The 57671-nt window shown below is 51.6% G+C and carries 54 protein-coding genes and 1 tRNA gene (2 of these 55 only partly in view); 31 read left to right on the top strand and 24 right to left on the bottom strand.

Annotated elements, in window-relative coordinates; all coding sequences use genetic code 11:
• The 3 genes from C7B82_RS30770 to C7B82_RS32875 form a co-directional block, all read left to right on the top strand.
• Positions 1-1108, top strand: the final stretch of a protein-coding gene (locus C7B82_RS30770) for a CAAX protease (protein WP_106261111.1). Its footprint begins 2624 nt before the window's first position; the window shows 1108 of its 3732 coding nt (coding positions 2625-3732); its start codon lies off the left edge, out of view; the stop codon is at positions 1106-1108.
• Between the two features lie 224 nt (positions 1109-1332).
• On the top strand, positions 1333-2241 hold the full coding sequence (locus C7B82_RS30765) for a YihY/virulence factor BrkB family protein (RefSeq protein WP_106261110.1): 909 nt from the start codon (positions 1333-1335) through the stop codon (positions 2239-2241).
• A 132-nt stretch (positions 2242-2373) separates the two neighbouring features.
• Positions 2374-2547 carry a hypothetical protein gene (locus C7B82_RS32875; protein ID WP_181357799.1) on the top strand — a complete coding sequence of 58 codons (174 nt, stop codon included), beginning with the start codon at positions 2374-2376 and terminating at the stop codon, positions 2545-2547.
• A gap of 201 nt (positions 2548-2748) precedes the next feature.
• On the opposite strand, the gene C7B82_RS30760 is transcribed toward C7B82_RS32875, so the two are convergent.
• Positions 2749-5928, bottom strand: a complete 3180-nt coding sequence (locus tag C7B82_RS30760) for a hypothetical protein (RefSeq protein WP_106261108.1) — start codon at positions 5926-5928, stop codon at positions 2749-2751.
• Positions 5929-6508: 580 nt separating this feature from the next.
• On the opposite strand from C7B82_RS30760, the gene C7B82_RS30755 reads away from it, so the two are divergent.
• The gene (locus C7B82_RS30755; protein ID WP_106261107.1) at positions 6509-8323 is read left to right on the top strand and encodes an ABC transporter ATP-binding protein; all 1815 of its coding nucleotides are present in this window, start codon (positions 6509-6511) and stop codon (positions 8321-8323) included.
• A gap of 8 nt (positions 8324-8331) precedes the next feature.
• On the opposite strand, the gene C7B82_RS30750 is transcribed toward C7B82_RS30755, so the two are convergent.
• The 5 genes from C7B82_RS30750 to recN all read right to left on the bottom strand — a co-directional run bounded on the left by C7B82_RS30750 (position 8332) and on the right by recN (position 12048).
• Positions 8332-8604, bottom strand: coding sequence for a hypothetical protein (locus tag C7B82_RS30750; protein ID WP_106261105.1), 273 nt, complete (start codon positions 8602-8604; stop codon positions 8332-8334).
• A 21-nt stretch (positions 8605-8625) separates the two neighbouring features.
• Positions 8626-8808 carry a DUF5615 family PIN-like protein gene (locus C7B82_RS34880; RefSeq protein WP_339375268.1) on the bottom strand — a complete coding sequence of 61 codons (183 nt, stop codon included), beginning with the start codon at positions 8806-8808 and terminating at the stop codon, positions 8626-8628.
• Between the two features lie 94 nt (positions 8809-8902).
• Complete coding sequence (locus C7B82_RS30740; RefSeq protein ID WP_106261146.1) at positions 8903-9127, bottom strand: DUF433 domain-containing protein; 225 nt, start codon at positions 9125-9127, stop codon at positions 8903-8905.
• A gap of 5 nt (positions 9128-9132) precedes the next feature.
• The gene (locus C7B82_RS30735) at positions 9133-9897 is read right to left on the bottom strand and encodes a hypothetical protein (RefSeq protein ID WP_106261104.1); all 765 of its coding nucleotides are present in this window, start codon (positions 9895-9897) and stop codon (positions 9133-9135) included.
• 171 nt (positions 9898-10068) lie between these two features.
• On the bottom strand, positions 10069-12048 hold the full coding sequence (gene recN, locus C7B82_RS30730) for a DNA repair protein RecN (protein WP_106261102.1): 1980 nt from the start codon (positions 12046-12048) through the stop codon (positions 10069-10071).
• Positions 12049-12277: 229 nt separating this feature from the next.
• On the opposite strand from recN, the gene C7B82_RS30725 reads away from it, so the two are divergent.
• Positions 12278-14215 (top strand): tetratricopeptide repeat protein, encoded by a 1938-nt coding sequence (locus tag C7B82_RS30725; RefSeq protein ID WP_106261101.1) that lies wholly within the window; start codon positions 12278-12280, stop codon positions 14213-14215.
• A complete protein-coding gene (locus C7B82_RS30720; RefSeq protein ID WP_106261099.1) occupies positions 14199-14381 on the top strand; it encodes a hypothetical protein in 183 nt (60 codons plus the stop codon). Before C7B82_RS30725 ends, C7B82_RS30720 begins: the two co-directional genes overlap by 17 nt.
• Positions 14382-14731: 350 nt before the next feature.
• Here the strand turns inward: C7B82_RS30720 and tkt are convergent, their stop codons facing one another.
• Positions 14732-16747, bottom strand: coding sequence for a transketolase (tkt, locus tag C7B82_RS30715; RefSeq protein ID WP_106261098.1), 2016 nt, complete (start codon positions 16745-16747; stop codon positions 14732-14734).
• A gap of 595 nt (positions 16748-17342) precedes the next feature.
• Between tkt and C7B82_RS30710 the strand changes: the two genes are divergently transcribed.
• The 4 genes from C7B82_RS30710 (at position 17343) to C7B82_RS30695 (ending at position 23221) form a co-directional block, all read left to right on the top strand.
• Positions 17343-19613 (top strand): transglycosylase domain-containing protein, encoded by a 2271-nt coding sequence (locus C7B82_RS30710; protein ID WP_106261096.1) that lies wholly within the window; start codon positions 17343-17345, stop codon positions 19611-19613.
• 470 nt (positions 19614-20083) lie between these two features.
• Positions 20084-21019, top strand: coding sequence for a hypothetical protein (locus C7B82_RS30705; protein WP_106261095.1), 936 nt, complete (start codon positions 20084-20086; stop codon positions 21017-21019).
• A 146-nt stretch (positions 21020-21165) separates the two neighbouring features.
• The gene (locus C7B82_RS30700; protein ID WP_106261093.1) at positions 21166-21672 is read left to right on the top strand and encodes a pyridoxamine 5'-phosphate oxidase family protein; all 507 of its coding nucleotides are present in this window, start codon (positions 21166-21168) and stop codon (positions 21670-21672) included.
• A gap of 193 nt (positions 21673-21865) precedes the next feature.
• A complete protein-coding gene (locus C7B82_RS30695; protein ID WP_245940171.1) occupies positions 21866-23221 on the top strand; it encodes a dihydrolipoyl dehydrogenase family protein in 1356 nt (451 codons plus the stop codon).
• A gap of 50 nt (positions 23222-23271) precedes the next feature.
• Here C7B82_RS30695 and C7B82_RS30690 read toward each other — a convergent pair whose 3' ends face one another.
• The 3 genes from C7B82_RS30690 to C7B82_RS30680 all read right to left on the bottom strand — a co-directional run bounded on the left by C7B82_RS30690 (position 23272) and on the right by C7B82_RS30680 (position 26884).
• Positions 23272-24228, bottom strand: a complete 957-nt coding sequence (locus tag C7B82_RS30690) for an FTR1 family iron permease (RefSeq protein WP_106261092.1) — start codon at positions 24226-24228, stop codon at positions 23272-23274.
• Between the two features lie 220 nt (positions 24229-24448).
• Positions 24449-25465, bottom strand: coding sequence for a ComEA family DNA-binding protein (locus C7B82_RS30685; protein ID WP_106261090.1), 1017 nt, complete (start codon positions 25463-25465; stop codon positions 24449-24451).
• A 408-nt stretch (positions 25466-25873) separates the two neighbouring features.
• Positions 25874-26884 (bottom strand): multicopper oxidase domain-containing protein, encoded by a 1011-nt coding sequence (locus C7B82_RS30680; protein WP_106261089.1) that lies wholly within the window; start codon positions 26882-26884, stop codon positions 25874-25876.
• A gap of 586 nt (positions 26885-27470) precedes the next feature.
• On the opposite strand from C7B82_RS30680, the gene C7B82_RS30675 reads away from it, so the two are divergent.
• From C7B82_RS30675 to C7B82_RS30640, 8 genes are all read left to right on the top strand, one after another.
• A tRNA-Gly gene (locus tag C7B82_RS30675) sits at positions 27471-27542 on the top strand.
• Positions 27543-27661: 119 nt separating this feature from the next.
• Entirely contained in the window at positions 27662-27886 is a 225-nt protein-coding gene (gene sipA / locus C7B82_RS30670; protein ID WP_106261087.1) for a regulatory protein SipA, read from the top strand.
• Positions 27887-28070: 184 nt separating this feature from the next.
• Positions 28071-36506, top strand: coding sequence for an Ig-like domain-containing protein (locus C7B82_RS30665; protein ID WP_106261086.1), 8436 nt, complete (start codon positions 28071-28073; stop codon positions 36504-36506).
• A gap of 118 nt (positions 36507-36624) precedes the next feature.
• A complete protein-coding gene (locus C7B82_RS30660) occupies positions 36625-37941 on the top strand; it encodes a pentapeptide repeat-containing protein (RefSeq protein WP_106261084.1) in 1317 nt (438 codons plus the stop codon).
• A 68-nt stretch (positions 37942-38009) separates the two neighbouring features.
• On the top strand, positions 38010-38720 hold the full coding sequence (locus C7B82_RS30655; protein WP_219904773.1) for a TVP38/TMEM64 family protein: 711 nt from the start codon (positions 38010-38012) through the stop codon (positions 38718-38720).
• A 3-nt stretch (positions 38721-38723) separates the two neighbouring features.
• Positions 38724-39734 carry a glycosyltransferase family 2 protein gene (locus C7B82_RS30650; RefSeq protein ID WP_106261083.1) on the top strand — a complete coding sequence of 337 codons (1011 nt, stop codon included), beginning with the start codon at positions 38724-38726 and terminating at the stop codon, positions 39732-39734.
• A 324-nt stretch (positions 39735-40058) separates the two neighbouring features.
• Positions 40059-41147 carry a phosphotransacetylase family protein gene (locus tag C7B82_RS30645; protein ID WP_106261081.1) on the top strand — a complete coding sequence of 363 codons (1089 nt, stop codon included), beginning with the start codon at positions 40059-40061 and terminating at the stop codon, positions 41145-41147.
• 19 nt (positions 41148-41166) lie between these two features.
• On the top strand, positions 41167-41358 hold the full coding sequence (locus C7B82_RS30640) for a hypothetical protein (protein WP_106261080.1): 192 nt from the start codon (positions 41167-41169) through the stop codon (positions 41356-41358).
• Positions 41359-41400: 42 nt separating this feature from the next.
• Here the strand turns inward: C7B82_RS30640 and C7B82_RS30635 are convergent, their stop codons facing one another.
• From C7B82_RS30635 to C7B82_RS30610, 6 genes are all read right to left on the bottom strand, one after another.
• A complete protein-coding gene (locus tag C7B82_RS30635; RefSeq protein WP_106261078.1) occupies positions 41401-42102 on the bottom strand; it encodes a DNA-binding transcriptional response regulator in 702 nt (233 codons plus the stop codon).
• Between the two features lie 223 nt (positions 42103-42325).
• Positions 42326-43057 carry a cell division ATP-binding protein FtsE gene (gene ftsE, locus C7B82_RS30630; RefSeq protein WP_106261077.1) on the bottom strand — a complete coding sequence of 244 codons (732 nt, stop codon included), beginning with the start codon at positions 43055-43057 and terminating at the stop codon, positions 42326-42328.
• 30 nt (positions 43058-43087) lie between these two features.
• Positions 43088-43849, bottom strand: a complete 762-nt coding sequence (locus C7B82_RS30625) for a WecB/TagA/CpsF family glycosyltransferase (protein WP_106261075.1) — start codon at positions 43847-43849, stop codon at positions 43088-43090.
• A gap of 153 nt (positions 43850-44002) precedes the next feature.
• A complete protein-coding gene (bioB, locus tag C7B82_RS30620; protein ID WP_106261073.1) occupies positions 44003-44980 on the bottom strand; it encodes a biotin synthase BioB in 978 nt (325 codons plus the stop codon).
• A 66-nt stretch (positions 44981-45046) separates the two neighbouring features.
• Complete coding sequence (locus tag C7B82_RS30615) at positions 45047-45874, bottom strand: NAD-dependent epimerase/dehydratase family protein (RefSeq protein ID WP_106261142.1); 828 nt, start codon at positions 45872-45874, stop codon at positions 45047-45049.
• Between the two features lie 12 nt (positions 45875-45886).
• Positions 45887-46495 (bottom strand): rhomboid family intramembrane serine protease, encoded by a 609-nt coding sequence (locus C7B82_RS30610; protein ID WP_106261072.1) that lies wholly within the window; start codon positions 46493-46495, stop codon positions 45887-45889.
• Positions 46496-46767: 272 nt separating this feature from the next.
• Between C7B82_RS30610 and C7B82_RS30605 the strand changes: the two genes are divergently transcribed.
• Positions 46768-47529 (top strand): hypothetical protein, encoded by a 762-nt coding sequence (locus C7B82_RS30605; protein ID WP_106261070.1) that lies wholly within the window; start codon positions 46768-46770, stop codon positions 47527-47529.
• 426 nt (positions 47530-47955) lie between these two features.
• On the opposite strand, the gene C7B82_RS30600 is transcribed toward C7B82_RS30605, so the two are convergent.
• Complete coding sequence (locus C7B82_RS30600; RefSeq protein ID WP_106261068.1) at positions 47956-48432, bottom strand: hypothetical protein; 477 nt, start codon at positions 48430-48432, stop codon at positions 47956-47958.
• Positions 48433-48638: 206 nt separating this feature from the next.
• On the opposite strand from C7B82_RS30600, the gene C7B82_RS30595 reads away from it, so the two are divergent.
• The 4 genes from C7B82_RS30595 to C7B82_RS32870 all read left to right on the top strand — a co-directional run bounded on the left by C7B82_RS30595 (position 48639) and on the right by C7B82_RS32870 (position 51146).
• The gene (locus C7B82_RS30595) at positions 48639-48950 is read left to right on the top strand and encodes a hypothetical protein (protein ID WP_106261067.1); all 312 of its coding nucleotides are present in this window, start codon (positions 48639-48641) and stop codon (positions 48948-48950) included.
• Positions 48938-49165, top strand: a complete 228-nt coding sequence (locus C7B82_RS30590) for a DUF2283 domain-containing protein (protein WP_106261065.1) — start codon at positions 48938-48940, stop codon at positions 49163-49165. Before C7B82_RS30595 ends, C7B82_RS30590 begins: the two co-directional genes overlap by 13 nt.
• A gap of 134 nt (positions 49166-49299) precedes the next feature.
• Complete coding sequence (locus C7B82_RS30585; RefSeq protein ID WP_219904772.1) at positions 49300-50700, top strand: SUMF1/EgtB/PvdO family nonheme iron enzyme; 1401 nt, start codon at positions 49300-49302, stop codon at positions 50698-50700.
• A gap of 203 nt (positions 50701-50903) precedes the next feature.
• A complete protein-coding gene (locus C7B82_RS32870; RefSeq protein WP_181357797.1) occupies positions 50904-51146 on the top strand; it encodes a hypothetical protein in 243 nt (80 codons plus the stop codon).
• A 3-nt stretch (positions 51147-51149) separates the two neighbouring features.
• Here the strand turns inward: C7B82_RS32870 and C7B82_RS34505 are convergent, their stop codons facing one another.
• Entirely contained in the window at positions 51150-51275 is a 126-nt protein-coding gene (locus C7B82_RS34505) for a hypothetical protein (protein WP_281259071.1), read from the bottom strand.
• A gap of 19 nt (positions 51276-51294) precedes the next feature.
• Here C7B82_RS34505 and C7B82_RS30575 point away from each other — a divergent pair, with 19 nt between their 5' ends.
• Positions 51295-51531 (top strand): antitoxin family protein, encoded by a 237-nt coding sequence (locus C7B82_RS30575; protein WP_106261064.1) that lies wholly within the window; start codon positions 51295-51297, stop codon positions 51529-51531.
• On the top strand, positions 51524-51937 hold the full coding sequence (locus C7B82_RS30570; protein WP_106261062.1) for a type II toxin-antitoxin system VapC family toxin: 414 nt from the start codon (positions 51524-51526) through the stop codon (positions 51935-51937). The genes C7B82_RS30575 and C7B82_RS30570 overlap by 8 nt, the downstream gene beginning before the upstream one ends.
• Here the strand turns inward: C7B82_RS30570 and C7B82_RS34500 are convergent.
• Positions 51923-52045 carry a hypothetical protein gene (locus C7B82_RS34500; protein WP_281259070.1) on the bottom strand — a complete coding sequence of 41 codons (123 nt, stop codon included), beginning with the start codon at positions 52043-52045 and terminating at the stop codon, positions 51923-51925. The genes C7B82_RS30570 and C7B82_RS34500 overlap by 15 nt on opposite strands.
• 46 nt (positions 52046-52091) lie before the next feature.
• Here C7B82_RS34500 and C7B82_RS30565 point away from each other — a divergent pair, with 46 nt between their 5' ends.
• From C7B82_RS30565 to C7B82_RS30555, 4 genes are all read left to right on the top strand, one after another.
• Positions 52092-52355 (top strand): ribbon-helix-helix domain-containing protein, encoded by a 264-nt coding sequence (locus C7B82_RS30565; RefSeq protein ID WP_106261060.1) that lies wholly within the window; start codon positions 52092-52094, stop codon positions 52353-52355.
• A complete protein-coding gene (locus C7B82_RS30560) occupies positions 52352-52657 on the top strand; it encodes a type II toxin-antitoxin system RelE/ParE family toxin (RefSeq protein ID WP_106261059.1) in 306 nt (101 codons plus the stop codon). Before C7B82_RS30565 ends, C7B82_RS30560 begins: the two co-directional genes overlap by 4 nt.
• Positions 52658-52662: 5 nt before the next feature.
• The gene (locus C7B82_RS34495; RefSeq protein WP_281259069.1) at positions 52663-52785 is read left to right on the top strand and encodes a hypothetical protein; all 123 of its coding nucleotides are present in this window, start codon (positions 52663-52665) and stop codon (positions 52783-52785) included.
• 132 nt (positions 52786-52917) lie between these two features.
• Complete coding sequence (locus C7B82_RS30555; protein ID WP_106261057.1) at positions 52918-53508, top strand: Uma2 family endonuclease; 591 nt, start codon at positions 52918-52920, stop codon at positions 53506-53508.
• Between the two features lie 120 nt (positions 53509-53628).
• On the opposite strand, the gene C7B82_RS30550 is transcribed toward C7B82_RS30555, so the two are convergent.
• The 3 genes from C7B82_RS30550 to C7B82_RS30540 all read right to left on the bottom strand — a co-directional run bounded on the left by C7B82_RS30550 (position 53629) and on the right by C7B82_RS30540 (position 56286).
• Positions 53629-54810, bottom strand: a complete 1182-nt coding sequence (locus tag C7B82_RS30550; protein WP_106261056.1) for a n-acyl-d-glucosamine 2-epimerase — start codon at positions 54808-54810, stop codon at positions 53629-53631.
• 17 nt (positions 54811-54827) lie between these two features.
• Positions 54828-55682 (bottom strand): alpha/beta fold hydrolase, encoded by an 855-nt coding sequence (locus tag C7B82_RS30545; RefSeq protein ID WP_106261054.1) that lies wholly within the window; start codon positions 55680-55682, stop codon positions 54828-54830.
• A gap of 157 nt (positions 55683-55839) precedes the next feature.
• Complete coding sequence (locus C7B82_RS30540; RefSeq protein WP_219904771.1) at positions 55840-56286, bottom strand: monooxygenase family protein; 447 nt, start codon at positions 56284-56286, stop codon at positions 55840-55842.
• A 73-nt stretch (positions 56287-56359) separates the two neighbouring features.
• Between C7B82_RS30540 and C7B82_RS30535 the strand changes: the two genes are divergently transcribed.
• Positions 56360-56920, top strand: a complete 561-nt coding sequence (locus C7B82_RS30535) for a PadR family transcriptional regulator (RefSeq protein ID WP_106261052.1) — start codon at positions 56360-56362, stop codon at positions 56918-56920.
• Between the two features lie 166 nt (positions 56921-57086).
• Here C7B82_RS30535 and C7B82_RS30530 read toward each other — a convergent pair whose 3' ends face one another.
• Positions 57087-57329: a hypothetical protein gene (locus tag C7B82_RS30530; RefSeq protein WP_219904770.1), complete on the bottom strand. Its 243-nt coding sequence runs from the start codon at positions 57327-57329 to the stop codon at positions 57087-57089.
• Entirely contained in the window at positions 57326-57577 is a 252-nt protein-coding gene (locus C7B82_RS30525) for a hypothetical protein (RefSeq protein WP_181357795.1), read from the bottom strand. Before C7B82_RS30525 ends, C7B82_RS30530 begins: the two co-directional genes overlap by 4 nt.
• Here C7B82_RS30525 and C7B82_RS34490 point away from each other — a divergent pair.
• A protein-coding gene (locus C7B82_RS34490) for a hypothetical protein (RefSeq protein WP_281259068.1) crosses the window boundary here: on the top strand, positions 57576-57671 show its 5' portion. The gene runs 30 nt beyond the window's last position; the window shows 96 of its 126 coding nt (coding positions 1-96); the start codon lies at positions 57576-57578; the stop codon falls past the right edge of the window. The two genes, C7B82_RS30525 and C7B82_RS34490, sit on opposite strands and share 2 nt — an antisense overlap.

The following is a 57671-nucleotide window of genomic DNA, read 5'->3' as shown; positions in this document are numbered from 1 at the left end:
GAAATCACCCTTAAATGAAGCCGGGTGGTACATTTATGGCGCGAAAAATGCTGCGGGAATGTTTGTGGTTCAATCTCTGGCTCCTCGTGCGTTATGGCGCTTGCAGCCCCAGGAAGTTGTGTTTGGGTCAAAAGCGGGCTATCGCTACATCCGCAAACGCGCCTGGGCAGAGGTTGAGGCGCAAAAAGGACAGATTGCGTCAGTGTTGTGTACGCCGAGGTCAAATGGATCAGCGGATGCCATTCAAACGGCAATTAACGCTTGGCAAGAGGGCGATCGCGCCTTGCTGATCCATACCTACGGGGGCATTGGGGGCATGAAAAAAGAACCTGCTGCCGCAACCCCTATTTTCTTTGGGCACTTTGCCTACGGTCTGGCTGAAGTGGTGCGAGAGGCACTGACCGATGACCTGCGCTTTGAGATTCGCTATTTCCAGGTGTACGCCCAGAACACCGATGGTTTGACCGCTGGCACGTTGCATTGGTCGCGCTATATGGGCGATCGCCAATTCGGTTGGGCAGGCACCCGTCCCACCTGTGACTTGCTCATTAAGTTGGATGCCTTCACCAACGACTATGAAATGAATGGCGAGAAAGGTAGCCCCTTGACATTGATGTTGCGCCAGTTGCAAGTGATGACTTCTCGCTATCGGGTTGGGGATGGTACGGGGGCAACATACGTGGGACCCGCGAATAACTCCTCCCAGGACTCAAACCAGGCACTCTTTGCCAGTATTCAACGATCGGTTCAAGCACTGCAAGCCAATGCAGACCTGCGGCGATCACTTATGGCAAACCCGGAGCAAGCGCAACGATTCCAGGTACTGCAACAACTCGGTCGAGAACTCCAACAAAAACTGCAACCGCTGGGTGGTCCCCGTGCCGATTGGGAAAAGAACGAGTTCAACCTGGGCAGCACGATGGAAGACAACCCGCTGCAAAATCTGCGAACGGGGCTAGGGAGTTGGCGCACCATGTTTCCACGCTTTGCCAGTGATACGATTGTGCAGCTTTTCCTCAAACACGGTGCTAGGGTTTGGGTGCTTCGCACCAGCCAGATTGGGGGCTATGACCCGGATATTGCACCGATCGCCCCAACAACTCTTTAAAAACGACACCTCACACCCCAATTCATCAGACTGTGGTTCACTCCCGTAGGAATCTCCAATGCTCAAGAAGGCATCCGAGGCGAAGGTCAGTTCTATCAGGACAGCGCTAAATGGTATCGTTTCAGCTACGACTGCTCTGTTGACATTAGAAACGGGCGCGTTACCAGTGCCACTTACAAACTGCATCCATAATTACAAACTGCATCCATAAGTAGTTAAACTTCATGATGCGATACGTTCGCTCTCGCATTCTGCCTACCAAAGCGGCGCAGTTGATGATTCAAACAGGGGTGAAATGGCAGCAAGATGATTGCTCTAGTATGGCAGCCGCGTTGTCTTACTATGCCTTGTTTTCACTCTTTCCCATCTTGCTGATCCTGCTGAGTGTGGGCAGTCGGTGGCTTGCACCCGGTTCAGAGGCCTTTCAGCTCATGCAGACAACCATTACCCGATCGCTACCGCCAGAAGCCTACACGGTCGTCAAGGGAACGATCGTGGTACTGACTGAAAACAGCACGGGCGCGGGCATCATTGGGTTTGGGCTGTTGCTCTATGCCGCTAGTACCGTTTTTGCGGTGCTCAATCGCTTTGTACAGAAGCTCTGGCGAGTGAACAATCAAACGTCGATTCAGGAAACCGTTTTGTCGTTTGTGCTCAATAAGGTTCTATCCTTCCTGCTAGTGCTAAGCACGACGCTGTTCCTGTTTACCTCCCTCATATCTCACATTACCATTCAGTTCATTCTCAAGTTGGTGGAAACCTTTAAGGCGACATTTGCCTTTATCCATATCGATGAACTTCAGCTAACGGAAGGACTTCAGTTTGGTTCATCATTTCTCACTATAGCGATCGCCTGTTGCATCCTGTTCAAACTATTGCCCTCTACTCGTGTGGCGTGGCAAGATACCTGGCTGGGTGCATTGCTCTCGGCATTGCTGCTGGTTGGGTTACAGCGGTTAGCAGGAGAGAGCGTAATTTCGATCGGCAGTCGCTACTTGTCCTATGGCGTGATTGGTGGCGTGATGATTTTGCTGCTGTGGCTATATCTGACCTGTCAAATCTTTCTCATGGGCTGCGAATTTTCTTACGTTTACGCTCATTTGTTCGGTAGCCGCCGAAACTTAGGATCGTGAATTTAATAAGGTAGGGTGTGTTAGGCAACGCCGTAACGCACCAAACACGCTCCGAGCGATCGTTCTGTATCGTCTGACATTGCGAGCGCGATGGGTCACAATCCTTCTGCATCGTGCCGCAATTCAATTGTAATGCCTCACATTGCGTCTGTATCGCCTTACATTCGTATGGCATCAGGTGGCAATCCTTTTGCATCGTGCCGCAATGGCATTGTGATGCCTCACATTGCGTCTGCATCGCCTTACAATCGCATTGCATCGCGTAACAGTGCGTCTGCATTGCGTACCAAAACCTCGGAGGTTTAAGTAAAGACATTGGTGACACGCCACATGCCTGGTTAAAACCTCCGAGGTTTACATAATCGCTCACCAAAACCTTCGAGGTTTAAGTAAAGACATTGGTGACACGCCACATGCCTGGTTAAAACCTCCGAGGTTTACATAAGTCGCCATTAAAAAAGCCTCTCCGAAGAGAGGCATAAGGTGTGAGCGTTTTAGAAACGGTGACTAAACACCTCTAACTGCGATCGCCCCTGCTAAGGCCGCCGCACCAGCCGAAACCAGTGCCGTACCGAAGAGCCACCAGGCAGCACTAGCAGCCGCTTTTTGGGTTTCTTTCACTTGTCTCTGCGCCTGATATTTGACTTCATCCAGCCGTCGTTGAGCCTCGCCTTGCAAACGTTCTGCCCGGCGCAACACGCTGCTACGAGCATCTTCGACCTGATCGATGATGTGGTTGGCTTGCTCTTCGGAGATGTCGTCGCGAGAACTCATCACGGCGACCAGGGTTTCGCGGTTGAAGCTGCCGAGCCGATCGCGCATCGCGTCAAAGCCCGCCTGAGGATCGTAGAACATCGTGCGAACATCGCGCTTGATGCCGTCGTAGTTGAGTTCTGGGCGATCGAGCGAGTTCAGGTAATCCCGAATGCGCGCCAGAATGCCATCAATGACAGACTGGATGCGGTTCTGGATCTTCTGGATCTGAGCCGACACCTGATCACGCACAGAAAGTACCTGATCGACAATCCGCTCGGCTTCAGCCTGGCTGATATCCTGACGTTGAGACAGCAAGGCCACAATAGTTGAACGGTCTACCTGGCTGAGTCGTTCGCCCAGGCTGCTTGCCCCTGCACGTGGATCGTTCAACAAGAGTTGCAGGTCGCGTTTGATGCCATCAGGATTGAGTTCATCCTTGTTTGTTTGGAGCAAGTAGCTTTCCACATTGGTCTGGAAGTCCTGCACCCGCCGCTTTGTGCGTGATGCCAGTCGTCGCGGCGAACGAACGATGCGACGAAGCGCTTCCTGCACTTGATCGATGTACTGGTTGACTTGCTCTTCGGTGAGGTCGTCTCGTTGGCTAAGCAGTTTTACCAGCGTTTCACGATCGACCTGAGAGAGCCGTTGCCGTAGCGCGATCGTGCCCTGTTTGGGATCGTGCAGCAACGTATTTAAATCGCTCTGGATGCCATCAGGATTAAGCTCTGACAGGTTGGTGCGGCGCAGATAATCGGCGATCGCGGTACTTACCTGGTCATACTGATCTTTCGCTTTGTCTGCCACAATTTGTGGTGCGTGGAGTACGTTATGACGCACATCTTCAAGCTGAGTGACGATACGATCAGCTTCTTCGGGCGTGATATCTTGCCGCTGAGCCAGCAGTTGCACTAGCGTATCTCGATCGACCTGACTGAGGCGATCGCGCAAGGCAGACCCACCCGCTTGCGGATCGTCCAGCAGCAGTCGGAAGTCGCGCTTGATCCCTTCAGGATTCAGTTCTGACTTGTTGGTGTTGCGTAGATAGGTTTCCACGCGATCGCGCACTGCCAAAGCCTCAGCTTTCACACGTTCCTGTGATTCACGCGCCGTGTTGAGAACATTGTCGCGAGTGCTTTCAATCTGGGTGACGATGCGCTCGGCTTCTTCGGGCGTTGTATCCTGCCGTTGCGCCATTAGAGCGACTAAGGTGTTGCGGTCAAACTGGCTGAGACGGTTTTGCAACGCATCAAAGCCTGCTTCGCGATCGTCTAGCAGCAAGCGAAAATCGCGCTCGATGCCTTGAGGATTGAGTTCCTCTTTGCCGGTCGATCGCAGGTAATTTTCCACTCGACTGCGGACATCACTGCTTTGCTCTTCAGCCGCTGCTGCTTGGACAGTGCCCAGCGTCGAAGCACGAATGACTTCTAGCTGATCGGCAATTTCCGAAATTCTGGCAGGCGTGAGGTCGCTGCGTTGCGTCAGCACATCCACGAAGTAAGAGCGGTTCAGTTGCTCTAACTGCCGCTGCACCGTGAGTGGATCGGCTTCAGGGTCATAAATGACATCCCTGAACTCGGTCTGTAGCGTTTCGCGGTTAAGGTGCCAGGAATAGGCATTGAGCAAATAGTTCTCAGTATCCGCCTTGATGGTGTTGAACGAGAGCCCCGGCACCTTCTGAGCGACCTGTTTTGTGGTGTCGCCCAGTTTGTCTTTAGCGGTTTCGAGCTGACCCAGAATTTTCTCTACATTCAGGTCAGACAGATCGCCACGCCCCATGACAGTGCCGATCAAACTTGTAAAGCCAAACTGAAGTGCCCGATTAACCAGACTACCTTCTTCTTTAGACGACTCAGACGACTGATACGGTGCCAGTTGACCAGACCGCGCCAGTTCTCGCTGCTGCCGGACTTCTTCAGTCAGACGATCGATCTTGGTATTCAATTCACTCGAATTCAGCGCTGTTGGTTGAGCCGACCGTAGATATTCCACCAGCTCCGAGGTGGGATCTTTCTTTTGAAATTGGTTAACCACGGTTTGCCAAACTGAGTCGAGCTGACCCACCAGCCGTTCAGCATCCCGCCGGGAAAGGTCGGTACGACTGCTGACCAGGTTCACAAACGTGCCGCGATCGATACTCCGCAGGCGATCGGCAATTTCTACCGGAGAACCACTACCCGCAATCTCTCTTAGCTCTGGATCGTTGACTAGCTTTTCGAATTCGCTGCGAATTTTAGGAATATCGAGTCCCGCGGGGCGTAAGTTATCCAGGTAGTCTTCGATCGACTCGCGTACGCTCGTCGGATCAAGCCCTGCACCGAGCTCGCGTCTAACGGCTGCTGCGGCCGCTTCGGCAGTGGCGACAACCTGATTGTTAACGGCCTTCGCACCCAACGCTGCGGTTGCTGTCCCAAAGATTGCCTGAAAGCCGGACACAGCCGTGCTGACGACCGAGCCAGCCAACGAGCCCACCGTTAAGGAGCTAAAGAGGACTAGCAGAACAAAATAAGCGCCCCAAATAACAACGCCGACGATCGCACCCAGCACTGAACTGGTAATGAGGCTTAGCTTAACAGCCAGTAGGCAGGCGAGAAACAGTGCCACACTAACCGTAAGCAATGTCCACAGCCCCACTGCAAAGCCAATCTTCTTCACGGTGCCGCCCAAGCTTCCTGATTCATGGCTGTCAGAATCATCATCGTCATCTGATGAGCGACCCAGATACGAAATGCCCGCTGCGACCGAAAGATTTGTTAGCAATAATTGAAAGGCAAACGCTAAAACTAATCCTGCAATTAACGCAATAAAAAATTGAGGTCCTGAGAAAACCAATGCTGCCCTCTCAGGTGTACTGACTGCCCCATCTAGCGGCACTTGCGCTATCCATCTTGGAAGGCGATCGAGCGCGAACGCCATCCCAAAGTTATCCATCATCATCCTTTTCCTCGTGAACGCCCAACTGAAGCAGTCCCTGGTGTGTAGAGAGTTAATCGCCTTTTGAAGCACGTCTCTCGTTGTAGACAGAATGGCCGAGGGCAAGGCTTTGCTTCATCTCTCCTGAGTGTGAAGCGATCGCTTTCGAAGGGATGAGATGCGCGGAGAGTAGGGAGTGAGGCTTTGGGAGACAGAGGCAGCAACAGCGAGACAGCAGGAAAGATAGAGGGTTGTTCCGCCTGCAAAACTCAAACCAGTTAGGCTTGCTGATCGCTGACCGCTGACCGCTCAATCCACTCAAACCAGACTCTTCCCTTACCACCGTTGAAAAAATCGCTTTTCTAATTGAGGAATTTCACCAAGCGCACTGTATTTGTATTACAATACTACTTTTGTAGTATATCCAGTAGTTCTTGCTGTGATTTTCATGCTGTGTCTGGCGCGATCGCTGCTCGTACTGCCATGAGAGCGGACGTCCATCAAAAGAACTCAGCAAAACCAACGTTAACGGCTGATGGTTAGCGTTGGGTTAACTGAACTGCTCGACACAAATTTGGCATCGACCGTTTAAGGAGGAATCATGGCGAAATTTCAAGACATTGCTCGCTTTTACCAGCGGTATTGGCGAATCTCCGTCTTTAGCATTGCAATGATGAGTGCCTTTGAAATCATTGATTTGTTTGGCCCCTACGCGATCGGGCAGATTCTCAACGTGCTGTCCAAACAGCCGCTTGATCAACCCATGCAGCAGATCATCACAGGCGTTGCCAATGTAACAGGGCAACCACAAGGGCAGATGCTTTCGTTGGTTGTGCTCTTGGCGATGGTGTGTATTGTCTCGGTCGGTCGGGCACCGATTCAGCCCTGGTTGGGCCCCTGGTTTAACTGGGATACCGCCTTTCGTGCCCGTCGTGACCATGCCCAAAAAGCGCTAGAAAAAGTCCTCACACTCCCATTGGAGTTTTACGACGAAAATAACCCTGGACGGATTGCTGCACGGGTTGCCAAAGGGATCTCTAACCACACGTGGACCTATCCCGAAATTACGGGTCAGCTTTTGCCCAAAGTTGCCCGCATTGTGGGGATCTTTATCGTTATTTGGTTGATCGATTGGCGGATTGCGATTGTCCTGCTGCTATCCTTTATCGGCATTCTCAGCTTCAGCCTGTCGGGATTGACCAAGCTGACGAAGCAGGAGGAAAAGCTCGATCGCTATATTGAGGATACCGAAAGCCGTAATTCCGAAATCATCACGAACATCAAAACGGTGAAAGCGTTTGCCACTGAAGCGCAAGAGCTGACCCGACAGCGCCAGCGGTTTGAGCGTGAGTTCAAGGTGGTAGATTACCGCATCCACAAGGGCTATGTGATGCTAGGGATGTACGAGCGCACGATCGTGCAAAGCTGCGTCTTTCTGGTGCTGGTCTTTACGCTGATGGCAGCCGTGCGAGGCGAAATTTCCCTGGGTCATTTTGTCACCACGCTGACGGTTTCCAGCATGGCGTATGCCGAAGTAGAGCCGATTAGCCAATTGGCAGAAGTCTTTGCTCGGCGCTACGCCTCGATGATTCGCTTCCACGAATTCATGCAGCTTCCGGCTGGTAAAGATGCGGGTAGCCTGGTGCGGGACAAGGATGCCGAGCCGTATCAGTTCACAGGCAAAGTGGAATTCTCGCACTTGACCTTCGGGTACGCTCCCGATCGCCCAGTGCTAAAGGACATCAACCTGTTGATTGAACCGTATCAAACGGTGGCACTGGTCGGACGATCGGGTTCCGGTAAATCTACACTAGTCAAGCTCCTGTTCCGCTACTTCGAGCCTAACAGCGGCAGCATTTTGATGGATGGTCACGACTTGCGCCGGCTGGACGTGAGCAGCTACCGGAAGCGACTGGCGATCGTCCACCAGGAAGTAGACATTTTCAACGGCACGCTGCTCGATAACCTTGTCTACGGCAACCCCGATGCGTCGTTCGAGCAAGTGCGCGAAGCCTGTCGCATTGCCCAGGCCGATGAATTCATTCGCAACATGCCTCTGGGATATTCGACGATCGTTGGCGAACGAGGTGTTCGGCTCTCTGGTGGTCAGCGTCAACGAGTCGGCATTGCCCGCGCCCTGATTATGGAACCGGATGTGCTAATCTTTGACGAAGCGACCTCTAGTTTGGACTATGAGTCGGAGCGATCGATTCAACTGGCAATGCGCGCCATTCTTGGCACCCGTACGCTGATTATCATTGCTCACCGTCTCAGCACCGTCCGCGAAGCTGACAAAATTGTGGTTCTCGAAAACGGTCACATCGTTGAAGTCGGCAACCACGACGAACTCCTGAATAGTGAAGGCATCTACCGTCGCCTCCACTCCTTGCAGGAAACTGGCGAATTGCTGGCTTAGCACACGCATCAAAAGCAATAGCGGGTGAAACGCGCATACACTTGGCGATGTCCAAATGTATGCGCGTTTTGCATAGCCAAGATCAGGGCTTGCACGATGTCTCGCAGATCAGTACAGCGCCCTTCACGCAAATGTTTCAGTGTTTGCTGAGCGAGATCATTAAGCCGACCGGCTGCGACATCTTCTTCAAATTGCCTATCCCATCTCGCGGCATCGAATTGCTGCACTGAAGTAACGGTGGTGATCAAACCAGAATTCGTTAGATTTTTTCGTTGCCACATCTGAAAAGATTAGCGATCGCTCTATCCCAGCACTAAAATACTTTCCAATTCTTTATCTTCAAACTGAAGAATTGTGTCAAAATTGTCTCTCAGAATCTCAACAATCTTCGACGTTGGGCTGTTGCCAATCCGAAGGTAGATAAATTTGGGTGGATGACCGAAGAGTAAACTGCGCTGATGAAAGTCAGCATCCTTGGAAACAATGTCAACTTTAAAGTTTTGACATGTTCAGAATTAGGATACAAGTCGATAATCCTGCGAACAATTCGGTCTGATAAGTTCTCATCCAACAACAATTTCAAAGCGGTGCCACAAAGAGTTTTTTCTCACGATCGGCGGCAAAAGCAAGACACGCTTTGATGTCTTCTGATGTGAGTTCAGAAAAATCTTCTAAAATTTCTGCCTCTGTCATGCCGCCCGCCAGATATTCTAAAATGTCATACACTGTGATTCGCATTCCTCGAATGCAGGGCTTGCCGCTACGTTTTCCAGGCTCGATGGTGATGATATTGTGATAATCCATAATTGTCATAAGGAAAGCTCACTTTCAAGAGTTTTCTTAAGTGTTTCCTCAAAATTACTCATTCCCCTCGGCGTATAGGCATAAATAATTGAGCGGCGATGTCTAATGTCAAATGGAATATCATCAATAGACTGCGCGAGCAAAATAACTGGTCTTCCAATCGTATGTGCTATTCCTAACTCATAGAAAACATTAGGATTACGACCAGTGCAGTCAGCAATACAAAGCTTTGAAAAATAAGTTGCTGCCCAAACCTCATCAATTATTGTGTGGCTGGAAAAGAAATCATCACCTCTTTCGCATGACAGCCCTAAACCATTAGCAACCTTAACTATATGGTCTGTGTATACTGGCTTTAGATCTTCTCTAAATGGCATTATTATAAATAAATCTGCCCATGATTGTTTTAGAGTTTTGTTAGGCTTTCCAAATATTGGAGACAAACCCATTTGGGTTTCTTTAATCTCTTGAATGTAACCAAGTGAAGATGAAAAATATTCTAATATTTTTCTTTCTTCTTGATGGTTTTCATCTAGGATTTTTTTGAATTCGTTTACAAGAGACAGTGCATCCATTTCTTCGATTTGTTCCAGGCGCTTATCTATCTCTTCAATTTCTGTTCTTGTCTCTTGAATACGGTAGTCTAGTTCAAATTGTTCTATGACGCTAGAACTAAATGCACGTGCTTTTTGAAGTCTTTGCAACTTGTCTGATAATAAATAGAATTTTTCTTCAATCTCCTTTCTTTTTGGAACCCAATCTTTAGTCATTATTAAATTCTCCTAAAACTAAGTAATAGACTATTGATGGTGGTAGGAATCATGCCTTAAAGAATCTCGAAAATTCAAGTGGTCTAAAATTTATTACATGGAGATTTAATGTAGAGCCTCTAGTTTGATGTGAATGAACGAATTGCTTGCTGTAGATCTACGATCGATGCATCACCCTTTTCGAGAGGCTTTGGCTCTTGTGGCTTTCGGTTTTGGTTCAGCAGGTTTTGGTTCAGCGGCGGGTTGTGGCTCAGCAGCAAGCTTTGGTTCGCCCGATCGCGTCTCCCGCAAAGTGGCAGCTTGTTTCAAAAGTGAATCAGCGAAGGCATAAGCAACATCATCCGCTTCACTGGTTTCGGCAGTTGACTGACCACCTGCAAGCTGTGCTAACTCTTCACGTCGTTGTTGGCTGTCAAGTGTTGTGACACGAACGACGGTGCGGACAGAATCGAGGGTGTGGGGTGTGGGGTGTGGGGTGTGGGATGTGGAAGCGTTTTGCGTTTTGCGTTTTGCATTCTTGGTCTCTATGTCTTCCCCTGCTCCCTTGCTACCCTGCTCCTCTAGCCCCTTCCCGTTCCCCACAAACTTCCCATTCTCCTCCTCAATCACCTGTTTGCTCACGCGTAAGTGCTGATCTGCCATTGCTGCGACGATCGGCTGGTGAGTGACGCACAGTACTTGATGATGTTGGCTCAGTTGGTGCAGTTTTTCCGCGATCGCCTGGGTCACGCGTCCCGAAACGCCCACGTCGATCTCGTCAAACACTAGCGTCCCAACTGGGTCAATTTGGGAAAAGCTGGACTGTAAGGCGAGTAGGAAGCGACTCATTTCGCCACCGGAGGCGATTTCGGTCAGTGGTTGCAATGGCTCACCAGGGTTGGGGCTAAAAAGGAAGGTTACGCGATCGCCTCCTAACGCAGACGGAGTCGCAGGCGAAATGTCTACCTGAAACTTCACTTTCTCCATTGCCAGCGGTTTGAGTTCACTCACCAACCGCTCCTCTAGCTCTTTCGCGGTCGCTTGTCGTCGTTGCGTCAGGAGGGCACAGGCGTCGGTCAACGCAAGCTGTCGTTCTTGATAGGTGTGTTCCAGGTCTTCCAGGGATTGCCCACCGCCTGTAAGCTCATCCATATCGGCTTGAAGACGCTGAAGAAGGGCGATCGCGTCACCTAGCGTCGGGCCATACTTGCGGCAAAGCTGCTTCAGCTCAACAATGCGTTCCTGCACTTCCTGTAACCGCTGTGGGTCTGCCTCCAGGGTTTCGCCATAGACATTAATTTCCCGTCCGGCTTGCTCGACCTGTGCTAGAGCGTTGCTAACGAGTTCGAGAATGGGCTGAATCTGCACATCATATTCAGCCATATCCTGGAGCGTGCTTTCAGCTTTACCTAATAAATCTGCACAGGCTTCTGCACCTTCATCGTTTTGATAAAGTGCCTGGTAGACCTGATAGCTTTGATGCTGCAGCTCAACGCTATGGCTGAGGCGTTTGCGTTCTTGTTCCAGTTGATCGAGTTCATCGGCTTCAGTTAGATTTGCCGCACTCAGTTCCTTTAACTGGTACTCAAACAAGTCAAGCTGCTGGAGCCGTTCTTGTTCTGATTTACGACGTTTCTCTAAGGCTTGAAGCGCTTGCTGATAGGCAGAGAAAGCAGCGACAACGGTCGATCGCTGCTTTAACAGTGGCTCACCACCATAACTGTCCAGCCATTCGCGCTGAAGCGGTGGTTGCCCGATCTGTACCGTTTGCCCTTGTGCGGTCAGTTCAACCAGCCGATCGCGCAGGTATTCCATCTGCTGCTTGTTCACTAGCGCACCGTTGATCCGCGATCGACTACGCTGGCTACTCTGACTGGCAACAATCTCGCGGGTGCAAACCAATTCCGTTTCGGCAGTGAGGGCAATCTCCTGCTGCTCTAGCCAGGTTGCCAAATCGGGTTCGAGCCGAAAGACGGCTTCAATCAACGCGCGATCGGCTCCCGTCCTCACCGCGCGACTGGTCACTTTGCCACCCAAAACGGCATCGATCGCATCCAGAATGATCGACTTACCTGCACCCGTTTCGCCGGTCATCACCGTCAAACCTTTACCCAAACCTAACTCTAGGCGGTCTACCAGGGCGAAATTTTCGATTCGCAGGGAAAGCAGCATGGGCAGGGGGGGAAGTAGGGAGTGGGGAGTGGGGTGTGGAAATGAAGAGGTGGGGGAGGTGAGGAGGTGACGGCGTGGGGCGATGGTAAGAAAAAACCTTTAGACTAAAATTTTGGGATGCAGTTGTAGTGTACTGTCAGGGCTTTAACGTGCTGCTAAACTTTGGTGCTTTTCAAGACCTTCTTGTTTCCCTTCACACCCTATACCCTACACCCTATTCCCCTCCTAAATGGTAGCGATCTCTGAGGCGATGACGACGGCTTTGCAAGCGTATCGACTGGGAAATTTGGTGCAGGCAGAATGGTTGTGTTGTCAAGTGCTTGATCAACGTCCCCATTACGTCCCAGCACTCCATTTGTTGGGGGCAATCGCCCTGCAAACCGGCAGGCTGCAATCTGCGATCGCGCACTATCAAACCGTCATCACGCTTGACCCAACCCATGCTGAAGCACATGGTAATTTGGCCGTTGCGCTACAAGATTGCGGTAACTGGGATGAAGCAGCTCAACACTTTCAGCGATCGCTGGCGCTCAAGCCCAATCATGCTCCAACCCACTTCAATGCAGGCAATCTGGCGTTAAGGCAAAAGTGCTACGAGCAGGCGATCTCGCACTATCAGCAGGCGATCGCCCTGAACCCCAACTATCCCAGAGCCTACAACAATCTAGGAAACGCGCTCAGGGAACAAAGAAAGCTAGAAGAAGCAATTGTCCAGTATCGGCAGGCGATCGCACTGGCACCAAGCGACCCGCAGGCACACAACAATTTGGGCAATGCACTCCAGGCACAGGGACAATTTGAGGCGGCGATCGCCTATTACCAAAACGCTCTAGCACTCCAACCCAGCAATGCTGACGTGCAGTTCAACATCGGCAACGCGTTCCGACTGACGGAGCAATTTGAGGCGGCGATCGACCACTATCAGCAAGCACTGAGGCTACAACCCAATTGGGCAGCGGCTCACAATAATCTGGCGTTGTGTTTGCAAGAAGACAAGCAATTTGAGGCCGCGATCGCGCACTATCAGCAGGCGATTGAGCTGGAGCCAGAGAATGCAGAAGCGCACAACAGTTTGGGAGTGGCACTTTATGAATGGAACGATTTGCAGGGTGCGATCGCGCAATGCCAGCGAGCGATCGCCCTCAAGCCCCAGTTTGCTGAAGCCCACTTAAATTTGAGCCTGGCACTTTTGGCAGCAGGTGATTTTCAGCAAGGCTTTGTCGAGTATGAATGGCGCTGGGACGCTCAAGACCTGCAACGCCGATCGTTACCAGGAAGCGTTTGGGATGGTTCTGCGTTGAATGGGCGATCGCTGCTGCTCTATACGGAGCAGGGCTTTGGTGATGCCATCCAGTTCATCCGCTATGTGGCGCGTTTAGCAGAAAGGGACGCTGAACCTGCGCGATCGACTGCCCAGAACCACATCGTTGTGGAGTGCCCCAAGGAATTGCTATGCTTGTTTGCCACTATTCCAGGCATTGCTGAACTCATCCCCCAAGGCTCCCCCTTGCCTGAGTTTGATGTGCATCTGCCGCTGATGAGCCTGCCTTATGTCCTGAACGAATCGTTAGCTACGATTCCAAAGCAGGTGCCCTATGTGTCTGTATCAGAGGCTTGCCGAGCACATTCAGACGCTAGCAACGCCATCACAACACCATTGGCAGCACCGAGCGCCGATCGTCTCCTCAAAGTCGGCATTGTTTGGGCAAGTGTGCCGCTTCCCCATCTCAAACAGCGATCGTCCTATCGCCATCGCACCGCTTCTCTAACCGCGTTTATGCAAGGACTGCGCAGTCCCAACGTGGAACTATACAGCCTTCAGGTGGGCACTCATGCCGCTGATATCGCTCAGTTCGGTTTTCAGCCTTGCCTGTATGATTTGAGCCCACAGCTTCAGGATTTTGCTGATACGGCAGCCGCCATCGACCAGCTTGATCTTGTCATCTCAGTGGATACGGCTGTGGCTCATTTGGCGGGTGCACTGGGAAAGCCTGTTTGGGTTGTACTCCCGTTTGCTGCTGACTGGCGCTGGCTGCTGCATCGCGAAGACAGCCCCTGGTACCCGACGATGCGCTTGTTTCGCCAGACGGCTCCCGGTGACTGGGAGGGTGTCATGGTTAAAGTCCGACAGGCATTAAGAGAAAGGGGTAATGAACATTCGTCCTGAAACCCAGGTTGATCACGCCTCGATCGCGGTCGTCGTCGAACAAGCCTTTGGCCAAGCAAATGAGGCGCAACTCATCGAGTTCAGTTGTTTTACAGTGGGTGAATATCACTATCCCGTTGAGGAGACTGCATCGGCGGTGCCATTTGGGTCAGGGCCGGTTTACTAACAGGCCGACCATTGAGGCTTTGGCTATGAGTGAGCCAACGCGCAAGTTACCTTTGGTCAACGCAGATGCTGCGGGGATCGATCTGGGTGCAGATTATCACTAGGTCACTGTTCCGGAAGACCGCGGCCGCGAGTGCGCTTGTCGCTTTGGCTGCTTTACTGCCGACCTCTAGGTGAACGAGACTTGTACAAACTGGCAGCGCTCAAAGACTGTCGCTAACCCGTCGGCTCCACCGCAAGAAAGGCTCCCTGAAAACCCAGAGAGCCTTTATACCGGTCAGCATTTAATCATGTGGTGTGTTTGTTGCTAGTAAAACCGTTGCTTGTAACAGTTCTACTACTAACCACGCTTTACCCCAGTAATGCGTTTGCTCTCGCAACCACATTCTCAACGGTAAAGCCGAATTTCTCCATGATTTTGCCGCCGGGAGCCGAAACACCAAAGCGATCGACGCCAAGGATGTCACCCTCAGCCCCAGCATATTTTTGCCAGCCCATGGTGATACCGGCCTCTACAACCAGACGCTTGGTCACGGCTTTGGGTAGTACCGACTCTTTGTAAGCCGCATCTTGCGCTTCAAAGAGTTCCCAGGAGGGCATCGAGACCACACGGACTTTGGTACCTTCGCTGGTCAACTGCTCGGCGGCTTTGACGCAAAGACCCACTTCAGACCCTGTGCCAATCAAGATTAGGTCAGGCGCACCATCGGAGTCGATAACTGCATAGGCTCCCTTAGCAACGCCCTCGATCGACGAGCCTGCCAGATTGGGCACCGCCTGACGCGAGAACGCAATCAAGGTGGCACGGTTTTGGTTCGCATTGAGCACCGCTACTTTGTAAGCACCGGAGGTTTCTGTGCCATCAGCGGGACGCAGCACGGTAAGGTCGGGAATCGCTCGCAAAGATGCGATCGTCTCAACGGGTTGGTGGGTCGGGCCATCTTCACCCAAAGCAACGGAGTCGTGAGTCATGACCCAGATGACGCCAGCTTGAGACAGTGCCGAGAGGCGAATGGCTCCTCGCATGTAGTCGGTGAAGATGAGGAACGTGGCGCCGTAGGGAATCAATCCCGATCCGTGCAGCGCCATGCCGTTACAGATGGCTCCCATACCGTGTTCGCGTACCCCGAAGTGGACGTTACGATTTTCGTAGTGCCCTTTCTGGAAGTTGCCGGAGCCTTTTAGCTCGGTGAGGTTGGAGTGGGTCAGGTCAGCCGAACCACCGATGAGTTCTGGCAGCACTTTTGCCAGCGCATTCAGGCTGATTTCGGAGTGTTTGCGGGTGGCAAGCTGTTTGTCTTCGGGTTTGTAGGTGGGCAACGCTTTGTCCCAACCGTCGGGCAATTTGCCGCTGAGCAAGCGATCGAACTCGGCTGCTTTCTCTGTGTACTTGGTTTTGTACTGGGCCCAGGTTTCGTTCCATTCTGCTTCCAGGCTGGCACCCCGATCGACCGCTTGACGCAGATGAGCCAACGCATCATCGGGCACCACGAAGGGTTCGTATTCCCAGCCCAGGTTGTCGCGGGTGAGCTTGATTTCGTCGGGACCCAGCACCGAGCCATGAGCGTCAGCCGTGCCTTGCTTGTTGGGCGAACCGTAGCCGATCGTGGTTGTGACCTTGATCATCGTGGGCTTATCTGTCACCGCTTTTGCTTCTGCGATCGCTTTCGCAATGGCATCTAAATCCGTGTTGCCGTTTTCCACGTGCAGCACATGCCAGCCATAGGCTTCAAACCGCTTGGAGACATCTTCGGTAAAGGCAATGTCTGTGGAACCATCGATCGAAATATGGTTGTCATCGTAGAGTGCAATCAGCTTGCCTAGACCCAGATGCCCTGCCAGCGAACAGGCTTCACCGGACACGCCTTCCATGTTGCAACCATCGCCCAGAATGACGTAGGTATAGTGGTCTACTAGGGTCAGGTCAGGCTGGTTGAACTTTGCTGCCAGGTGCGCTTCAGCGATCGCTAACCCAACCGCGTTGGCAATACCCTGCCCTAAAGGCCCAGTGGTGACTTCCACACCGGGCGTCTCAAAGTTTTCAGGATGTCCGGGCGTTTTCGATTCCCACTGGCGAAATTGCTTGATGTCGTCGATCGAAACACTGTCATAACCCGTCAAATACAGCAGCGCGTACTGCAACATACAGCCGTGACCCGCCGACAGCACAAAGCGATCGCGGTTAAACCACTTGGGATTCTTAGGATTAAACCGCAAAAACTGATCCCACAGGACAAACGCCATCGGCGCTGCACCCATCGGCAGTCCAGGGTGACCGGATTTCGCTTTCTCTACAGCATCGACCGCTAGGAAACGAATGGAGTTGACACAAAGTTCTTGGAGGGTTTGGGTGGTTGCGACAGCCATGACTTCTTCTAGTTAAATAAGGGCGTTGGGTGTGGGCAGATGCAAGGATGAGTGATTGTTGTCAACGATTATACAAATTACAAACAGTAAGCAACTATACCTATTGCTTATAGTTTTAAGTTTATAACTTAAGCTGCCAATGATCTATCCCTTGAGCAAGCAAATCTGAGCAGTCAGCCGCCAGCGGTCAGCGGTCAGCCAGGAGGAAAGCTGATAGCTAATGGCTGATACCTGAATTCGAGCTAATCACTTCGTTGCGGCTCCACCAGGAAATTAATTTCCTGGCTCATAAGCGAAAGTCAGTTTTAACTGGCTGCATGGCTCACTCTGTTACTTTTTGAGTCCATTTAAATGGACTCGCCTATCAGCCCGCAATTCATTGCAAGGCGGGTAAGGGCGTGTGCAGAAAGAGTTGCCAGCCACTAGGCTTTATGGGCATGAGTCAAAAAGAAAGCTGACCGCTGACCGCTGAAAGCCGATGCCACACAAGTATGATTCATGACCGCTGCGGTTGTTTAGAATAAGGCTGAAGCAGACTGGAACACAGTGATCAGACTGTGATGCTGATCTCGGCACTTCTTGAATTGGACGACTCATGACCCAGCCCCCCCGTCGATCGCAAACGCTTGTTGGTGCCATTACCCAGGCAGTGCAAACTGTTCAGGCGAAGATTAATTTTTCGAAGCTGAAACTGAAGGCGAATGCGCGTGTCCCAGAGCTACGGGTACAGGATGCGGGAGCCGATCAGGCTGATGTGTATCCGCTGTTGGGCGATCGCTATGTGTTGGGGCGTAGTTCTAGAACCTGCGACATTGTGGTGCGCAATCCGGTTGTCAGCCAGGTGCATCTCTCACTGAACCGCGACAGCCAGCGATCGAGTTTCCTGGGAGCGCTCTTTCGCCCACCGTTCTTTCTCAAAGACGAAAACTCGACCAACGGCATTTATCGCGGCAAGCGACGGGTAAAAGCGACCCAACTGCGGCACAATGCCGTCTACACCTTGGGACCACCGGAACTGGCAGCGGCGGTGCGCATTCAATTTATCGATCCGCCCCCCTGGTATGTGAAAGCCGTTCGCTATGGCATGTATGGCCTTGGCGGCGTGACGGCACTGGCTGTTGTCGGTGTGCTGATTGAGTGGCAGAAGTTCTCGGTGCAGCCGTTGCCTGCTTCGGTGCAGGGGCCGTTTGTCGTCTATGCACGTGACGAGCAAACGCCACTCAGCCCAGTGACTAACCGCACCCATACTGAGTTCAAGAACCTGTCCGATTTTTCGCCGTATCTAGCAAAGGCTGCGATCGCGTCTGAAGATTCTCGCTATTACTGGCATTTCGGCGTTGACCCGATCGGCACTCTGCGAGCGGTGGTGACTAACATCCGGGGCGGTGGCATTCGGGAGGGTGGTAGTACGCTGACGCAGCAGCTTGCTCGGAGCCTGCTGCGTCAATACGTGGGCACGGAAGATTCGGCCGGACGCAAACTGCGCGAAGCGGCGGTGGCTCTGAAGCTGGAAACGGTCTACAGCAAGGACTTTTTGATGCTCACCTACCTGAATCGGGTGTATTTGGGCAATGAGGCGTATGGCTTTGAAGATGCGGCTCAACTGTATTTGAATAAATCGGCTAAAGATTTAACGCTCTCGGAAGCGGCAACGCTGGTGGGTATTTTGCCTGCGCCTAACAGCTTTAACCCGGTGCGAAATTATGACAAGGCGATCGAGCTGCGTAATCGGGTGCTCGATCGCATGGCAACGCTAAATATGGCGAGTGCTGATGACATTCAACGGGCACGGCGATCGCGCGTTGACGTGAATCCCAAAGCCAAAGCAGAGCTGGATAATGTCATCGCGCCTTACTACTACAGCTACGTCTTCACCGAACTCCAGCAGCTCTTGGGTGCAGATCTGGCGGAAGAGGGCAACTTCATTATCAAGACTGGCCTCGATCCGCAAATGCAGTCCAAAGCAGAGGCGACCCTGCGTGATGCGGTGAGCAGTGCTGGCACTAGCGCTGGCTTTTCGCAAGGGGCGATCGTCACGATGGATGCCAAAACAGGCGAACTGCTGGCTCTGGTAGGTGGCGTCGATTACAAGAAAAGCCAGTTCAATCGGGCGTCTCAGGCCATGCGGCAACCCGGCTCGACGTTTAAGGTGTTTACCTACACGACGGCGATCGAGCAAGGCATCTCACCGGGCAACGCCTACTCGTGTGCCCCGCTCAACTGGGACGGGCAGTACTTCGCAGGCTGTCGATCGGGTGGTGGCAGTCTGGATATGTACACGGGTATTGCGCAATCGGAGAACGTGATCGCGCTGCGGATTGCTCAAGAAGTGGGCTTGAACAACGTGATTCGTACGGCTCAACGTATGGGCCTTTCCTCAACGCTGAAAGCCGCACCGGGGCTGGTGATTGGTCAAAGCGAAGTCACGCCTCTAGAGATGACGGGTGCCTTCAGCATTTTTGCAAACGGTGGGATCAGTAATCCACCCCGCGCCATTCGCCAGGTGTTGGATGGCGGTGACTGCAAAAACCCAAAGGACTTGAAGACCTGTCGGGTCATCTACAGTGCCGATCGCGACCCTCGCCTAAATCAGCCTGTGCTGAAACCCGAAGTGGCAGACATGATGACAACGCTGCTACGTGGTGTGGTGAGTGGTGGCACTGGACGAGCCGCCGCGATCGGGCAAGGCGAAGCGGGCAAAACAGGTACCACCAATGACAACGTAGATCTCTGGTTTATTGGCTATATTCCCAACGGGTTAGTAACTGGTATCTGGTTGGGAAACGATAATAATTCACCGACTTCGGGCAGTAGTGGTGAAGCGGCTCAAATTTGGGGCACCTACATGAGTAAAGTTGTTCGCTGACAGGAGTGAGTAATCCTGACTGCCTGACATAAGTGCCTCAAACCTCCGTCTACTATGGCTTGGGGCTGGCGATTAAAATTGCGCCTACAACAACGAAGTCCGCCTCCGCGGACTAGCATCAACAAGGGGTTGAGAACCTGCGGAGGCAGGTTTTGCTCCTGTAGCTGCGGTTTCAACCGCCAAGCGCAGAGATGTGTCAGGCAGTCAGGTGAGTAATCTTGTCGAGCAATCGCTTAAATTACACGAGGAAAGCCTGAATAATCTCCTACTTTTAAATAGAGCCAAAAAAAGCTGTGGATAACTTTGTGGGGTGCTGTTAGCGTTAGCGCATCGCACAAAATTGCTATTAATGGTGCGTTACAGCAATGCCTAACACACCCTACAAAGTTAAGATTGAAGTGCTAGCATTGATGCAGAATTAAGCTACTTTGCTCTTGCATCACTCATCAAAATAACGTCAATGGCTTCAAATGATTAAGCTCGTCAGTGAATTAATAGGAGCGTTAGCAAACCTTCTTTGGCCAATTGTTGTATTGATAATTGCTCTTAAATTTCGTCCTGAGATTCGTATCTTGTTAACTCGACTTAAGAAAGGCAAGCTTCTTGGACAAGAAGTCGAACTTGAATCTAACGTTGAACAACTTCGTGAGACTGTCGAGAAAGCTGAGCGAGAATCTTTACAATCTAGTTCTGCGACTTATTTGTCAGAATCTGATCCAAACAAAAATCGGTTAGAATCAATAGACGTTGTAGCTTCTAACCCATTAGATGGAACACAAGACGCAGCCATTGACAAAATCGTTGATCTGTCTGCTACTGAGCCTCTGGCGGCACTACTTAAGCTATCTCAAACACTTGAGAAGGAATTGAAAGTCTTGGCTGTTTCAACTGCCGTATTGAGATCTAATCAAAGGAGTTCTCCAAGGCAACTGATTCGCCTTATGGCTAGCAAAAACATATTGCCTCCTCATACAGTAGAATCTTTAGATCAGTTTAGAGATGTTCGTAATAAAATAATTCACGAATCAGTGGAAATAAGTCATAGTACTATTTTCAAGGTGCTTGATATAGGTCTTCAGCTACTAAAAACTCTTCGTCAAGTACCAGTAGAAGTAATTACCGTCAATCATCCAGGTATACCCATTTATAAGGATGAAGACTGTGTGGAAGAATATGAAGAAGTTAAGGGGATAATTTTGTATTACACATCTCCTGGTACAGAAATGACAAAAATATGGCCTGTACGAAAAAATGTAGACTTTCAAAAAGGTGACTATGTAACGAAGGATTGGGATTGCAACTACCAATGGGGTCAAGCTTGGTACATCGATCCAGTTACAGACAAGAAGAAAATAGCTTGGACAGGAGTATGTGAGTTTGTCGGAGTGCGTGTGACAGGATTATAGAAAATACTCCGAGCCAAATCATATGCTGTGTATGGGCTGTACATGGAGCGATCGCACTCAATCCACAAAGACCATTCTCTGGAAAGACGATCCATCCCCTCATCCTGCGTAGCATCGATTTAGATGACACAAGCGAGGTACAACAGATGGGAACTGCAACCGATCAAGCGCAAGCCGTGCAAAAGCTACGCGAGTTAATGAAGGACATTTACTTTTGCATGTTGACGACGATCGATGATGATGGCAATCTCCGCAGTCGTCCGATGTCAACCAATGGACAAATTGAGGCCGATGGCAGCCTGTGGTTCTTCACCTATGGCAAGGATCATAAAGTGGTGGAAATCGAGCACCACGATCGCGTCAACGTCAGCTTTGCCGCACCCGATAAACAGCAATACGTCTCGTTATCCGGTAGAGGCGCACTGGTCACCGATCGCAACAAAATTCAAGAGTTATGGAAACCTGACCTGAAAGCCTGGTTCCCTCAAGGCGTTGATGAACCCGATATTGCCTTACTTAAGATCAGCACGGAGAAGGCAGAATATTGGGATGCTCCCGCAGGTTGGGTGGCTAAAGCGATCGGGTTTGCGACATCAGTCGTTACAGGCGAAAAAGCGAACCCTGCTGCACATGAAAAAATCGATTTGCGCTAACGCTAAGGGTCGTGACTTAAATAACCTGTAAATTTAGGATTCGATCGGGCCATGGCACTACCATGTCCCGACCCAGAAAATGGCACGAGTACGAGCCACATCTGCATTAATCCCTTACTCAGCCTGCTCTCAAGCAAGCTTTAGCTTAAAGTGTAAGCATTTCATACAGCGATGGTTTCAAGGAGGCGAGTCAGTGGTAGAAACAGCAGATGTCATGATCATTGGGAGCGGTCAGGGTGGCGTGCCACTAGCGGCTGATTATGCCAAAGAAGGCCGCAAGGTTGTCGTGTTTGAACGAGATGCTTTGGGCGGTAGCTGCATCAACTATGGCTGCACACCGTCAAAGGCGTTTCTGGCAGCAGCGCATGGCGCCGGACGGGCGCGTCAGACCGAAAAACTTGGCATTCATACTCAGGTCAACGTCGATTTCCCAGCCGTGATGGAGCGTGTACGAGGGATACGCGATCGCTTCAATCAAGGGGTTCACAAGCGTCTGGAAAGTGCTGGCGTTCGGGTTATTTGTGCCGAAGCATCGTTTGTGGATGAACGCACGGTGAAAGGCGGTGATGTCACTATTCAAGCGCCTCTCGTCGTCATCAATACAGGCACATCGTCGTTGGTTCCTGATCTGCCTGGTCTGGCGGGCACTCCCTACCTCACCAACCGAAACTTTTTTGATCTAAAAACCCTACCATCTCGGTTGTTAGTTCTGGGAGCAGGCTACATCGGTCTGGAATTGGGGCAGGGACTGGCACGGTTGGGCAGTGAAACGCATCTGATTGTGCGAGGCGATCGCGTGCTGGGGCAAGAAGAGTCCGATGTGAGCGAGACGTTAGCGGAAGCGTTCAAGCAAGATGGCATCCAGCTTCACTTCGGCGTTAATGCCGAGCGGGTTGCCTATGAGAACAACGTGTTTACCCTGTCTTTAAGCAATGGTGACCAACTTCAGGGAGACGCATTGCTGGTGGTGATTGGACGCAAACCGAATACAGGTGCGCTGAACGTAGCGGCCAGCGGCATTGAGCTAGACGACAAAGGCTTTATCAAAATTGACGACCAGTTCCACACCACCTGTTCGGGTGTTTATGCGATCGGCGACGCTGCCAAACAGCCTGCCTTCACGCATGTTTCCTGGGAAGATTACCGTCGTCTCAAAGCGATTCTCAAGGGTGAACAGCGCAACCGCCACGATCGCGTCCTTGGGTATGCTGTCTATACCGAGCCCCAGGTAGGACGAGTGGGTATGACGTTGGAGCAAGCTCAGAAAAAGGGAATGAATGCTCGTAGTGTTGTACTCCCCATGAGTCAGATCGCACGGGCGATCGAATGGGGACACGAATTAGGCTTTTACCGTATGGTCATCGACACCGACACCGATAAAATTTTGGGTGCAACGCTAGTCGGCTACGAAACGGCAGAGCTAGTACACGTCTTTCTGTCTTTGATGGAAGCGGGAGCAACCTGGCAGTTGCTAGAACAGTCCGTGCACATTCACCCCACCTACGGCGAAGCGTTGCCTAGCCTGGCACGTCTGTTGGTAGAAGACTAGACCAACCCTTCGTAGGGACGTTACATGTAACGTCCCTACCGATGGAACTGTTATTTCCCTACCGATGTTTCGGCATTGATGGCTTTGGTGGAGTTTAGTTTCCAACCCATCACGCTTTTCAAATAAACCCCGCCGATGATCAGAAGGAACAGTACGTAACTCACTGCCTGCACCACATAGAGCTTATCTTCATAGCCAAACAGCGTATGTAAAATCACGCCCGGAAACTGATGGTCAGGCAAGACTTTGCTGGTATTCCAGACCATGGGCCCTAGTACGCAAGACGGAAACTTGGTAAACCGTTCGTAGTAAAAGCAGAGCCCTTCAGACTGACGATCCATCTGGGCAAGGGTACTAATCGCTGTATCAAAATGCCCCAGAGCAGAAACAACCAACCCTCCCACAATCAGCAGCAGAAAAATGCCCATGACCAGGAAAAAGGCGCGGAGGTTGATCTTGACGCCCCAGCGAAAGAGCAGGAAGCCGATCGCGATTGCGCTGACAATACCTGCGGTGGCTCCCAATGCAGGCACCAATCCCTGTTGAAACTTCGCTGCGATGAACAGAACCGTCTCAAAGCCTTCTCGCAGCACCGCGAAAAAGATCAGTCCAAAAATGCCCCACCCGGCTGCATTGTCGCCTTTCAGCGTGGCGCCGATCGCGCCTTCGACCTGCCCTTTAAGCAGGCGTGCCTGTTGGGTCATCCACACCAGCATCCAGCTCAGCATGACGATCGCTGCGACACTAAACACCCCTTCTAGCAATGGCTCGAAGACCGGCGCATATTTTTGGTTAGACGACCCTAGAGACTGAATCACAAAGCCAAAGAGGATGCCCACCAGTGCACTCACGACCAGTCCACCGGCGATGCCACCATAGACCCACGCATTGAGGTGCGACTGTTTTGCTTTTTTGAGGTAGGCGAGCACAATGCCAACCACAAGAGCAGCTTCTACCCCTTCGCGCAGGGTAATGATAAAGGTTGGTAAGGCAGAGCTAAAGTCCATAAGGCAACGCTTGAAAGGATTGCAATGAAGCGGTCGGGGGCTAGGGCAGTTTCTAGAAAACAACTGACATTCTAGAAAACAAATGACACCGTTTTTTTCTACCTTACCTAGGGATGCACGACCATGCATCCCCACAGGGGTAACATCTTTCTCGGCAATCGCCGCAGTGTTTCGTGTGTTCTAGCCCCTGCCTGTCACAAACGTGCAGACACTTACAAGCTTAAGAGGTCTTTACTGCTTTTTGCGTGTCCATCTCGACAGTTTTAATCAGTTGGGATACTTGAGTCGGTGTTTTGACCGCAGCAGCGGGCGGCAGGGCTGCGGGCCAGACTTGCTTGAGCTCAGCCATCGCCTGTTGAATCCCTTTATGCGTTTCAGGGCTTTGCTTCTCCACTTGCGCCGTAACACTGCTGTAAAGTTCATTGGCGTAGGCCACAAAGCCACGGGAATCCTGATATTCGATCGCCTGGGTAATCTTGCCGTTGGCGATCGCGGCACCATATTCCGAGTTCGCTGTATCCAACAACCCATTGATCACTTGCAGCACAAAGTTAGGAGACTGGCGTTGCGCAGGGGGTAGCGTGGCGATCGCGCGATCAATTGCCTCCATCGACGTTTTAAACTCGCTGTTGACTTTAGCGGGATCTTTTGCCCCAGCTTTCACCAAATCTTGCAAGGTGATTAACGTGGTTTTGAATTCCTTGACGTTCCGCTCGGCGAGTTGGTCTTCAACATCCGCATAAATCTCTTCAACGGGATGCCCAATGTGTGGCTCTGCTTGATTGGGCTTTTGCAGATCCAGCAGTTCCTTTGCCACGAGCATATGCCCTTTCATCAAGCCCAGCTTGGTCATGTAGTCAATATCTTTTGCTTCTCCGGTGAGGACAACATCCTCGATCGTCACCATATCTTTGATTTGGTCAAATTGCGCCTGAGTTACCACATTCTTTGACACCAGTTCTTCCGGCTTACCGTAGGGGCGACTTGCCTGAATTTTGTTGGATAACGCGGGTACACCCAATTGCGCTTCGAACTTATCCAACTCAGACAAAATAGCAGTGTTGATGTTGATCTTAGGCTTGCCGCTGTGGGTCATACCGCCCATCGCCATACTGCTTGGCGCAGGCGTAGGACTGCTCGGTGCAGAAGCCGTGTCAGGTGGTTGTGTAGTACATGAAATGAGCACCGTCAAACTTAGAGAAGCAAAGAGCAAGGCAAAAAACCGGAAAAGAGACATGGTTAGATCCAACTATTTTCAACATTTCAACAAGAGACGAAATCAATCAGCAATCAAACGGAATACTTGAGTTTGTAATGGGAGCGTGTCGAGACGGTTCATTGACAGAGAATGGAAAACAAATCTATGCGAACGTCGAGCAGGGAATGTTTCAGCAACATTAATGCCGTTGGCCGATGGATGCTGAAACTCACCTCTACTGGACTTGCGTCCAGGTTCTGGCATTTTAGTTTCATCGCTAAAGACCTGAACCAAGCAAGGCTTATTGAGATTTATTCTTAGTAGTTTTTCTGAAAGCAATTTTGACGCTTTGTAGTAGCACTTGTCAATAAGATTCCCGAAAATTCTTGAGAATTTTTCCTAAAAGTGGGGGGGTGCGTTCAGCAAAGGTTGAACAGGCAGCCTGGGTTAGGTCGTTGCACGATCGACCACATTAAAGTAGCCCATGCAGCCCGCTTCGGCGATCGGATCCTGATGTGGATGGAACATAAACTTGCCAGGATGGCGGTAGGAAAACTCTAGAATGTGCCGTTCTGCCGTTCCCATCGTAATGACATCGGTTTCGTCGTCGGGCTGCAAGTGCCGTCCCGTGCGATAGACCTGAAACAAATTGGCATGGAGGTGAAACGTTGCGACTGGGTCAAACTCAATCATATTCAGCACATACAGCCGAACGAGCTGGTCTTTCTGAATGGTAATAGGGTGCTTCATATAGTAGTGAGGCATCCCATTAAACGCATACAGCTCGTTTTTGTGATCTCCATTGACGTCGTAGCCTGCCATGATCAGCACCATCTCATCTGCGGGCGGGCGCGGCGTTGGTGGGTCAACGATGAACATGCCGTACAGCCCTTTACCAATGTGACGCGCGACAGGCGCAACGTGACAATGGTAAAGGTGCACACCAAATGGTTCCGCGTCGAATTCGTAGATAAACACGCTGCCATTACGAACCGGCTTGATGCCATCCATGCGCGACTCATGCACGCCATGAAAATGCAAGGAATGGGAGTGCCCAGCGCGGTTGTAGAAAATCACACGAATGCGATCGCCTTCTGTGGCACGAAATGTGGGTCCCGGTACCTGTCCGTTCAGGTTCCAGGTGATAAATGAGGTGGCGCTATTGAGCTGCACGGTTGTCGTTTGTGCTTCGACGCGAAATTCACGTACCGTACGCCCGTTTTCGGTAGTGACAGTGCCATAGTCAAACTGACGCAATGTCTTGAGTGGCGTAAAGCCTTGCGGTTCAACGGTTGCCTGGTCAGGTGACGCTGGTATGTGCACTGAGTGCGATCGCGGTTGCCACATTGTCCGCAAGGCGATCGCGCCACCAACGACTCCGGCTCCGGCCAGACCCACTTTCAGTAAGTGCCGCCGACTCCAGAGATCGGTTTTATTCAATGCAAAGCGATCGGGCATAATGCAATCAGCAGTTCCTGATCTGTGCTTTTGAGGGTGTGTACTTACAACAACGGTGCTACTGCAAATAAATTGCAAAAACCTTGTTAGATGGTTAGTATAGAAGTCTTTCTAGCTTATTGTCAATAATTGTCATTTAGATGATGCCTTCGTTTCACGGCTATATGTATTGGCGTATCCAACTATTTTGGAACCCTTTTAGGTCTTTTCAAGCCTTTAAGCTTTTCTTTGGTGCTCTCCTGCTAAGCTTGTTCAGGGGGGCTAAGCCAGTATTCAACTATGATGGTTGCCTGAAAAGTGGGATCGAGGCCGTTGCAACAATGGCAATGTACGCTGTTTCATACCATTTAGCAACGATGAGAAATGGGCATCACTGCATCCCAAACGATCGCTTTTCGCTCAGTTCAAACAGGCTTTCCTGGTAGACATAATGTTTCAATCTGTTGCTACTTTTCATTGCCTTAGCGGCACCCACTGACTGTCTGACCCTGTGGTGATTGCCATCCGTGTTATAATTCATAGAGCTGAAAGTTGGCTCGACGTGGAAAGATGCGGAAATTCAAATAGAGATGATATTGCTTCTTCTGCGGGTATAGTTCAGTGGTAGAACGTCAGCTTCCCAAGCTGAATGTCGTCGGTTCGAGCCCGATTACCCGCTTTTCTAATTAGAATGACGAGAGGCTTGAAGCTTGAGAAGCAGAAAGTAGCTCGTCCAAATTAAGATTGAAGCGATTCTGACAGGCTTCGATTTGACGCTTTCACGACAAGATGAAGATTATGTCAAACGCTATCTCAGTGGGCGATCGTGTCCGTATTATTGCGCTCCCTGCTTTCGTTAAAACGGCTGATCCAATGCCTATGTTGCGTCCTCCCAATGTTCTTTCCGTGGGGTTAGAAGGTCTTGTGATGAATCAACGACCGGGAAATTACTGGAGCGTACGCTTTACCAATGGCACGTTCTTGCTGGAGCAGCAGTACCTGGAAGCGATCGTCGAACGCTAGCAATTGCTTGCAACGCACTTCACTCTGTAAAATCCGAAGCTAGAAACATTCAGCCAAAGTTAATCAGTATTTTTACCGGAAAGCTGGTCTAAAAGGAAAAATTTCATGAACCAGCTTTAAAATCGTTAGCCGCAAAACATATCCGGGCAACATAGCTATGCCATTGCCGAGTTTGTAGCTAGCTATGCCTGATATTGCCGGGAACTCTCTAGGAGCAGCCACAGCGCTGAACCTTACGTCCAATGTTCAAACCTTCCCGGACATTGTGACCCCAACTGGGAATGACTACTACCGCTTCACGCTCAGTCATCGCAGTAGCTTTAACCTGTCTTTGACGGGCTTAAGTGCTGACGCTAACGTTGCCTTACTAAACAGTACCGGTAATGTTCTTAGCGTTAATGGTGTCTTGCAGTCGTCTACCAATACAGGCACGTTAGCTGAATCTATCAACGCCACATTAGACGTTGGGACATATTACATTCGTGTCGGCACTGGTGCTTCTGCTGCCAGTGCTAACTACAGTTTGAATGTGTCTGCCAAGAGTGATCTCAGATCAGATATTCTTTGGCGTAATTATGCCACTGGTGAAAATGTTGTCTGGCAAGTGGCTAATGGATCAGTGGAAGCATTCGCCTCCTTGCAAACCATCACTGATCGGAATTGGGCAATCCAGGGCGGCGATGACTTTAACCAGGATGGTCAAACAGATATTCTATGGCGCAATTACAGCACGGGTCAGAATGCTATCTGGTTGATGAATGGTAATACCTTCAGTACTAGCATCTATATCAATTCTGTTGGCGACACAAATTGGCGCATTAACGGGGCTGGTGATTTTAATAGTGATGGCAAGGCCGATATTGTATGGCGTAATTACAGCACGGGTCAGAATGCCATCTGGCTCATGAATGGCACCGCCTTCAGTTCCGCAATTTACATCAATCCCATCGGCGATGTTAGCTGGCAAATTAACGGGGTTGGTGATTTTAATAGTGATGGTAAGGCCGATATTGTATGGCGTAATTACAGCAGTGGTCAGAATGCCATCTGGCTCATGAATGGCACCGCCTTCAGTTCCGCAATTTACATCAATCCCATCGGCGATGTTAGCTGGCAAATTAGCGGGGTTGGTGATTTCAATAGCGATGGTAAGACCGACCTCCTCTGGCGCAATTACAGCAGTGGTCAGAATGCCATCTGGCTCATGAATGGCACGACCTTCAGTTCAGGTCTTTATCTTCAACCTGTTAGTGATCTTAACTGGCGATCGCGCGCTCCTTTTGTACGCACAGTAGAACCAACTCCCATTAGCGTTGCTGGCAATGCCTTGTCCAATGCGTTCAATGTGGGTGACAGTTTGACGGGCAGCGGTACATATCGCGATACGGTCAGCAGTCTAGACAGCGACTACTACCGGCTCAATTTGAGCACTCCTAGCGCTGTTAGCCTGACGCTCACAGGCTTAACTGATAATTTAGACGTGCAGTTGATCAACAGCAGTAACCAGCTTTTGCAAAGTTCGACGCTGAGTAACACCAACTCAGAAACGATCAACAGCATATTGAATGCAGGCGTTTATTACGTTCGGGTGTATACCGCTAATGGTGGTAGCAGTGCCTATGCGCTCAACCTGGGCATTAATAACCTGCCAGTGTTGGTGAGCAATGCCGGACTAACGGTTGATGAGAGTGCTGCTGCAACGATTGGCAGCACTTTGCTCCAAGTGACCGACAATGACGATCCAATCGCGCAGTTGACGTATACAGTCGGGAGTTTGCCTGGTCATGGGGCCCTCTCTCTGAATGGAGTTGCGATCCTCGCTGGAGCCACGTTCACTCAAACAGATGTCACCAGTAACAAGCTCCGCTATCAGCACGATGGGGGCGAAAGTCTCTCTGATAGCTTCAGTTTTACTGTGTCAGATGCGGCTGGTGGAGCGATCGCAAGCAACACCTTTAGCATTACCGTGAATCCGGTAAACGATGCTCCAGTCCTGGCTGCCCCAGGTGGGCAGACGGTCGATCAAAATGCCAATTCGCTCATCACGGGTGTGAGTCTGAACGACCCAGATGCAGGCACTGGCAGCGAAACCATCACGATCTCAGCCGCAAATGGCTTAGTGTCTCTGGGCTTAACAGCAGGTTTAACCTTTGCACAAGGAAACGGTAGTCCAGCCACCTCCATTACTGCTAGCGGTACGCTGAGTGCCATTAACAATGCACTGACCAGCCTGATTTATCGTAGTAATGCCTCCTTCCAGGGCAATGACACCATCAGCCTTACCGTTAATGACAATGGCAATACGGGTAAGGGTGGAGCGCTGACTGACAGCAAAACGATCGCAGTGACGGTGAATCCTGTTAACAAGGCACCTGCTATCACTGTGCCAGCCTCGCAATCAGTTAACGAAGATACCAGTCTCTCCCTGTCTGGTATCAGCATTAGTGATCTAGATGCTGGCGGCGGCAATGTCACTGTGAGCCTCTCAGCTGTGAATGGTGTGCTTTCCCTCGGCGCAACCGCAGGGCTAACGTTTGTGACTGGCACGGGTTCTAAAGACCGAAATCTCACCATTACAGGAACCCTAGCGCTGATTAATACGGCACTGAGTAGTTTATCTTACCAGAGCAATAAGGACTTTAACGGCTCTGATTTGGTTTCCATCAGCGTGAATGATAACGGGAACACGGGCAACGGCGTTCCCCTGTCTGATACGAAGAGTCTGCTAGTCACTGTGACGCCAGTTAATGATGCTCCAGTGTTGACGGTGCCCGTGGCTCAGGCCGTCAATGAGAACACGCTTTTACAGGTGACGGGCATTAGCATTGCTGATGTGGATGCTGGCAGTGGCGCGATCGCGGTGAGTCTGTCAGCGACAAGCGGGAAGCTTTCACTGGGCACGACAACGGGGCTATCCTTCACCAGTGGTAGCGGTAGTCCGAGCGCCAGTCTAATTTTCAGCGGCACACTGGCAGCAATTAACAGTGCTCTCAGTACTCTCATGTACGAGGGAAATACCAATTTTACGGGTGCTGATTTCATTAGCATCAACGTGAATGATAACGGCAATACAGGCTTTGGCATCCCGCTGAGTGACAGCAAGACGATCGCGATCAACGTGCTGGGCGTCAATCAGGCTCCTGTGATTAAAGTACCGCTGGCGCCCTCTACGGTTGCTAACACCAATTTGGCGATCGCGGGTGTCAGCATTAGCGATCCAGATGCAGCCGGTGGCACTGAGACGGTGACGATCGTCGCTGCCAATGGTGTGCTTTCGCTGCCGTCCAATACGGGGTTGACCTTTACTCAAGGCACAGGCAACCAAAACAGTCGCATCACCTTCCGAGGGACGCTAGCTGCCATTAACACGGCGATCGGCAACCTCATTTACCGCAGCTATCCTGGTTTTACTGGCTTCGACACCATCAGCATCAGTGTCAACGATGAAGGCAACACAGGCATTGGCACGGCTCTATCTGACACCAAAACCCTGTTTGTCAATGTGGGTGGCGCACTCAATAGCCCTCCCACAGCCAACCCCGACAGCTACACCACGACTCGCAATACTGCTCTCACGGCCGCTGGACAGGGTGTCCTTGCCAACGATACAGATCCCGAAAACAATGCACTGACCGCTAACCTGTTAACTACACCCACAAACGGCACTGTTGTCTTTAATAGCAGCGGTACCTTCACATACACACCAAATACCAACTATGTCGGCTCCGATCGCTTCACTTACCAGGCAAGCGATGGCATTGGTAACTCTAATCCCGCTACAGTCAGTATTTCTGTCACAGCACCTGTTAATCAAGCGCCACTAGCAGTAGCAGATGCCTTCACGCTGAATCAGAACAGCACCTTCAGCAGTGGGAATGTGCTGACCAACGACAGTGACCCGGACAACAACGTACCGCTCACGGCTCAACTAGTGGCCAATCCCACCCAAGGAACGCTGACCCTCAATAGCAACGGCAGCTTTACTTATATCCCCACCACCAACTTCACCGGCACCGACCGCTTCACCTATGTAGCGAAAGACGCACTGGGTCTGGCATCCACCACAGCCACGGTCAGTCTCACAGTGAACGCCGTCAATCAAGCGCCACTAGCAGTAGCAGATGCCTTCACGCTGAATCAGAACAGCACCTTCAGCAGTGGGAATGTGCTGACCAACGACAGTGACCCGGACAACAACGTACCGCTCACGGCTCAACTAGTGGCCAATCCCACCCAAGGAACGCTGACCCTCAATAGCAACGGCAGCTTTACTTACATCCCCACCACCAACTTCACCGGCACCGACCGCTTCACCTATGTAGCGAAAGACGCACTGGGTCTGGCATCCACCACCGCGACGGTCAGTCTCACGGTGAATGCGGTGAACCAAGCCCCACTAGCAGTTGCGGATAGTTTCACGCTGAATCAGAACAGCACCTTCAGCAGTGGGAATGTGCTGACCAACGACAGTGACCCGGACAACAACGTGCCGCTCACGGCCCAACTGGTGGCCAATCCGACCCAAGGAACGCTGACCCTCAATAGCAACGGCAGCTTCACTTACATCCCCACCACCAACTTCACCGGCACCGACAACTTCACCTACGTGGCGAAAGACGCGCTGGGTCTAGCTTCTACCACCGCGACGGTCAGTCTCACGGTGAATGCGGTGAACCAAGCCCCACTAGCAGTTGCGGATAGTTTCACGCTGAATCAGAACAGCACCTTCAGCAGTGGGAATGTGCTGACCAACGACACTGACCCGGACAACAACGTGCCGCTCACGGCCCAACTGGTGGCCAATCCGACCCAAGGAACGCTGACCCTCAATAGCAACGGCAGCTTCACTTACATCCCCACCACCAACTTCACCGGCACCGACAACTTCACCTACGTGGCGAAAGACGCGCTGGGTCTAGCTTCTACCACCGCGACGGTCAGTCTCACAGTGAATGCCGTCAATCAATCACCTGTCGCAGTCGGGGATGCTTTTAGAGCTGTAACCAGTACACCCTTGACGGTTTCAGCGTCGAATGGGGTGTTGAAGAATGATACTGATGCGGATAGTCCAACGCTGACAGCTCTTGTAGTTAGTGCTCCCAGCAATGGTAGTCTCGCCCTCAACAGCAATGGCTCCTTTGTCTATACGCCCACGACCAACTTTAGTGGTACTGACACGTTTGTCTATAAAGCAAATGATGGCAACACGAATTCAAATCTCGCCACTGTAACGCTGACTGTTTTTAGTAATACGGCTCCAACTGCCAATACGGACACCTATGCTGTTGCTGCTGGTGCGCCTCTCACGGTAAATCAACTGTCTGGCATACTGCAAAATGATAGTGATGTAGATGGTGATACCTTAACTGCAAGCTTAGTGACCTCCAGCAGCGGTAGTCTGACCTTCAATAACGATGGCACGTTTACTTACATTCCGAATGCAGGCGTCATCAGTGGCACCGATACGTTTGTGTATCAGGTGAGTGATGGCTTCGTGAATTCTGCTCCAGCGACGGTGACACTGAGTATTGGTACGAATGCAGCTCCGATCGTCCAAAATGATACCTATACTGCCTCCGCTGGTAGTACCTTAACCGTCGATCAATTCTCTGGTGTCCTTAACAACGATACTGACGCGCAGCCACTGACTGCCAGCCTTGTAAGCGGTACTGCCAATGGTAGCCTCACGCTAAATACCAACGGCTCCTTTACTTACATACCCAACGTCTCTTTTACCAGTGGCACCGATACCTTTGTTTATCAGGCAAGTGACGGGGCTTTGACCGCTTCTGCAACCGTCACGCTTACCGTCACTAGCGCGACGGCTCCGATCGCCCAAAATGACTCTTATCAGGTAGTCGCAGGGACAACACTCACCGTTGGACAGACGGCCAGCATCCTGAATAACGATAGCAACATTAATGGAGCGACCCTCACAGCCCAACTTGTTAGCTCTGCTAGTAAAGGAACGCTCACCTTTAACAATGATGGCACCTTCGTGTATACGCCGAACGTTGGGGTCACTGGCACTACCGATACTTTTGTCTATCAGGTGAACGACGGTGTGCTTAACTCTAGCCCGGCTACAGTGACACTGACGATCACTGCCAACGCGCGTCCATTAGTGACTAACGATAGCTATGGAGTCGTCACCAATACTCCCCTGACCGTGAATGCACAGGGGATCCTGGCGAACGATACAGACAGCGATATTGGTCAAACGCTAAAAGCGCTGCTGGTCAGTCAACCCAGTCATGGCAGCCTGCTCTTACGGGTCGATGGCTCCTTTGTGTATACGCCAGATCCTGGCTATCTCGGTGTAGATACCTTTACATACAGAGCCAATGATGGCCTCCAAGACTCTGCCAGCCTGGGTACTGTATCGCTGACGATCGCAGCCAATGCAGCGCCGATCGCCAATGCCGACACCTACAGCGTCAACAAGAACAACACACTCATCATCAATGCGACGAATGGAGTGTTGAAAAACGATACGGACATTGATCCGCTCACTGCTAGCGTGGTCACTTCACCGACGAAAGGTAGTCTCACCCTCAACAGCGATGGAGCCTTTACGTATACACCTAACGCTGGCGTGACCAATACCACAGACACCTTTGTCTATAGGGCAAGCGATGGTAGCCTCAACTCTAATGCCACTGTGACCGTCACGATTAAGGACACCAGCTCACCACCAACAGCAGTCAACGACGCAGGTTACACCGTGAATGCGAACGGAACGCTGACGATCGCAGCCACCAGCGTACTGGCGAATGATACTGATCCAGAGGGCGATGTGCTCAAGGCGGTGAGCGGCACCGCTCCTAGCCACGGTACGGTTACCCTTAACAGCAGTGGCGCTTTTGTCTACACGCCCACTGCTGGTTATATTGGTGCCGACAGTTTCACCTACTTTGCCAACGATGGCATTGCCAACTCGCTGAACCCAGCCACCGTTTCGATCACGGTTGGGGGTGCTAATCAGTCCCCTGTGCTCACTCTGCCGGGCAGTCAGGTCGTCTTCCGCAACACCGATCTGGTCATTCAATCAGGGCTCAGCATTAGCGATCCAGATGCGGGTACTAGTCCGGTTGCTGTGACGCTAGCAGCTAGTAGCGGCAACCTGACGCTCAGCACCACAAGTAATCTGACGGTTAGCGGTAACGGGAGTCAAACAGTCACCCTCTCTGGCAGCGTGACTAACGTCAACGCCGCTCTGATTAACCTTCTCTACCGCCCTGTCAGTTCTGGCTTTACTGGTTTCGACCAGATCGCGATCGCGGTTAACGACAATGGCAACACAGGCTCAGGTGGTGCTCAAACCACGAATGGCACAATCAACATCAATGTTTCCAATGGCCCTGTTCTGGTTCAGGACATTAACCCCACTCAAAACGCAACGGCGACAGGCACCGTCAGTTCAACCCCAACCAACCTCACAGCCGCTGGTAGCAAGCTCTTCTTCTCAGCCAATGATGGGGTGACGGGACTTGAGCTATGGAGTAGTGATGGTACCAGTACAGGCACCACGCTGATCGCTGACCTCAATAGCACCCCAGACACCAGCGGCTCTTCCAATCCCAGCAACCTGACGGTGATTGGCAATACGCTGTACTTTACGGCCAATAATGGTATTAGAGGCACGGAACTTTGGAAAGCTGATTTGACAGGCGCAACGGCACCAACCATTGTTAAAGACATCCGATCGGGCGCAAACAGCTCCTTGCCTCGCAATCTGGTGAACTTCAACGGGACGCTCTACTTTGAAGCCGATGATGGCAGTGGACTGGTGCTGTGGAAGACCGATGGTACGTTGGGTGGCACTGTTAAGGTCGAGAGCACGACTAGTTATAGTCAGCCTGGATTGTTAGCGGTCGCTGGCAATACGCTGTACTTTACCGCAGGCAACGGTAGCCAACTCTGGCGGATTAATGCTGCCGGAACGCAGACCACGCTGTTGCAAGACATTAGTTCGGGTGCTGGCATTAGTAACCTGGTGGCGATCGGCAACACCATTTTCTTTACTGCCACCGATAGCAGTAATGGCGTGGAACTGTGGCGTAGCGATGGCACAGCAGTCGGAACAACCCGCATTTCCAACATTAATCCGGGAGTGGGTGACGCAAACCCCAGTGGCCTGGTGAATCTCAATGACACGCTTTACTTCTTTGCAAAGAATGGGTCTAATGTTTCTGGGCTGTGGCAGAGTACAGCAGCCGGAATCGTCTCTCTAGTCACAGCGCTACCGTCAGCAGGACAGTTGCCAACTAGCCTGACTATGGTTGGGTCGAAGCTGTTCTTTGTGGTTGATGCAGGTACTAGCAGCATCCCTGATCTGCAACTGTGGCAGAGTGATGGTACTAGTGGCAGTCTTGTAACGGCGATCAATGCTACTGGTAATGATGCGGTGGCATCCCTTACCAACGTGAACGGGAGTCTGTTCTTTACTGCCAATGATGGCAGTACCCGGATTTGGAAGAGCGATGGTACTGTTGCTGGCACTGTTCCAATCAGCGCTAGCTTTACGGGCATCACGCCTCGTAACCTTACAGCCGTTGGCAATCGCCTTTTCTTTACAGCCGAAGCAACGACGACTGGCGAGGAACTGTTTGTTCTCTAACCAGAGACTCATGGCCAGTGGCTAGAAAGTTGGCAGAGTGGTGACAGCAGATAGAGTTGAAGTGATTCAATAGAAAGTAGTTCACTGGCGAATTTGCCTGACGTTGAGACGTTTGACGATGAATCCCAAGGCCTCTGGTTCGAGTTCTTCAGCAGCGGACGGCGACACCGCTTCTTCTGCGGAAGACAGGTTGACTAGCAGTAATGGTCATGGGACAGACAGTAATGCCTTGTCCCAGATGGCAGCCGTTCCGACGTCTCCATCGGGTCAACCGCCACTGCTGTCTACGACGCCCGGACCGATCGCCCAGGCCAATCAGTTTGATGCACCCCGCGGTTTATCGGCAACGACGATCGTGCTGGGAGCAACCGCGATCATGCTTGTGGGTCTGGTGCTGAATCTGAGTTGGCTAGGGCTTTTGGGTGCCGCGATCGCGCTCATAGCCGCCATCAGTATTCTTTGGGCACCCTTCCTGCGTCCCTTTTTGAGAGAACTGGTCTCCAGCCAGGAGGCAGCCATCCCGATCGCCTTTGTGGGTGGGTTTATCGCTCTAATTGCCCTCCTGAAGCTGATTGGAGTTGATCGCTGGCTCGGCAGTTTGTTTGCGCAAGCAAACTGGGATGCGGTGGGTGCACTGGGTGAGGTGTTTGGTGCCGTGGGGCAGATTTTAATTGCGGTGCTGGCGCTCTATATCGCCTGGCGGCAGTATGTGATTGAAAAAGATCTGACCACCCAGCAAAACCTGATCACCCAGCAACAGACGATCGACAGTTTTTTCCAGGGCATTTCCGATCTGGTGCTCGACGATGAAGGCCTGTTGGAGGATTGGCCGCAGGAACGAGCGATCGCGGAAGGACGTACCGCGGCGATTCTGAGCAGCGTCGACAGTGGTGGCAAAGCTAAAATTATTCGCTTTCTCAGTCGTGCCCGCCTACTCAGTCCTCTTAAACGCGATCAACGTTTGGGACGAGCCATTCTGGACGGTAGTGGCGGTTATGAAGAAGATCGCGTTTATGGTGTGCGCGTAATTGATCTGGGTGTGATGTTGGCTGGAGCCGACCTGTCAAACACTGATCTACGCTGGACTGACCTGAGCGAGATGAACTTGATTCGAGCCAATCTGAGTGGCTGTGATCTTGTGAGAACGAATCTTTCCGGCACGATTCTTTGTCAGGCAAGCCTTCGTGGTGCAGACTTGAATGGCACTCGGTTTTTCTACGGCAAAGCGGAAACTGCCAGCCCTCGCAGCAAAACCGAACTCCCCGATTACCGCACGGGTGCCTATACCGGAGCGGTTGTGGAAAACGCTGACTTTACGGACGCGGTGCATCTGTCTCCGGAACAGCGGGAGTACTGCTGCGCGTGGGGTGGCGCTAAAACACGCAGTTCAATTCCTGGTGGCTGTGAAGGCATTGTGAATAAGTTGGGGCGGTAGAGGATCGATGAACGTTAGACTATTGGCGGTTGAGCGCTGCTAGTCTCTAGCTCAACGTCCGTTGTCTCATGGCTCACTTTGTGCGGTACTTTAAGACCAGTCTTTTTTTGATTACCGTTGTCTGTGCGGTGGTAACGGCTTTGGTCGTGTCTCGATTGGGCGCGATCGAGCCAGCACAGCTACAGGAGTGGTTACGATCGACGGGCGTGTGGGCACCTGTGCTTTACATGCTGCTATACACGATTGCCACCGTTCTGGTGATGCCATCAACTCCACTGAATCTGTTGGGCGGAGCGCTCTTTGGGCCCTGGCTAGGAACGCTATGGACGAGTGCAGGGGCAATGATGGCGGCGATCGTGACCTTTGCCTTTACCCGCACGATCGGGCAAAAAACAGTGGCTCGCAGACTGTCTGGGCGTTGGCAAACCCTGGATGCCGAATTGCGACGCGGCGGGCTGTTCTACATGGTCGCGATTCGCCTAGTGCCATTCATGCCGTACGGGTTGCTCAATTTTGCGGCTGGGCTCACCTCTGTCAGCTATCGAGACTATTTACTGGGCACGCTCTTAGGCACGACTCCTGGCATTCTGCCGTACGTACTGCTGGGTAGCTCTGGTTTGAGAGCAGTGCAAACGGGTGATTTGATGCCCCTTGTGGGGGCGCTAGCGCTGACTGGTATCCTGATTGGAGGCTCTACGTGGTACCGTCGCCAGCGATCGCGCGCCCATGCCCGCCCGACTGATGTATTGCCAGAGCGGCTTGATCCGCAGGACAAATAACCCATGAAGCCAACTTACTCTTTCATCGTGCCGGTGTTTAATGAGGAAGCCACGCTCCCAGAACTCTATCGTCGTCTGAGTGCAGTGATGGACTGCATGGACGGGCCCGTTGAGGTGGTGATGGTGGATGATGGGAGCCACGATCGCTCCCTGGCGTTAATGCGTGACCTGCACGATCGCGACCACCGCATCTGCTATCTCAGCTTTACCCGCAACTTTGGGCATCAAATTGCAGTCACTGCTGGGCTCAACTTTGTGCGCGGACAGGCGATCGTGGTGCTTGATGCCGATTTGCAAGATCCACCCGAACTGATTCCGACGCTGGCAGAAAAATGGCGGCGGGGCTACGACGTCATCTACGCCCAGCGAGTGCAGCGCCATCGGGAAGGTTGGTTTAAGCGGCTGACCGCTTATGTGTTCTATCGCCTCTTGCGTCAGCTTGCTGATGTCGACATCCCGCTTGACACCGGTGATTTTTGCTTGATGGATCGACGGGTTGTGGATACTCTCAACGCAATGCCAGAGCGCAACCGCTACATTCGAGGGCTGCGATCGTGGCTGGGTTTTCGGCAAATTGCCATTCCCTTTGAGCGTGATTCCCGGTTTGCTGGCGATGTGAAATATACGTTCCGCAAGTCGCTAGCACTGGCGATCGATGGCCTGGTCTCGTTCTCCAAAGTGCCCCTCCGTATTTCGACCTATGTAGGATTATTGGCTGCGGTGATGGCGATCGTGATGGCAATCTTAGTTGTCTACTGGCGCTTTTTCTCTCCCGTTTCCCCGCTCACTGGCTATGCCACGATCGCCGTTGCCATCTTCTTCCTGGGCGCTGTGCAGCTTTTTAGTATCGGCATTTTGGGCGAATATATTGGGCGCATTTACGAAGAAGTGAAAAATCGCCCTGCTTATGTCCTGGGAGAAGTGAATGGCTTCGAGACCGCAAATGCTCGTCCAAATGTGCCGATGAACTCAACCAGAGAGCCCTTTTCGGAGACGCGGCGGCGGAATCTGTAGAGATTAGCTATCAGCTATCAGCTATCAGCTATCAGCGGACAGCGGTGAAATGAAGCAAAGCTATCAGCTATCAGCTATCAGCTATCAGCGGTGAACTGAAACACTGAATCTTAGTTTTGATTTCTCCTCTGCTTCCCTTGCTTCCCTTGCTCCCCTCTGCCTCCTTACCACCTCAGCCGTCTCTATCCCTCGATAAAAAATTGTCGTGAAGTGCATCACGTACAATGGGGGATATGCGTAAATGAGAAGATGAGCTGTTGGATGCAGTGTCAGTCGATCGACGCGTAGAGAGCATCACTAGAAGTCATCGTAGGGAGTGAAAGCGTGCCAAAATCCGCGAGATATTTGTTAGTTGGATCGACTGAAGCCTATAGCGGGAAGTCGGCAGCGGTGCTTGGCATTGCTCACCAGTTGAAAGAGAAGGGGCTGGATCTCGCTTACGGGAAACCTCTGGGAACCTGCTGGGGCGACTCAGAAACAACTGACGTTGAAGAAGACGTGCAGTTTGTAGGCGAGGTGCTGCACCTGCCTGCCGATCGTCTCCAGCCAACGATTCTGGCGCTGGATGAAGCAACGATTCAAAAGCGCATTCAGGGCATCGATCACATTGATTATCCACAGGCGCTCAAAAAGTATCTCCAGATGCGTGGGCCCGACCTGGTGCTACTGGAAGGTCCGGCCAATTTAGAAGAAGGAAGTCTGTTTGACCTCTCACTACGGCAGGTGGCTGAAGGGGTGAATGCCAAGATTCTCCTGGTGGCACGCTTTCACTCGCTGCTGATTGTAGGGGCATTGATTTCGGCGCGGCGACGCTTGGGCGATCGCTTGTTGGGTGTGCTCATTAACGACATTCCTGAAGAGCGATTGGAAGAAGTCAAAACAACGGTGCAGCCGTATCTGGAAAAGCGAGGCATTCCCATTTTTGGCTTATTGCCCCGCAGCGCGCTTTTGCGTAGCGTCAGCGTCAATGAACTGGTAAAGCAACTTAAGGCAGAAGTACTCTGTCGCCCCGATCGCCTGGATCTGATGGTCGAAAGCCTCACGATCGGCGCGATGAACGTCAATTCTGCGCTCAAGTACTTCCGTAAAGGCCGCAATATGGCAGTTGTGACGGGCGGCGATCGCGCCGATATTCAACTAGCGGCGTTGGAAACGTCCACGCAATGCCTCATTCTTACAGGACAGATGCCCCCCTCTCCTGATATTCTCAGCCGCGCCGATGATCTGGAAATTCCCATTCTCTCGGTAGATCTGGATACCTTATCGACCGTCGAAATTGTCGATCGCGCCTTTGGTCAAGTCCGCGTCAACGAACCCGTTAAAGTCGAATACATCTGCAACTCGATGGCAGAAAACTTTGATACCGATCGGCTCATGGCAGAACTGGGTCTAGAACCTGCAGTAACAGCGTAGATAGTGGGAAGAAAAAGCGATGACTGCCTCAGTACAAGAACTTTTGAATACGTTCGATCGCTTGACAGACTCAGCACGATTAGATTTGGCATTAGAGATTCTGAAGCGAACCGCTCACTTAGATTTTCCGCCTTTGTCTGATGAATCTTTAGTTTTGAATGCGGAGGAACTTTTTCTAGAGTTAGATGAACAAGAGACTCTGTACGAGTAGTCTTGCTCTGTGCACCAGTTGTAGCGGTCACGTAACGTTCATTCATCCTCTCTGCACTGCCATTGTCACGAGGCTAAACAACTCTTGTGGATCGCCTGTGCCACCAAAGGCACCATGTGCGCGTGCTTCTACTTTGAAACTGGGATCGTTAGAGCTGCCGTAAATGATGACAGGAGTTCTAACGCCGAGCCTTTGCAACTCCTGTACCAGGCCGTACCCTTCTGAAGGATTGCCCGCTTGCCGCATGTCCGAGACGATCGCGTGGTAGGGCAGTACCCGAATTTTCTCCAGGGCTTCAGCAATGGACGAGCATAGGGTGAAACCGATACCCAAGGCTTCGAGCGATCGAATCTCGTGGGCATTGTCAGCAGGGTTGTTATCGATCCAGAGGATGGAGGCTTTGGCAAGCTGCCGCGCGACTTTGGGTTTCAGCGTTTGGCTGACCACGGTGGCAATTTCTCTCGCCTCCTCGGCTCCGGGAAGGTGGGGTTGCTCGTCAGCCAGATCGCCAGATTTTAATGCCGATGCTGATCCCAACAGCACACCTGCCTCAATGCGCCGCTTAGCCGTTGCCTCTAGCCCGGATGTGCCTGCTCTAAAGGTGAATTCACCCAGATTGTTGACGAAATTCCGCAGCGGCGCACCAAAGTAGATCAGGACAAACAAAATCAACAATTGCCAACTGAGTCCCTGCACCAGTGATACCAGCACTTGCAGCAATTTGATCAGATCGTCGATCGTCATGAGAGTTGTTAGAAAGCACCTGTTGAGTGGTTGTCAGCTATCAGCTATCAGCTATCAGCTATCAGCTATCAGCTATCAGCTATCAGCGCCATGCATAACACTGAACTGACTGCTTTTAGAGTCATTTTCTCTTGCTGTGTCTATAGAATTAATCAGGTTACCTCCTAAATCCAAAGCTGACCACTGACCGCTGACCGCTGACCGCTTTTCCCTTAGCCTCACGCTATCCTTTTGGACGGTACAGATAACCATTGCGCAACTGTACGGTTGGATGATTGGACAGGCGAATCAGGCTCTCATCGTGGGTGGTCACAATAACTGTAATGCCCACGGAGTTCAGCTTTTTGAGAATTTTGATGACTTGCCAGGAGTTGTCTGGGTCAAGGTTGCCCGTTGGTTCATCAGCCAGCAGAATGGGTGGCGTGCTCACGATCGCCCGCGCAATGCTGACGCGCTGCTGTTCACCGCCTGAAAGCTGATCGGGAAAGCAATCGGCTTTGTGTACGAGGCCCACCATTTTGAGTGCAGGCTGCAGTCGACGGTGGATTTCTTTGCGCGGCAGCCCCTGTGCCCACAGCACAAACGCCACATTCTCCATGACCGTGCGGCGAGGAATGAGTTTGTAGTCTTGAAAGACAATGCCAATGCGTCGGCGCAGTTGAGACAGCCGATCGCCGCGCAGGGTGGTCAAATTGCAACCGTCTACCAACACATCACCCTGGTTGGCTCGTTCTTCCCCATAGAGCAACTTCAACAGCGTTGACTTGCCCGAACCGGAGGGGCCCGTCACGAAGAGAAAATCGCCGCGTTTAATGTCAAGGCTGACATCTACGAGCGCTTTACTGCCATTCTCGTAGGTTTTGCTCACGCTTTGTAAGGACACGATCGCGTCAGCCTTAGCGGGTGAGGCTCGATTCGTCGCGCTCGACGGCTGTCCGTTAAATACCTGGGTCATAAAATGACGATGCCTGAGGAACCCCACTCATTACAGCACAAAATGCGTGAGTCGATACACCAACGCGCGCCACGCGAACTTTGGTAACGCTAACATGCGTCGCCAGCGCCAGGGCTCCTGATATAGGCGATAGACCCATTCCAGGTGATTGTCTCGCAGCCAGCCGGGAGCGCGAGTTTTGACGCCCGCCCAGATGTCGAAACTGCCGCCAACCCCAATCCAGATGGCGTTTGGGCAAAGGTGACGGTGTTTGGCAATCCAAAATTCTTGACGGGGCACCCCTAGACCAACCAGGATCAGCCGAGGCTGAGTGTCTTTCAGCGTTTGTAGAAAGGTGGGTTCGTCTTCGGGTGAGAGATACCCATGCTGAACGATCGCGATCGCCAACCCTGGTGCCCGCTCTTGCCAGATGGCTGCTGCTGTTTGAATGACATCCGGCTTCCCACCAAAAAACGCGACGGTACCCAGAGAGGGCAATCGTCCAAATTCGCGTAACAGCGACTCTGCCAGTTCAATCCCCGGACGACGTTGAGTCGATCGCCCATAGAGCTTCAGGTACAGCACAATCCCAGCACCATCAGGGATGACCAGTTCAGCTTGTTGAATAATCTGAGCCAACGGCAGATCGTGTTCTGCAGCCATGGTCATTTCAGCATTCAGCGTCACTACATGGCAGCCCCGTTGCTGTTTGGCACGCGAGACCAACCAGGTGGTGTAGTTATTCAACAAGTGAATCGGCAAACCCAGTACCGAAAAGGTCTCTGGTGCCTCAGATGAAAGAGACTTCTGCACAACGCTTCCTCACGCCCTTAGAGGCAGTTTTTAGCCACTAAATTCTACCCTAGTTCGATGCTGACGATGAGCCTAGTGATGTGGGACTTTAAACACTGGCTACAAACAGTGGCTACAGGAATCCGTGAACTTTAAAGGTTCACTCCCCACTCTCTACTGCAACACCCTCGGCACCATTCCCAACCGCTTCAACAATTGCTCATCCTGAGTGCTGTCAGGATTTGGCGTGGTCAGTAGTACGGGGCCTGTGAAGATAGAATTGGCACCCGCCAGCATACAGAGGGCTTGCAATTCATCACTCATTTGCAGCCGTCCCGCAGAGAGACGCACGATCGCCTTCGGAAACAAAACGCGCGTTGTGGCGACCATGCGTACTAGCTCAATAGAGTCGACAGGCGCAACGTTTTGCAGTGGCGTTCCGGCAACAGGCACCAAACAGTTGATGGGAATCGACTCTGGTAAGGGATCGAGTGCTGCCAGTGCAGCCAAGAGAGACAGGCGATCGTCCACCGCTTCACCCATGCCGAGAATGCCACCACAGCACACCGAAATACCTGCTGCGCTGACTGCCTGAATGGTTTCCAGTCGGTCTTGATAGGTGCGTGTGGTAATCACCTTGCCGTAGTACTCTGGCGAGGTGTCGAGGTTATGGTTATACGCTGTCAGTCCCGCTTCCTTTAGACGCTGTGCCTGATGCGGCTTGAGCATGCCCAACGTGCAGCAGACTTCCATTTGCAGCGCCGCGACCTGACGTACCATTTCCAGCACGCGATCGAACTGGGCACCGTCCTTCACTTCTCGCCAAGCCGCACCCATGCAAAAACGGGTGGAGCCATGCGCCTTCGCTGCTGTTGCTTCAGCCAGCACCGTTTCGATATCGGCTAACGGCTGTGGCTCTAGCTCCGTTTTGTTGTGGACGCTTTGAGAGCAGTAGCCACAGTCTTCGGGACACAAGCCTGTTTTAATGTTGCAAAGGGTACAAAGCTGCACCGCACGCGGATCGTGGTGTTCACGATGCATCCGCTGTGCCTCAAATAAGAGATCGGGTAGCGGTTGGTGATAGGTGCGATCGATCCGTTCACGCACTGATTCCTGTGCAGCGGTCAAAGTTTGAGGCAGCGTTGTCGTCATAAGAGCTCCCATACATATCTGCAAGAGCGCCGATTGCAACGTCCCGGCGCGATCGCTTTCGCTAGATTACACCGTCTCCACGATCTCTGGATAGCGAAATTGATAGCCTGCATCACGTAGCGTTTGATTCGACACTCTGGCATTGTAAGGACGGGTGCTGGTTTGAGACGCATCCCAAACAGCGTTGGGCAAGCTGTGAGCAGCGAACACTCGTTCCAGCAATACTTTTGTGGTGACAGGAACGCTGCCAACGAGATTGTAAATGCCGGTTAACGACTGCTCGCGCGCAAAGTCGATCGCGCCCACAATGTCATCCAGATGCACCCAATTCGCAGCATCTTCGCCGTTCCCCGGTCGCGTCGTGCCTGCTGCGCGTCCAAAGATCTTCACCAACTCACGCCCTGGCCCATAGATGCCGCCAAGTCGCAAAACGCAGACCTTGAGCGTTTCACTCGTCGCACTTAGCAACACCCGCTCTGTCTCTGCCAAAAGCTCACCGTTCGCGTTAGCAGGCGAAACGTTGGCTGTTTCATCCACCCAATCACCCTGCCGATCGCCATACACCGCATAGCTGCCTGTATAGATCACCTGCTGCACCGATGGCACATCCTTCAGCACTGCTACCAGCGTTTTCGCTGTTTGCAGATACGTCTCTTCGTACGCATTGGCATGCGGTGCCCCCACACTGAGTAGGACGATCGCTTGGTCATGCAACAGCGATCGCAGTCCCGCCTCATCAGTACCTTTGACGACCCGCACGTTCTGCGCTACCGAAGACAGTTCCGTCACGCGATCGGGCGTCGTCGTCGTGGCTGTCACCGTCAGCGTCGATCGCCACTGTTGAGCAACGGCTTTGCCCACATAGCCACAGCCAATAATCGTCGCGTTCGTCACTGCCCCCACTCCCTACACCCCAATCCCTACACCCTTCTTCGGCGTCAGCAACTTCGCTGCCAGCACACCACCGATAAAGCCAAAGAGATGACCTTCCCAGGAAATGCCAATGCGAGTGGGCAAAACGCCCCAGATGAGGCTGCCGTAGAGTGCGCCGACAAAGAGCGACATGGCGATCGCGGTCATACTGCGCTCAAAGTAGCCTCGTGCTAACAGATAGCCGAGGTAGCCGAAGATCACGCCACTGGCTCCGATATGGATTCCTGGTGAGCCAAAGATCCAGGTGCCTAGCCCGCTCACAAACGCTGTGATGAGGCTGACCCAAAAGAAATCGTTGGTTTCGCGCAGCATAATCAGCCAACCGAGGGCGATAAACGGCACGGTGTTGCCAATCAGGTGAGCAAAGTTGCCGTGCAAAAAGGGCGCAAAGAGAATGCCACGTAGCCCAATGACGTGCCGTGGAATGATGCCGTAGATATCCAGCGTTTGGCGCAACCCCACCCGAAACACGAACTGATCGAGAATCTCGATCGCCCACATGACTGCGACTAAACCACCCAAAAGCCAAACGTGGGTTTTGAACTCCTGGGCGATCGCCTTTCCTTCTGCACTACTGCTCATATTGCTTCTATCATCCTTGCTCTGTAAGGTCTGCCTGACACTACACCTGCGACACGCCTCCCTCCGCTATTGTACAAACTCCAGACGGGCTGCTGCCAACAAAACAGGTGCTACGACCCAGAGACAGCGTTTACGAAGGAGTTGTAGTCACCTTAAGAACAGTCGGTTTGCTAACCGCTTAAGGGTTGATCTTGAGCTTTTCTTTGCTACTGTGCAAGCAACGGTAGAAATGAAGGCAGCAACGGAAAAGGCTTTAGCCCTAAGGAGTACCGATGACCTGGATTGTTTACAGCCTGCGTATCGTTAGCATTTGTTCAATATTCTTAGGACTCGCGATCGCACTCAGCACCATTGATGAGACACGAATGTGGAGAAACTGGAGTCTTCCTATCATTCTCACTCTCTTGGGTATAACTATTTTCGGGCTGCTGCTCCCAGATTCTCCTCAGAACCCACAAGATGTATCAAGCTTTGTCTTTGGCCTGGGCGGTTTGAATGTTGCACTGGGAATCTTACTGCCCTGGATACACATTGCGATTGGTTTGGGGCAAAAACGACGGGTCGGTTCTCTTTTAATGAGGGTAGAGCAACTTGACCAGCAGCGATGGTTGATGGTCGCGCAAGCCTTCATGCTAACTATCTTTGCTCTCTGGTTCACTTATCAGTCATTTGAAGCAACTCAGCAGCCCTGGTTTAGCTACAGCCTTGCGAATGCAAACACAATTTACATGCCATTTGTTTTGTGGTCTTTGGCTCTTTATACATTTTTACGAGGTATAAACAGGCTGGAGTTGAGACAAAACGCCATTTCCTACGCGCTATTAACACTCAAATGGCAACGAATTTCTTCTTACCAATGGATATCCAGGGACGAAACGAGACTGATTCTGCGTTTTAAGCCTCGCTTTCCGTTCGCTCCAGGGCAGTGGATTGTCACGATTCCCGCTTTCCAACAGGAAGCTGTCGATCGGGTTCTGACTGCACGCCTACCAGGTAAAGCAGTCATGCCGGAAGGACTCATACAGGAGCGGTAAAGCCTCGCCGAAGCGTATTAAAAACTTATCGGAGAGCGATCGACACTCGTGAGTGAGTAGTAAAGACTCGTGAGTGAGGTTCAAAGACTCGTGGATGAGTGATCAACACTCGTGAGCGAAGTTCAAAGACTCGTCAGAGAGTGGCAAAGACTCGTGGATGAGTGATCAAGACTCGTGAGCGAGGTTCAAAGACTCGTGAGCGAAGCTCAAGGACTCGTCAGAGAGTGGCAAAGACTCGTGGATGAGTGATCAAAACTCGTGAGCAAGGTTCAAAGACTCGCCAGAGAGCGATCGACACTCGTGAGTGAGTAGTAAAGACTCGTGAGCGAGTAGTAAAACCTCGTCAATACAGCAAAACCTCTCGTTTAAGCAGTCGCGTGCCTCGCTGATGAGAACCAATTACCGACCAGCGAGAACTAGTACTCATCAAGCAGCAGTCGTTTCCTTCGGCGCTTTTGCACGCATCGCTTTGAAGCGTTCACCAAGCTGGTCTGCGATCGCCTTCAGTCCGGGAGTCTTTTTGGCCGCGGTCTTCACGTAGTCATACACCGTCAGGCTACTGCTCATCGCTTCGCTGCTGACTGCCATCAGGGTATCGTCTACTTTTTCGGTGAGCTGTTGTAGCCCAAAATGGATTTCATTTAAAGTCGTAGCCAGCTGATAGTCGCTCACAAATTCATCCACATTGAAACTAGCCGGAAGAATGCCACGATTAGACTGAGCAGCAGTGAGACTATTGCTGACGAAGGCGTGACTTTTGTTGCCCATCTTAAACAGCTTGCGACGCTCTTCCACAGTCAGGTTCACCAGAAAAGGTAGCTTGGCTTCAATGGTGGCAAGCGCATCTTTGATCGCCTGCACATCAGCATCAGTGAGCTTCGCAGAAATGTTTTGGTACGGCATAGGGTCGATGCTCCGTTTATTGAGTAAGGGTAATTGTTCTAGAAGAAGAATTCCCTGGAACGGAGGCGATCGCACACACTCCTGTTTTGTCCATCCCAATCTAATCTCGCTGTCTTCCTGCTGAGACCTTTTATACTAGGAACAGCGTAAATGTGCAGATTCGTAATACCCGTTGCTTCGCTGTATGACCAAGTGTCTAGCTCTCCATGCTGACTGTAAACTCCCAAAATAATCTACCGATTCGGCTGACAGAAGAACGGTGGCAACATATTACGAAGCGGCATCCTGAAATGATTACGCAACAGGCAGAAGTACTGGAAACCGTTTCAGCGCCAGAGACTATTCAAGCAGGAGACTCAGGTGAATTGCTAGCGGTGCGTTTCTACCCACAAACGCCTCTCACTAGCAAATTTCTGGTTGTCGCTTATCGTGAAGTGACGGCTGATGATGGTTTTATCTTGACGGCTTATTTCACTAATCGCCCCTCGACTCGGAGAGTGACCCTATGGACGCAATAAGCATTTTACAGAAGTCAGAACAGGTTTCCTGGGACTATGACGATGAAGCCGATGTCTTATATGTCTCGATCGGCGAACCATTGCCAGCCGTTGGGGTGGATATTGGCGATGGCATGGTGTTGCGCTACGACGAAACCCACAATGCACTCGTCGGACTCACAGTGGTCGGGCTTCGAGCCAGACTACAGCAGGAACTCAACCCCACTAAAGGGTGAGCAGCACACGATCGCGTTGGACAGTATGAGAAATATCCTTTGACAGACATTAAGACTTACTGACTCCATCAGGAACTCAGAGGTTTCGTTTGGTATAAGTGGGAGAACTACGGATCGACCTTAGACCTTGAACCATGCCCAGCAAAGAGTCTATTTTCATCTCCTATCGCCGAACAGACAGTCAGGACGTGGTCGGTCGCATTGATGATTATCTGAGCCGCCACTTTGGGCGAGAACACGTTTTTTTAGATCGCAATTCGATCGGCTATGGAGATGCGTTCCCCAACCGTCTGAAGCAAGCCGTCCAAGTCAGCAAAGTGGTGCTCGTAGTGATGGGGTCTACCTGGCTGAGCGTGAAGGATAATTGGGGGAGATCACGCTTAGCGAGTCCAAATGATTGGGTGCGGCAAGAAATTGCCCTGGCGTTAAAGCAAGGGCTATATGTGATTCCAATTTTGTTGGATGGCACGGTCATGCCTGGTCCAGCGCAGCTACCGCAGGACATTCAAGCTCTGGCAAAGCTTAATGCCATTAATTTGATCACAAGGCAAAGCGCAAACGTGTTCACGACATTGATGAAGGAGATCACAGACTCGATTGAAAGGAAAGTGCCTGCACTGAAACCCATCCCACTTGAGCCGTTTGAGTTTGAAACTGCCAGGCTGGTCATTGTTAAAAAACCAGGACTGTTTGGCGGTAAAACAACGGTTGAGATTAGTCGCAGCCGCAGCCGCGCCGAATACTTTGCTGAAGACCTGGGCAACGGAGTCACGCTGGACATGGTAGCCGTTCCCGGTGATGAGTTTTTGATGGGAACGTCAGCCAGCCAACGAGAAGCCACCCTTCAGGAATATTTGAAAACGATTAGTAAAGAAAACGCTGAAACGTTGACTAGTTTGGAACTGCCTCAGCACAAAGTCGTTGTTCCAGCGTTCCGTATGGGCAAATACCCTGTGACTCAGGCGCAGTATGAAGCGATCGTGGGCACCAACCCTTCAAATTTCAAAGGGGCAAAGCGTCCGGTCGAACAAGTCTCCTGGGATGACGCGATCGCGTTTTGTACCCAACTCTCGCAAAAAACAGGGAAGACCTATCGCTTGCCCAGCGAAGCTGAATGGGAATATGCCTGCCGGGCTGGAACGACAACACCTTTCTACTTTGGCGAAACTATGACACCTGACCTGGCAAACTATGATGGTACCAACACTTACGGCGAGGGTCCAAAGGGAACCAATCGAAAACAAACAACCGATGTGGGCAGTTTCCCAGCCAATGCCTTTGGTCTGTACGATATGCACGGCAACGTCTGGGAATGGTGTGCCGACCCCTGGCATGGCAATTACAACGGTGCGCCAACCGATGGGAGTGCCTGGACGACGAATGGAAATAGTGAAAGGCGGTTAATCCGTGGCGGTTCCTGGTTCGGCAGTCCGGTGTACTGTCGCGCTGCCGCCCGCAGCTCTCTTGCTCCCGCCGTCCGCAACTTCGCTGTTGGTTTTCGGGTGGTGTGTTCGGTGTTTCCAGGACTCTCCTAGCCCTTTACACTTTTGCCCTTTTGCCCTCTTCCCTTCTTGCTCTTTACCCTTCTTCTTCCGCGCGAAGCGCGAGCAAATTATTTTCACAAAACAGGCTTCTCAGTCATCATGCCGTATACTCATCTCACTCAGTCTTCTCGCTCGTCGAGACCTGAGTTGGGATTGGCGTCGGTAAACGTGGCGGTTCCTGGAACAACAATCCGGTGAACTGTCGCGCTGCCAACCGCAACTATAATGCTCCCGCCGACCGCAACAACAATGTTGGTTTTCGGGTGGTGTGTTCGGTGTTTCCAGCACTCTTCTACCGTCAGAACTGGGCAATGGGAATTGTCCGGGCGTACACAGAAGAGTCCAGACCCTTCCCAGTGAGGACGGCAACAACCTCCAAAGATAAAACCGAGCCGGATGGGTTGGTAGGTTCGCCGAAGACTCATCCGGCTCATTGAGTTTTAAGCATTTGAGCCAATTATGCAGGGGCGATCGTCTTGTGAAGCGAAGGGGCGATCGTGTTTCGGGTTTTGCTGGTTGCGATCGCCAGCCGAGTTAGTTAAATCGAGCGGATATACTAAGGACATCGCAGTTGTGAGAACAGCCATGATCCAAATAGTAGAAGCTGTCTTTGATGGCACCACCCTTCATCCAACAGCGCCTCTAGACCTGGAAGCTGGCACACTAGTACGAATAACGGTTGAGAGCGTCTCGCCAGAGACATCAGCAAACCCAAAGTCGTTTCTGCAAACTGCCAAATCGCTTCATTTGCAAGGCGCTCCCGATTGGTCAGCAAATTTAGATCACTACTTGTATAGTGACGCTGTTCAAGAAAATGTCTGAGGTCTTTCTCGATACATCGTTTGCCATTGCGCTATCTGCCACCACTGACAAACATCATGCACGAGCGCTTGATCTTGCCAATCAGCTTGAAAAGAGTGGCACTCGCTTAGTGACAACACAAGCAATCCTCTTAGAAATTGGCAATGCACTCTCTAAACAACGATACAGAGTTCCAGCAATTCAGCTTCTTGAATCACTGATCGCTGACCCCAACGTTGAAATCGTTTCATTATCCAACGACCTCTACGAAGCTGCCTTCAACTTATTCAAGAATCGTCTCGACAAAGAGTGGGGACTGATTGACTGCGTATCGTTTGTTGTGATGCAGGAGCGAGGCATGATAGAGGCGCTCACGGCAGACGACCATTTTAATCAAGCAGGCTTTCGAGCGCTACTGGGGAGTTGAAGCCAGTTCACAAATGACGATCGCGCTTGTGAAGCGAAGGGGCGATCGTCGTTTCAGGTTTTGCTGACTGCGATCGCCCTTGAGCCAGTCATATTGGGGCGATTCCACAGGTACGTTAAACTGAAAAAATGAGTGCCCACGTTCGAGTACAACAATGACTATGCCACTGCCGCCAGATTTACAGCAGTTTGCCGATCGCCAGATTGCCAGTGGTAAATATGCCTCACTAGAAGAAATCCTTCTTGCGGGACTGCAAGCATTAGCAGAGCGGGAACAAATTTATCAGGGACGGTTTGAAGCATTACGCCGTGAGGTGCTGCTGGGAGTTGAAGCCGCCGAACGGGGAGAACTCCTGGATGCTGCGACTGAAATCGAAGCGATTCGCCAACGATTACGCCAGCGCTATTCCCAAACATGAGTCGAGTTTGTCGACTTACACTCCTCGCCAGTCGAGATATTGAAGCAATTGCAGATTATCTTGCGGCCCAAAACGGTTTAACCAGCGCCGAACGGTTTCTGAGCGGCATCGATGCCACCCTTCAACGGATTGCTCAGTTTCCTCAAATTGGTCGCAAACGAGATGAACTTTATCCTGGCTCACGCAGTTTGCCCCACGCGCAGTACCTCATTTTTTACCGTTTACTCAATGACGATATCGAAGTACTCAGGGTAGTGAGTGGCTATCAGGATTTGACTGCTCTGTTTGAAGATCTGCCTTGAGCCTAATGACCCTGTTTCCCCAATTGCGCGCGATCGCGCTTGAGCCAATCATCCAGGGGCGATCATCGGTCTGTGGAGAGGGACGATCGCCCTTGAGCCAATCATGCAGAGGCGATCGCTATTGTTAAGGGAAGGGGCGATCGCTGTTTCAGGTCTTGTTGGAGGCGATCGTCATAGTATAAAGGGGCGATCTTGGAAGGAGAGCGATCGCGGTGATAAACAAGCGAGAATAGAACCAAAGAAGGTCGCGGAGACACGTCATGAGTCAACAAACCTCGTCTGAAAAACTTCGCTGGACGACTGCCGATCTCGAACTCCTTGCAGCCGATGAGTGGAAGCACTACGAAATCATTGACGGAGAACTCTTTGTGACCAGAGCACCACATCTGAGACATCAAGCCGTTATTCGTAACATCTGTAATGAATTAGGCAACTGGTCAGACGAGACGCAGCTAGGAGAAGCATTCCCAACTCCTGGCATCATCTTCAGCGATGCCGATAATGTTATCCCCGATGCGGTTTGGATCAGTGTTGGACGCATGGAGCGTTTCATCGACGAAGCGGGACATTTTACAGGCGCACCTGAACTCATCGTCGAAGTGCTATCTCCGGGTGTGATGAATGAACGACGCGATCGCGAAGCTAAACTCAAACTTTACTCATCTCAAGGCGTTGAGGAGTATTGGATCGTCAGCCGAGAATTGCAACAGGTCGAAGTTTACCGCCGCGAGAATGCAGTCCTCAAACGAGCCGCTACCTACACCGCCCAGGACACTATTACCTCACCGATTCTGCCCAGGTTTGGATGTCTTATAGAACGCTTCTTTAGGCAGATTGGTACAACTAGATAGAAGCGATCGCGCTTGAGTCAATTAGGCAGGGGCGATGGTGGTCAATGGTCAATGGTCAACCATACTTTCAGGCTTTGGCCCTTAACCTCCTGGTCTATGACTCCTCCTAACAACCAACCACTAACAACTCTTCTGCTCCAGCGCTTCAAACTGCTGCCAACAGAGATAAAGCGCTCGTGGTACATGGAAACAGCCTTTCCATTTGCCGCCTTTGAGGTTAAGTAGCACCTCGCCGCGTCGATCGAGGTAGCCAAACCACTCGCCATATTCTGGATCGGCAAAGTGTGACCAGGCGTAGTCGTGCAGTTTCTGATACCACTCCCAGCAGGCTTCTCGGCCAGTTAAGCGATACCCCATTGCCAGTGCCACCAGCGACTCTAAATGCACCCACCACAGTTTTTGATCCCATTCCAACTGGTGCGGGGGATGACCCTCTGCATCCATGAAATAGTACAAACCACCGTACTCAGCATCCCAGGCAAAGTTGAGGATATTGAGGACGACATCAACAGCTTGATGAATGGTGGCAGTGTCATTGTGACGATTCGCAATATCCATAATGAACCACATCGCTTCGATGCCGTGCCCAGGGTTAATGAGCCGTCCTTCAAAGCAATCAACGTGTGAGCCATCAGGCGCAACGTTTTCGTACATCAAGCCTCGATCGCGATCTAAAAAAGCACCCATCACTTCCTGAACCGTGGCACTGAGAATGTCCTCCAGTTGGTCACTCGGCAACAGCCACTCCATTTCTAGCGACAAGTTAGCGAGGATCATGGGCACTGCCAGGGATTTCAACGGTCGTGTGCCAGGATAGGTCTTGTTGTAATGACCTTTGGGATTATCCTTACGGCGCAGCACATTGTTGTATGCCTGCAACGCCACATCCTTTGCCCAGTCTTCGCCCGATGCCAGCGCATACTTACTAAATGCCATCGCGGCAAAGCAGTCCGAAAAGATGTTGTAGGGCTGGACAAGCGGATTGCCCGCACGATCGAGTGCAAAGTACCAGTTACCATCGGCATCACGTCCATGTTTGGCAAGGAAATTTGCACCGTTTGCTGCGATGTTGAGCCAGTTTTCACGCTTCTCAAACTGGTTGCATAGCATCGAAAAGAGCCACACTTGCCGATTTTGCAACCAAATAAATTTGTCGGTGTCGTAAACCTTACCAGCGCGATCGAGACAGGTGAAATAACCACCCTGCTCCCAGTCGATCGCATGCCGTTCCCAAAACGGCAAGACATCATCCAGCAGTGCCGTTTTGTACTGGTCAGCCAGTCCCTTAAAATCCTTTTCCACTGCTCACTCCCTACTCCCTACTCAAGAAACTCTCGCATAAATTGATTCACTAACTGCGGCTGTTCCTGCTGTACCCAATGGCTGCAGTTGGGAATGTAACGAATACGAAAATCCTGCACGTACTTTTCAGTCCCATAGGTCAGTTCTTTGCCCAGAGCCGTATCTGCCTCACCCCAAATCATGAGGGTTGGAATGGTGAGAATGCCCCACGATCGCTCCACTGAAAATTGAGCAAACAGATTGCGGTAGTAGTTGATGGCACCTGTCAGCGCACCACGTTTGGCAAAGGCGTTTTTGTACGCCTCGATGTCAGCGTCAGTGAAGGCGCTTTGGTCGATCGCCATGCCACGGAACGCCTGTTCTAGCAAACTAAAATCGTCGAATTGAAAGAGCAGTTCGGGCAAGAGCGGCAGTTGAAAAAAGGCAATATACCAGCTTTTGAGGATTTGCTGTGGTGTGCGTAAGCCTTCCGAAAATTTGGCGGGATGGGGCAGGTTCAGCACAATCAAGCGCTCGACCAATTCTGGATGTGCATAGGCAAATGACCAGGCGATCGCGCCACCCCAATCGTGCCCGACCAGAATGCAGCGATCGTAGCCCAACCCTTCGATCACACCTTTCACATCATTGATAAACTCGGCCATCACGTAGGCCGATTGGGCTTCTGGCTTATCGCTGTCGTTGTAGCCACGTAGATCCAGCGCAACGACTTTGTGATCGGTTGCAAACTCTGGAATTTGGTGCCGCCAGGAATACCAGAACTCTGGAAAGCCATGCAGCAAAAGCATCAGTGGCCCTTCGCCTTGAGTCACATAATGCAGCTTGATGCCGTTTGTGTAGAGGGTGTCGTGGTGCCAGGACGCGTCAGACATAATCAATTTGATGGTTTGCAGTGGGTATGCAAGCGCAGTCTAACGCTCCCGTGCACTTGCTGCCAGTCACCGTTCTCACCGATACCGTTGTCTGGTCAGCCTGTGATAAAAGCGTTAGACCGTTTTTAGAGTCCTGATTGGCAGCATTCTTTCCTGCTTACACGCGTGCATAAAGACTTGCCATACCTTGAGGCTCATGGGTGTACTTACCACTGCGTAAGGGTTGGTAGGTCTCATTGTACAGGCACAGGCTTTGGGGGTGTTTGGCCGTGAATTGCATCATCTGCCTGTGACCGGCACCTCTAAAGAAGTCTTTGAGGTCGTTTTCCGATCGCCAATAGCTGGTCATGATCACCTCTCTGGGGCCACAGATCCCGGCTTTCACCTGCACACAGCCTTTTGCTTGCGCTGTTGTGTGCCTGATCCAGAAAAGGTTTTGCCACATCCACAGAAAGCCAGCGCGATCGCGTGCTACGAAGCCATTCACAAAAATGACTGCCTCTGGATGCTCTGGAAGATCGATTTGGTAAAGGTTGTAACTCATACGTTGACGCTCCTGAAGGTTTTTACGAAGGGTGAACTGATCGGTCTGATAATCAATCATGCTGCTATTCAATTAGTTGACTATAGTGAATAAGGTATAGTCAACTAATTGAATTGTCAAGCAATTTTGGTTTATGGCTTTAGCACACGCAATTTTGGCGATCTTGCTCGATCAACCCTGCAGCGGCTATGACCTGCGGAAGCGGTTTGAAGGCTCCGTTGGGTTTTTCTGGCAAGCCAGCTTCCAGCAGATTTATCGAGAGCTGAGCAAGTTAGAGGAACAAGGCCTCTTGAGTTTTGAGACCATTCATCAGCAAAGTCGTCCCGATAAACGCATTTATCAAATGACCGAAGCCGGCAAAGCTTACCTGAAAGCCTGGATTGCCGAGCCTTGCGACATTGCGCCGCTACGGGATGACCTGCTGGTAAAAACGTTTTCAGGGTATGCCGTGCCAAACGACACGTTTCTAGCGGAACTCAAGCAGCATCAAGCGCGGCATCAAGAACGGCTAACGGTGTATCGGCAAATTGAGCAAAAATTCTTTCCGAATCCTCAAGCCCTGCCAGTAAAAGCGAAATTTCAGTACCTGACATTGTTGAATGGGATTCGCTTCGAAACGGCATGGTTAGCCTGGTGTGAAGAGTCACTCTCACTGTTAAATGAACCGTCTGCTCAGGAGAGCAAAACGCCATGATGACAGCACGTATAGGCTTCTAATGAGGATTGCCTCTTTCTAATTGGTTTCGTTGCCTTGTGCCGATTTTTGCTGTCCAATGAGACTTTGGTTGTGGCAGTTTCTCACTATCTGGTGCCACCCAAATTCATTTATAGCTGTTGACACAACGCTTAGGGTATTGGGATCAAAGGGAGGGTGGGGGTTGCCGTGTGACTTGCAATAGAATGGCTGCCAGGATGCCTGCCACCACTGCCCGTCCTAACCCAACCACCGTGGCATCTAAGTCAGCGACAGCTAAGCGAGTGGCGGGAAGGGTCAGGCTGAACGTCAACACTCCCAGAAAGCCATAGATCAGCCCGACAGTCTCTCGATCGATCCTCCGAATCACCCGACGAAGGGATAGCATCAATGCTGTTTTCGTTCTCATGATTGGCGGCTACTGTTGCGAGTGTAGTGTTGCACAGACGTTGGCAACTCAACACCTGCCAGTAGTTTTGGATCGGGGATCGGAGCCAGTGGAGTTAGCCGCAAGGGGATTTCTCCTGCCCACACGGGTAAAGCATAATCGGCTTCATCATCGTTTGGAGGGCCAGTCCGAACTTTTGCAGACGCCTCAGACAAGGGCAATGATAGTACCAGGGTGCCTGCAACCTCCTGGGGTGTCGCAGGGCTCATGTCTGCCCAGTCTCACTATTGCCATCCTGGTGAGCGAGGAGAGTTTATTTTCGGCTATGGAGAACTGGATCAGGCGCAGATTGCCACAGGGGTC

Origin of the sequence: Stenomitos frigidus ULC18 (genome assembly GCF_003003795.1) — a bacterium.
GTDB lineage: Bacteria > Cyanobacteriota > Cyanobacteriia > Leptolyngbyales > Leptolyngbyaceae > Stenomitos > Stenomitos frigidus_A.
This window is presented reverse-complemented; position numbering and strand designations above follow the sequence as displayed.

Bases quoted from the DNA above. Each gene is read 5' to 3' on its own strand.
- C7B82_RS30765 (WP_106261110.1), top strand. From the start codon at position 1,333: ATGATGCGATACGTTCGCTCTCGCATTCTGCCTACCAAAGCGGCGCAG.
- C7B82_RS30530 (WP_219904770.1), bottom strand. From the start codon at position 57,329: ATGAGAACGAAAACAGCATTGATGCTATCCCTTCGTCGGGTGATTCGG.
- C7B82_RS30650 (WP_106261083.1), top strand. From the start codon at position 38,724: ATGAAGCCAACTTACTCTTTCATCGTGCCGGTGTTTAATGAGGAAGCC.
- C7B82_RS30750 (WP_106261105.1), bottom strand. From the start codon at position 8,604: ATGTGGCAACGAAAAAATCTAACGAATTCTGGTTTGATCACCACCGTT.
- C7B82_RS30640 (WP_106261080.1), top strand. From the start codon at position 41,167: ATGACTGCCTCAGTACAAGAACTTTTGAATACGTTCGATCGCTTGACA.
- C7B82_RS30700 (WP_106261093.1), top strand. From the start codon at position 21,166: ATGGGAACTGCAACCGATCAAGCGCAAGCCGTGCAAAAGCTACGCGAG.
- ftsE (WP_106261077.1), bottom strand. From the start codon at position 43,057: ATGACCCAGGTATTTAACGGACAGCCGTCGAGCGCGACGAATCGAGCC.
- C7B82_RS30560 (WP_106261059.1), top strand. From the start codon at position 52,352: ATGAGTCGAGTTTGTCGACTTACACTCCTCGCCAGTCGAGATATTGAA.
- C7B82_RS30740 (WP_106261146.1), bottom strand. From the start codon at position 9,127: ATGGATTATCACAATATCATCACCATCGAGCCTGGAAAACGTAGCGGC.
- C7B82_RS30665 (WP_106261086.1), top strand. From the start codon at position 28,071: ATGCCTGATATTGCCGGGAACTCTCTAGGAGCAGCCACAGCGCTGAAC.
- sipA (WP_106261087.1), top strand. From the start codon at position 27,662: ATGTCAAACGCTATCTCAGTGGGCGATCGTGTCCGTATTATTGCGCTC.
- C7B82_RS30635 (WP_106261078.1), bottom strand. From the start codon at position 42,102: ATGACGATCGACGATCTGATCAAATTGCTGCAAGTGCTGGTATCACTG.
- C7B82_RS30680 (WP_106261089.1), bottom strand. From the start codon at position 26,884: ATGCCCGATCGCTTTGCATTGAATAAAACCGATCTCTGGAGTCGGCGG.
- C7B82_RS30555 (WP_106261057.1), top strand. From the start codon at position 52,918: ATGAGTCAACAAACCTCGTCTGAAAAACTTCGCTGGACGACTGCCGAT.
- C7B82_RS30575 (WP_106261064.1), top strand. From the start codon at position 51,295: ATGATCCAAATAGTAGAAGCTGTCTTTGATGGCACCACCCTTCATCCA.
- C7B82_RS30585 (WP_219904772.1), top strand. From the start codon at position 49,300: ATGCCCAGCAAAGAGTCTATTTTCATCTCCTATCGCCGAACAGACAGT.
- C7B82_RS30735 (WP_106261104.1), bottom strand. From the start codon at position 9,897: ATGACTAAAGATTGGGTTCCAAAAAGAAAGGAGATTGAAGAAAAATTC.
- C7B82_RS30725 (WP_106261101.1), top strand. From the start codon at position 12,278: ATGGTAGCGATCTCTGAGGCGATGACGACGGCTTTGCAAGCGTATCGA.
- C7B82_RS30690 (WP_106261092.1), bottom strand. From the start codon at position 24,228: ATGGACTTTAGCTCTGCCTTACCAACCTTTATCATTACCCTGCGCGAA.
- C7B82_RS30525 (WP_181357795.1), bottom strand. From the start codon at position 57,577: ATGAGCCCTGCGACACCCCAGGAGGTTGCAGGCACCCTGGTACTATCA.
- C7B82_RS30545 (WP_106261054.1), bottom strand. From the start codon at position 55,682: ATGTCTGACGCGTCCTGGCACCACGACACCCTCTACACAAACGGCATC.
- C7B82_RS30600 (WP_106261068.1), bottom strand. From the start codon at position 48,432: ATGCCGTACCAAAACATTTCTGCGAAGCTCACTGATGCTGATGTGCAG.
- C7B82_RS32875 (WP_181357799.1), top strand. From the start codon at position 2,374: ATGCCTCACATTGCGTCTGTATCGCCTTACATTCGTATGGCATCAGGT.
- C7B82_RS30760 (WP_106261108.1), bottom strand. From the start codon at position 5,928: ATGATGGATAACTTTGGGATGGCGTTCGCGCTCGATCGCCTTCCAAGA.
- C7B82_RS30595 (WP_106261067.1), top strand. From the start codon at position 48,639: ATGCTGACTGTAAACTCCCAAAATAATCTACCGATTCGGCTGACAGAA.
- C7B82_RS30755 (WP_106261107.1), top strand. From the start codon at position 6,509: ATGGCGAAATTTCAAGACATTGCTCGCTTTTACCAGCGGTATTGGCGA.
- C7B82_RS30685 (WP_106261090.1), bottom strand. From the start codon at position 25,465: ATGTCTCTTTTCCGGTTTTTTGCCTTGCTCTTTGCTTCTCTAAGTTTG.
- C7B82_RS30535 (WP_106261052.1), top strand. From the start codon at position 56,360: ATGGCTTTAGCACACGCAATTTTGGCGATCTTGCTCGATCAACCCTGC.
- C7B82_RS30660 (WP_106261084.1), top strand. From the start codon at position 36,625: ATGAATCCCAAGGCCTCTGGTTCGAGTTCTTCAGCAGCGGACGGCGAC.
- C7B82_RS30605 (WP_106261070.1), top strand. From the start codon at position 46,768: ATGACCTGGATTGTTTACAGCCTGCGTATCGTTAGCATTTGTTCAATA.
- C7B82_RS30610 (WP_106261072.1), bottom strand. From the start codon at position 46,495: ATGAGCAGTAGTGCAGAAGGAAAGGCGATCGCCCAGGAGTTCAAAACC.
- C7B82_RS30570 (WP_106261062.1), top strand. From the start codon at position 51,524: ATGTCTGAGGTCTTTCTCGATACATCGTTTGCCATTGCGCTATCTGCC.
- bioB (WP_106261073.1), bottom strand. From the start codon at position 44,980: ATGACGACAACGCTGCCTCAAACTTTGACCGCTGCACAGGAATCAGTG.
- recN (WP_106261102.1), bottom strand. From the start codon at position 12,048: ATGCTGCTTTCCCTGCGAATCGAAAATTTCGCCCTGGTAGACCGCCTA.
- C7B82_RS30710 (WP_106261096.1), top strand. From the start codon at position 17,343: ATGACCCAGCCCCCCCGTCGATCGCAAACGCTTGTTGGTGCCATTACC.
- C7B82_RS34505 (WP_281259071.1), bottom strand. From the start codon at position 51,275: ATGTCCTTAGTATATCCGCTCGATTTAACTAACTCGGCTGGCGATCGC.
- C7B82_RS30540 (WP_219904771.1), bottom strand. From the start codon at position 56,286: ATGATTGATTATCAGACCGATCAGTTCACCCTTCGTAAAAACCTTCAG.
- C7B82_RS30705 (WP_106261095.1), top strand. From the start codon at position 20,084: ATGATTAAGCTCGTCAGTGAATTAATAGGAGCGTTAGCAAACCTTCTT.
- C7B82_RS30655 (WP_219904773.1), top strand. From the start codon at position 38,010: ATGGCTCACTTTGTGCGGTACTTTAAGACCAGTCTTTTTTTGATTACC.
- C7B82_RS30565 (WP_106261060.1), top strand. From the start codon at position 52,092: ATGACTATGCCACTGCCGCCAGATTTACAGCAGTTTGCCGATCGCCAG.
- C7B82_RS30590 (WP_106261065.1), top strand. From the start codon at position 48,938: ATGGACGCAATAAGCATTTTACAGAAGTCAGAACAGGTTTCCTGGGAC.
- C7B82_RS30720 (WP_106261099.1), top strand. From the start codon at position 14,199: ATGAACATTCGTCCTGAAACCCAGGTTGATCACGCCTCGATCGCGGTC.
- tkt (WP_106261098.1), bottom strand. From the start codon at position 16,747: ATGGCTGTCGCAACCACCCAAACCCTCCAAGAACTTTGTGTCAACTCC.
- C7B82_RS34495 (WP_281259069.1), top strand. From the start codon at position 52,663: ATGACCCTGTTTCCCCAATTGCGCGCGATCGCGCTTGAGCCAATCATC.